The 42994-nt window shown below is 40.7% G+C and carries 37 protein-coding genes, 1 tRNA gene and 1 pseudogene (1 of these 39 running past the window's edge); 21 read left to right on the top strand and 18 right to left on the bottom strand.

Annotated elements, in window-relative coordinates; all coding sequences use genetic code 11:
• Window positions 1-395 precede the first annotated feature (395 nt).
• From CCC32_RS06795 to ltrA, 7 genes are all read left to right on the top strand, one after another.
• On the top strand, window positions 396-2234 hold the full coding sequence (locus tag CCC32_RS06795) for a radical SAM protein (protein WP_287073232.1): 1839 nt from the start codon (window positions 396-398) through the stop codon (window positions 2232-2234).
• A gap of 2 nt (window positions 2235-2236) precedes the next feature.
• Window positions 2237-2419: a hypothetical protein gene (locus CCC32_RS06790; protein ID WP_264949015.1), complete on the top strand. Its 183-nt coding sequence runs from the start codon at window positions 2237-2239 to the stop codon at window positions 2417-2419.
• Between the two features lie 118 nt (window positions 2420-2537).
• Window positions 2538-4580 carry a TonB-dependent receptor gene (locus CCC32_RS06785; RefSeq protein WP_287073231.1) on the top strand — a complete coding sequence of 681 codons (2043 nt, stop codon included), beginning with the start codon at window positions 2538-2540 and terminating at the stop codon, window positions 4578-4580.
• Between the two features lie 29 nt (window positions 4581-4609).
• Window positions 4610-5398 (top strand): hypothetical protein, encoded by a 789-nt coding sequence (locus CCC32_RS06780; protein WP_287073230.1) that lies wholly within the window; start codon window positions 4610-4612, stop codon window positions 5396-5398.
• A gap of 118 nt (window positions 5399-5516) precedes the next feature.
• Window positions 5517-7715: a peptidase domain-containing ABC transporter gene (locus tag CCC32_RS06775; RefSeq protein ID WP_287073229.1), complete on the top strand. Its 2199-nt coding sequence runs from the start codon at window positions 5517-5519 to the stop codon at window positions 7713-7715.
• 12 nt (window positions 7716-7727) lie between these two features.
• Window positions 7728-8201 (top strand): hypothetical protein, encoded by a 474-nt coding sequence (locus CCC32_RS06770; RefSeq protein ID WP_287073228.1) that lies wholly within the window; start codon window positions 7728-7730, stop codon window positions 8199-8201.
• 446 nt (window positions 8202-8647) lie between these two features.
• Entirely contained in the window at window positions 8648-10054 is a 1407-nt protein-coding gene (gene ltrA, locus CCC32_RS06765) for a group II intron reverse transcriptase/maturase (RefSeq protein WP_153136868.1), read from the top strand.
• A gap of 429 nt (window positions 10055-10483) precedes the next feature.
• Here the strand turns inward: ltrA and CCC32_RS06760 are convergent.
• A pseudogene (locus CCC32_RS06760) lies at window positions 10484-10684 on the bottom strand (prolyl oligopeptidase family serine peptidase); the annotation flags it as partial.
• 204 nt (window positions 10685-10888) lie between these two features.
• Between CCC32_RS06760 and CCC32_RS06755 the strand changes: the two are divergent.
• From CCC32_RS06755 to CCC32_RS06745, 3 genes are all read left to right on the top strand, one after another.
• Window positions 10889-11437: a hypothetical protein gene (locus tag CCC32_RS06755; protein WP_287073227.1), complete on the top strand. Its 549-nt coding sequence runs from the start codon at window positions 10889-10891 to the stop codon at window positions 11435-11437.
• 753 nt (window positions 11438-12190) lie between these two features.
• Entirely contained in the window at window positions 12191-12622 is a 432-nt protein-coding gene (locus CCC32_RS06750; protein ID WP_287073226.1) for a DUF6712 family protein, read from the top strand.
• A 57-nt stretch (window positions 12623-12679) separates the two neighbouring features.
• On the top strand, window positions 12680-13291 hold the full coding sequence (locus tag CCC32_RS06745; RefSeq protein ID WP_287073225.1) for a hypothetical protein: 612 nt from the start codon (window positions 12680-12682) through the stop codon (window positions 13289-13291).
• A 224-nt stretch (window positions 13292-13515) separates the two neighbouring features.
• Here CCC32_RS06745 and CCC32_RS06740 read toward each other — a convergent pair whose 3' ends face one another.
• Together CCC32_RS06740 and CCC32_RS06735 are read right to left on the bottom strand one after the other, a co-directional pair.
• On the bottom strand, window positions 13516-14532 hold the full coding sequence (locus tag CCC32_RS06740) for a nucleotidyl transferase AbiEii/AbiGii toxin family protein (RefSeq protein WP_287073222.1): 1017 nt from the start codon (window positions 14530-14532) through the stop codon (window positions 13516-13518).
• On the bottom strand, window positions 14529-15131 hold the full coding sequence (locus CCC32_RS06735; protein WP_287073219.1) for a DUF6088 family protein: 603 nt from the start codon (window positions 15129-15131) through the stop codon (window positions 14529-14531). The genes CCC32_RS06740 and CCC32_RS06735 overlap by 4 nt, the downstream gene beginning before the upstream one ends.
• A gap of 156 nt (window positions 15132-15287) precedes the next feature.
• Here CCC32_RS06735 and CCC32_RS06730 point away from each other — a divergent pair, with 156 nt between their 5' ends.
• The 9 genes from CCC32_RS06730 (at window position 15288) to CCC32_RS06690 (ending at window position 21473) form a co-directional block, all read left to right on the top strand.
• Window positions 15288-15527, top strand: a complete 240-nt coding sequence (locus CCC32_RS06730) for a hypothetical protein (protein ID WP_287073216.1) — start codon at window positions 15288-15290, stop codon at window positions 15525-15527.
• A gap of 85 nt (window positions 15528-15612) precedes the next feature.
• On the top strand, window positions 15613-16473 hold the full coding sequence (locus tag CCC32_RS06725) for a hypothetical protein (protein ID WP_287073214.1): 861 nt from the start codon (window positions 15613-15615) through the stop codon (window positions 16471-16473).
• Window positions 16474-16942: 469 nt separating this feature from the next.
• Window positions 16943-17434: a hypothetical protein gene (locus CCC32_RS06720; RefSeq protein WP_287073212.1), complete on the top strand. Its 492-nt coding sequence runs from the start codon at window positions 16943-16945 to the stop codon at window positions 17432-17434.
• A 78-nt stretch (window positions 17435-17512) separates the two neighbouring features.
• The gene (locus CCC32_RS06715) at window positions 17513-18436 is read left to right on the top strand and encodes an IS982 family transposase (protein ID WP_287071600.1); all 924 of its coding nucleotides are present in this window, start codon (window positions 17513-17515) and stop codon (window positions 18434-18436) included.
• A 398-nt stretch (window positions 18437-18834) separates the two neighbouring features.
• Entirely contained in the window at window positions 18835-19032 is a 198-nt protein-coding gene (locus tag CCC32_RS06710; protein WP_287073241.1) for a hypothetical protein, read from the top strand.
• Between the two features lie 35 nt (window positions 19033-19067).
• Complete coding sequence (locus CCC32_RS06705) at window positions 19068-19202, top strand: hypothetical protein (protein ID WP_287073238.1); 135 nt, start codon at window positions 19068-19070, stop codon at window positions 19200-19202.
• 113 nt (window positions 19203-19315) lie between these two features.
• A complete protein-coding gene (locus tag CCC32_RS06700) occupies window positions 19316-20569 on the top strand; it encodes an ATP-binding protein (RefSeq protein ID WP_287073210.1) in 1254 nt (417 codons plus the stop codon).
• A 236-nt stretch (window positions 20570-20805) separates the two neighbouring features.
• On the top strand, window positions 20806-21159 hold the full coding sequence (locus CCC32_RS06695; RefSeq protein WP_287073208.1) for a type II toxin-antitoxin system RelE/ParE family toxin: 354 nt from the start codon (window positions 20806-20808) through the stop codon (window positions 21157-21159).
• A 2-nt stretch (window positions 21160-21161) separates the two neighbouring features.
• On the top strand, window positions 21162-21473 hold the full coding sequence (locus CCC32_RS06690) for a helix-turn-helix domain-containing protein (RefSeq protein WP_044073648.1): 312 nt from the start codon (window positions 21162-21164) through the stop codon (window positions 21471-21473).
• A 215-nt stretch (window positions 21474-21688) separates the two neighbouring features.
• Here the strand turns inward: CCC32_RS06690 and CCC32_RS06685 are convergent, their stop codons facing one another.
• The 9 genes from CCC32_RS06685 to holA all read right to left on the bottom strand — a co-directional run bounded on the left by CCC32_RS06685 (window position 21689) and on the right by holA (window position 31068).
• A complete protein-coding gene (locus CCC32_RS06685) occupies window positions 21689-21871 on the bottom strand; it encodes a hypothetical protein (protein WP_287073206.1) in 183 nt (60 codons plus the stop codon).
• A gap of 24 nt (window positions 21872-21895) precedes the next feature.
• A complete protein-coding gene (locus tag CCC32_RS06680) occupies window positions 21896-22780 on the bottom strand; it encodes a hypothetical protein (RefSeq protein WP_287073205.1) in 885 nt (294 codons plus the stop codon).
• Window positions 22781-23356: 576 nt separating this feature from the next.
• Window positions 23357-24346: a PDDEXK nuclease domain-containing protein gene (locus CCC32_RS06675; protein WP_287073202.1), complete on the bottom strand. Its 990-nt coding sequence runs from the start codon at window positions 24344-24346 to the stop codon at window positions 23357-23359.
• A 396-nt stretch (window positions 24347-24742) separates the two neighbouring features.
• Window positions 24743-24817, bottom strand: a tRNA-Arg gene (locus CCC32_RS06670).
• 205 nt (window positions 24818-25022) lie between these two features.
• Window positions 25023-26375 (bottom strand): FimB/Mfa2 family fimbrial subunit, encoded by a 1353-nt coding sequence (locus tag CCC32_RS06665; RefSeq protein ID WP_287073201.1) that lies wholly within the window; start codon window positions 26373-26375, stop codon window positions 25023-25025.
• 426 nt (window positions 26376-26801) lie between these two features.
• A complete protein-coding gene (locus CCC32_RS06660) occupies window positions 26802-27713 on the bottom strand; it encodes a dihydroorotate dehydrogenase (protein ID WP_022316940.1) in 912 nt (303 codons plus the stop codon).
• Entirely contained in the window at window positions 27701-28477 is a 777-nt protein-coding gene (locus tag CCC32_RS06655; protein WP_044065882.1) for a dihydroorotate dehydrogenase electron transfer subunit, read from the bottom strand. The genes CCC32_RS06660 and CCC32_RS06655 overlap by 13 nt, the downstream gene beginning before the upstream one ends.
• Window positions 28478-28633: 156 nt before the next feature.
• Window positions 28634-29116, bottom strand: a complete 483-nt coding sequence (locus CCC32_RS06650; RefSeq protein WP_044073644.1) for a helix-turn-helix domain-containing protein — start codon at window positions 29114-29116, stop codon at window positions 28634-28636.
• Window positions 29117-30036: 920 nt separating this feature from the next.
• Window positions 30037-31068, bottom strand: a complete 1032-nt coding sequence (gene holA, locus CCC32_RS06645; RefSeq protein ID WP_022316944.1) for a DNA polymerase III subunit delta — start codon at window positions 31066-31068, stop codon at window positions 30037-30039.
• 355 nt (window positions 31069-31423) lie between these two features.
• Between holA and CCC32_RS06640 the strand changes: the two genes are divergently transcribed.
• On the top strand, window positions 31424-31873 hold the full coding sequence (locus CCC32_RS06640) for a type I restriction enzyme HsdR N-terminal domain-containing protein (RefSeq protein ID WP_022316945.1): 450 nt from the start codon (window positions 31424-31426) through the stop codon (window positions 31871-31873).
• A 708-nt stretch (window positions 31874-32581) separates the two neighbouring features.
• Here CCC32_RS06640 and CCC32_RS06635 read toward each other — a convergent pair.
• Window positions 32582-34021 (bottom strand): C69 family dipeptidase, encoded by a 1440-nt coding sequence (locus tag CCC32_RS06635; protein WP_287073197.1) that lies wholly within the window; start codon window positions 34019-34021, stop codon window positions 32582-32584.
• 339 nt (window positions 34022-34360) lie between these two features.
• Here CCC32_RS06635 and CCC32_RS06630 point away from each other — a divergent pair, with 339 nt between their 5' ends.
• The gene (locus tag CCC32_RS06630; RefSeq protein ID WP_044065867.1) at window positions 34361-34816 is read left to right on the top strand and encodes an Hsp20/alpha crystallin family protein; all 456 of its coding nucleotides are present in this window, start codon (window positions 34361-34363) and stop codon (window positions 34814-34816) included.
• A 260-nt stretch (window positions 34817-35076) separates the two neighbouring features.
• Here the strand turns inward: CCC32_RS06630 and CCC32_RS06625 are convergent, their stop codons facing one another.
• The 5 genes in view from CCC32_RS06625 to CCC32_RS06605 are tightly spaced (at most 15 nt apart) and all read right to left on the bottom strand, a layout consistent with a single transcriptional unit that may run on beyond the window.
• The gene (locus CCC32_RS06625) at window positions 35077-36192 is read right to left on the bottom strand and encodes a cysteine desulfurase family protein (protein WP_287073195.1); all 1116 of its coding nucleotides are present in this window, start codon (window positions 36190-36192) and stop codon (window positions 35077-35079) included.
• Between the two features lie 13 nt (window positions 36193-36205).
• Window positions 36206-36409 carry a hypothetical protein gene (locus CCC32_RS06620; RefSeq protein WP_044080178.1) on the bottom strand — a complete coding sequence of 68 codons (204 nt, stop codon included), beginning with the start codon at window positions 36407-36409 and terminating at the stop codon, window positions 36206-36208.
• A complete protein-coding gene (brxL, locus tag CCC32_RS06615; protein WP_044080179.1) occupies window positions 36402-37829 on the bottom strand; it encodes a BREX system Lon protease-like protein BrxL in 1428 nt (475 codons plus the stop codon). Before brxL ends, CCC32_RS06620 begins: the two co-directional genes overlap by 8 nt.
• Window positions 37830-37844: 15 nt before the next feature.
• Window positions 37845-40133 (bottom strand): BREX-4 system phosphatase PglZ, encoded by a 2289-nt coding sequence (gene pglZ / locus CCC32_RS06610; protein ID WP_287073192.1) that lies wholly within the window; start codon window positions 40131-40133, stop codon window positions 37845-37847.
• A 13-nt stretch (window positions 40134-40146) separates the two neighbouring features.
• Window positions 40147-42994 carry the 3' portion of a hypothetical protein gene (locus CCC32_RS06605; protein WP_287073190.1) on the bottom strand. 1325 nt of this gene lie beyond the right edge of the window, so 2848 of the gene's 4173 nt are visible here — the last part of the coding sequence; the start codon falls outside the window, past its right edge; its stop codon occupies window positions 40147-40149.

The following is a 42994-nucleotide window of genomic DNA, read 5'->3' as shown; positions in this document are numbered from 1 at the left end:
CCTACGAGGGTTTCACTAAGTAACATGTAAAAAATATCTTGTGCAATTTTTATCGTACACTCTTAGGAATAGCACACTACTATCGTTAATTTTCTGCGCAAGTTATTTTTGAACATTACTAAAATAAAGATTAAATTGGAAATAGCTACCTACAATTTATAATAGAAATAGGCAATAGCATTCTCTATGCCTATTTCTAGAAAAACACCTTTTATATGCATGTTTATTAATCTTTAACATAAAAATATGTGATAACTCTGAAAAAAATACTTATATTTGCATTATGAAATAGTCTTTAAGTAATAGTTGTTCATTTTTTAAAAGATTGCAACATATAGGAAAAAGACTTTAGTAAAATAATAGGCATTAATTTGTTTGTTAATAACAATAGCATTATGAATAAAAAAATTGTATTGAATTGGCTTCCTCCTGCTAGTACAGACATGCCTTCACCGGCCATGACTGTACTGAAAGGTGCATTACAAAAAGCTGGCTTTAATTGTAAAATCTTATATTGGAATATTCTCTTTGAGGATATTATAAGATTTTATTTGCGAGAGTCTTCAATGGACAAAATATCAGAAGTTGATTATTTAGGAGTATTTTATGCCTACATCGCAATAGAGAAAAATGACAAGGATGCTTTGTTAAAACAAGAGATTATTTTAAAATCATTAAATCCACACTATTTTAGTTCTTCTTTTGATTTTAAAAAGCATATAAGGGATGCTGTGTCATTATTGAAAAATCGTATTAAGGAAGTCTTAAGCTCTGAGTTACAAGAGACTCCTTTTATGATGGGATTTTCTATGAATCTTTTTCAATGGATTCCTGCTTCAATTTTAGCAAAAGAAATAAAGATTCTTTACCCAAACTGTAAGATTGCTATTGGAGGAATTGGTAATCCAAATCTGGCAAAAGCTTTTCTCCAAAATTTTCCTCAATTTGATTTTGCATTATGGGGAGAAGGAGAAATTAGTCTTGTGAAATTGGCATTTAATTTGGATAATCCTGCGATTGTTCCTCATATGGCATATCGTGTAAAAAATAACAATATCGAATTGTCACTTCAACGTATTGAGAGCTATCCTTCACTAAATGACTGCTTCAATAGTGATTTCGATGATTATTTCAATGTATATAAGGGAACGAGGGATAAAATAAATTTAACAATTGAAAGTAGTCGTGGATGTCATTGGAATAGATGCAAATTTTGTTTCTTGAATCAAGGTTATCGTTATCGAGTAAAATCGCCAGAAGATATCATAAGCGAAATTCGTTTTTTGATATCCAAATATAATGTGTTCAATTTTTCATTTCTTGATAATGATGTTATTGGCAATGATTATTCTCGTTTTCATAACCTATTAACCTTGTTATCTGGTTTAAAGCAAGATTATCCTAATTTTAAGATTAATTTGGCAGAAATTATTACAAGAGGTATTTCCAAGACGGAAGTAAAAGAAATGGCCTTGGCTGGTTTCGTTTATGTTCAAATAGGATACGAATCCGTCAGTGACAATATACTTGTAAAGATTAACAAGAAAAATAGTTTTGCTAGCAATCTTTTGTTCATTAAATGGGCAATTGAGTATGACATTAACGTAGTAGGATTAAATGTACTAAGAGGTTTATTAGACGAAACAGATGCAGATATACTAGAAAGTATTGATAATCTGTATTTTATGAGATTTTATAAAAGTGTAGGCAACATCAAGCATAATGTGTCAATGCTAGCTGTTAATGAAATGTCACGCTATTATAAGGAAATATGTTCAAACGGAAAGACGAACGAAATGTATTATGACCCTGTAATGGAACGACTACCTAAGGGGTATGTCCGTCATGACGATGAATTTAAAATCTATCAATTGGTAAGGAAATATCAAAATCCACTTTGGAATAATTTTGTTGCAACAGACCATTTTTTTGATGTGCATACCTTCTCATATAAGTTGATTGTGTTATCAAATAATACAATAATTTATCAAGAGAGACGAGATAACATAGAGGTTAATACTTTATCTTTTGAAAGGAACGGTATTCATTGGAAAATATTGATGTTTTGTAATGAAAAAGTTCGGTCAATAACAGAAATTTTAGAACATTTTAAAGCAACTTCGGAAACAGATATTAAAGATACAATAACTGCCCTATATAGTCAAGGGCTTCTTTATTATAGCATTTTCAGAGAAGAATGCGTAAGCATAATAAATACGAATAAAATAATTTAGGTATGAAAGAAATTAAGAAAATTTCGGTGCAGGAGTTGGATATTCTTGCCCAAGAAGCTGCTTCACTTAAAGGTGGACAGACCGTTAAGCCATTCACCAATGATATCCAAACTAATAAGCATAGTATTGTTGCTCCTGCACCTTACAAAGGGGAACCCGGGGTACACGGTTCTTTCTATATTTAAAAAAGGTATAAGAATGGTTAAACAAAACGACAAGAATAGTCTCGGCCATTTTACATATTAAACTCACTGCAGTTTAAAGTTATGACAGGGCTATTCTTGTATCTATTTAAATGGTAATATGAAACATCTTCGTTTGTTATTTCTTTTAATATTAGTTTTTGTTGGTATTAAAATGTGTGCAAGTAACAACTGTGATACAATACCAACTCAACAACTTAATGAGATTATCATCAAAAGCAATAAGCCTCATATAAAAGATGAAAATGGCATTTTAGTTGTGAACTTAACTGAAATTGTCAAAGATAAACCTGTAAGCAATATATTGGAGGCTCTTGGATATATGCCTGGTGTCACAAATAATAATGGCATGATTTGGCTGACAGGAGCGTCTAATGTCACAATTATTGTTAACGGAGAATTGACAAATATGCCATTGCAAAATCTTTATCAGTTGCTCTATACAACACCTGTTGACCGTTTAAAGAATGTTGAAATTATGTATTCTGCTCCTGCAAAGTATCATGTCAATGGAGCAGTTATTAATGTTGTTTTAAATTCACCAAAGCCACTTGATGGATTACAAGGGCAACTTCGCACAGGTTATAATCAGGCTCATTATTGTTCTTATGGTGGAGCTTTGTCTGCTACATATGCCATTAAGGATTGGACATTTGACCTTAATTATGGTCTGTCAAGAACTAAATCTTGGGGACACGAACATACATTTTCTAACCATCTACTTAACGGAACATATACAATGATAGAAGATGATATGCACCGAATTGGAAATAACTGGGCGAATACTATATACACATCAATGGGGTGGAAATCATTAAAATTGACCTATAATGGGCAAATTGTATCTGATTCAAAAATAAGAAGTTTATATGTAGGCTCCCTTGGTCGCTTTAACAATAACTACAATTTTGAGTCACCAATAAATTATCACAACATAGCTTTAAGATACGAAACTCCTATTGGTATGACAGTCGGAGGTGATTATACCTATTATAATGAAAATAGGGAACAATTCCTTTCTCAAAATTTTACAGACTTGTTAAATTCGACAAATAGTCAGATTATTAATCGCTTTCATCTTTATGTGGACCAAGAGCATCTGTTGAAAAAATGGAAACTAAATTATGGCGTTGAATACCAGCGCTCAATTGACCATAGTTTACAGGTGTATCAATCTGTAGAAATGGGTAAATTCAAGAACACACTAAATGAAGATGTAGTCAGTGTATATGTTGGCACAGAGCGTTCTTTTGATTGGGGACTGTCATTCAATATTTCGAGCAAAGGTGAATTTTGCCACAATAATTATCAGAACAACTGGAGCTTTATTCCGCAACTTGGTGTTACATATCACAAGAATCCCAAAAGTATATTCCAAGTCAATCTTAGTTCACAACGTATATATCCATTATATTGGGAACTTCATGGTGGAACAAATTATATAAACAATTATATTGTGTCCATAGGAAATACATCTCTCCTGCCATATGTCAACTATTCTACACAGTTTAATTACATTTTTAAACAGAAATATGTAGCTACGCTGTATTTCCAATATGATGACAAAGCAACAGTTTGGTTGCCATACCAGTCTCCGAATACGCAGAATCTAATCTACCAGACTATAAATATGAATTACAAACGTTTGGTAGGTATCAATCTACACTGCCCATTCAATATTGGGGATGTTTGGAAGGTAACAACCACTGCCAATTTTTTTAATCAGAGAGAAAAAGCAAGCCATTTCCATGATATAAGTTTCGATAACGATAAATGGATTTTCTATGGCAAGTTTAATAGTTCTTTAAAATTTAGCAAAAATAGTCCCATTTCATTGAGCGTAGATTTTTCATACATATCACCTTCATTACAAGGGATTGCAAACATGTCAAGTATGTGGAAGGCTGATGCGGGAGCTAAATGGCTATTCGGTAGAAAGCTTTGCTGTGAACTTGATTTGAAAGTCGATGATATATTTAATCAGTGGTCACCAACAATGACCATCAACGACAAAGGGCAAGATTACAAAATGAAGGTATTTGATATGACTAGTAATCTTAAGCTGACTTTTATTTGGCGTTTCAATGGCTTTAAGCCTAAGGATTATAGCATTGACACATCACGCTTTGGAACGGGCAAATAGAATATTTTTCACTTGTAAATCGTTTAATTATGAGATATATAGAAATTATTTTTACTTTTTTTGTAGCAATTAGTTGTCATGCACAGTCGGAAGATAGAAAAATCATTTTGATGCGAGAGAATAATATTCCTACTCAAGAATTCCATAATGAACAGATAGATAGTCTCTATAACAATTATAGTATTAATACCTATAGTCCAAAGTTGTGGTCCATAGCCCCAATTCATCCATTAGTATTATTATCTTATTGTAGAATACCTATATATTGTAGTTCGTCTGCCGAACAGGGAATAATATATCAAGGTCATGACATGACATTGTCAGGGATGGTTGCAGTTACTGCATATCCTGGTATGATGAATAAAGAAGAGGGGATGTTAGGATTTTCTTTCAGAAAAGAAAAACTACATTTTCAAGTATCTGGTATAGTAAACAAATATGGTTATTATAACAGTTTGCTTAGACAGTTAGGTATCTTCGGGCAATTAACTTATCAACTTTCGTCTCCGTTTTCATTTACAGCATTTGCATATTACTATGGTAATAATGTCATGCCATTAATGCCAAATGGGGATTTTATGACACCCTCTATGCTTGGCTATTATGAGGTTTCTAGGTTTGGCGGTTATATTAACTATAACCCATCAGAGCATTTTGGAATACAGATGGGAGGACAAGTCGTTGAACGAATGGGACCCAAAAACCATTATGAAATGGAACCAATTGTTACGCCATACATAAATGTAGGACATGGAAAGAAGAAAATAGGACTAGGACTACCTGTGGGACAAATAATATATGGCATATTTGGAAAGTAAGATTCTAACCAATTGAGGTTGTCAGATAGTGTCTTATAGGATAAATGTTTCCAATGAACATCTAGCCGAATAAGAAAAGCTGCATTTATAAATGTTACCTTGTATCATATATTGAGAAATGAGTCTTCTGTTTTATAAGCAACATGACTCCATGCAATGTGGCGTAGCTTGCTTGCAAATGATATGTAAATATTTAGGCAGAGAGTATACGGTGGACTCTCTGTCGAAACTTTGTTTTGCCACAACTGAAGGGGTTTCTCTGCTAGGTATCAATGAGGCTGCAAATACTCTTGGGCTGCATACTGTATGTGCGAGAGCAACTACTGATATGCTAAGTAATGAACCACTACCATGCATCCTTTATTGGAATCAAAATCATTTCGTTGTCCTATATAAGGTTAAAAGGAAAAAGAAATTCTATGTGGCTGACCCTGGAAAAGGATTGGTAACTTATAGCTTAAATGAGTTCAAGCAACATTGGATAAGCACCAGTTCCAATGGTGAAGACAAGGGCATTGCTATGTTTCTGGAAACAACTCCTGCATTCTTTACCTATAATATGGAGTGCGAAGAGAATGTCAAAGAAAAAAGATCTTTTCGGTTTCTCTTTGGGTATGTGAAGAAATACCGCAAGTATTTCGGACAAATCATCTTGGGATTAGTGATTGGAAGCCTTTTGCTACTTGTTTTGCCTTTCCTTACCCAATCTATAGTTGATGTTGGCATCAAGAATCAAGACATAGGGTTTGTTTGGCTTATCCTGTTGGGGCAGTTGATTCTCACTATCAGCCGAACGGCTATCGACTTTATCCGTAGGTGGTTGCTGCTTCACATTTCGCTGCGCATCAACATTTCGCTAGTGAGCAACTTCTTCATTAAGCTTTTGAAATTGCCAATGTCTTTCTTTGATACGAAACTCATGGGCGACTTGATGCAGAGAATGAACGACCATAGCCGTGTGAACAACTTCCTCACGCAGCAGACGCTCAACATCACCTTTGCCATGCTCACCTTCGTGGTGTTCTCCGTAGTGCTGTTCTTCTACAACAAGTTGGTGTTTGCCATCTTTCTGTTGGGAAGCATCCTCTATGGAGGCTGGATGACATTGTTCTTGAAGCGGAGAAAGGTGCTCGACTATGAACTGTTCGAGCAACAAGCCATCAACAACAACAAGACCTACGAATTTATCACCTCCATGCAGGAAATCAAGTTGCAGGATTGTGAGCAGCGTAGAAGATGGGAATGGGAGGACACGCAAGCAGACTTGTTCGGTGTGCAGATGAAATCGCTCAAGCTCCAACAAACTCAGGAGGCAGGAAGCATCTTCATCAATGAGGTGAAGAACATCATCATCACGGTAGTGGCTGCAACAGCCGTGATTCATGGACAAATGACACTCGGTATGATGCTTGCCGTACAATACATCATCGGACAACTCAACTCACCAGTGGAGCAACTGATGAACTTCTTCTATTCTCTGCAAGATGTGAAGATTAGCTTGGAGCGTATCAACGAGATTCACCAAATGGATGATGAGAACGGAAAGGAAGGTTTGCAAACTTCCATTGAAGACAAGAATGAGGGCATTGACATCAAGAACATCATGTTCAAGTACGACCCACATGCTTTGCGCAAGACCATAGATGATGTGAGCATTCACATTTCGCAAGGTAAGGTAACAGCCATCGTTGGTGCATCTGGCAGTGGAAAGACCACCCTCATTCGTTTGATGCTTGGTTATTATCCTGTCTTGGAGGGAAAAATCAACATAGGAAATACTGACATCAACAAACTCAACAAAAAGTGGTGGCGCAGACAATGTGGTGTTGTCATGCAGGATGGTGTTATCTTCTCGGAGAGTATTGCAAGAAATATTGCTGTTGATGATGGCGATATAGATAAGGAAAGGTTGTTGAAAGCTGCCGAGATAGCTTGCATCAAGGATTACGTGATGGCTTTGCCTCTGAAGTTCAACACTAAGATTGGGCGTGATGGCGTGGGACTGAGCCAAGGACAGAAACAGCGTATCTTGATAGCAAGGGCGGTGTATAAGAATCCTGACTATATCTTCCTTGACGAGGCAACCAACTCGCTAGATGCTAACAACGAGAGAAGCATCGTGGAGAACTTGGATAAGTTCTACAAGGGCAAGACTGTTGTGATTGTGGCTCATCGCCTAAGTACGGTGAAGAATGCCGACCAAATCGTGGTCATCGACCATGGCAAAGTGGTTGAGGAAGGCAACCATGAGTCTTTGACCGCCAAGCGAGGGGCATACTATAATCTTGTGAAGAATCAGTTGGAATTGGGAAACTAAAAAGCGTTTGATATGGAAGAAAAAGAATCAGATGATAATATCGAATTGAGAAGCGAGAAGGTGAGGAACGTGATAGGTAAAGTTCCTCCTCGCCTCGTCAGCTTGGGAACGGTTGTCATTACGATAATAGTCCTCGCCCTCGCAGTTGCTTTCTACAAGATACCTTATCCTATATCCATAGAGGTTAATGGTGAGGTCATCAATCAAAGAACAGTGCAAGTGTTTGTACCATATAAGTATTTGCATCTTTTCGATGAGCCAAGGACAGCTCATGTTTCTTTCGAGGGCAACGACAATGCATCTTATAACTGCAACATCATAAGCCATAATGCCAAACTCATACATAGGGAAGATGGCAACTATTTTATGGCTACAGCCACTGTGAGCACACAGGGACAAAATACCCCAATATTGCAACAGTACATGAAAGCCGATGTCAGAATCATCTTCAGCAATAAAACGTTATGGCAACAGGTATTCGGATAAACTATATCCGAATACCTGCTGTTGTACGCTCGGCATGAGCATTGTCTAACGGGTGAAAGTCCCGAGTAAGCCCTAATAGCGGGAATTACATAGCCAAGAGCAAGGGTGTTCATCGTAAGGTGAAATCTGAAGGAAGCTGGCGGCAAACATCTGACCTAACGAACAGAAACTTCATATAAGGCATTTGACCATGGATAAGATTGCAACACAAATCAAAGTCCCATAGCTATTCGGAATGGTCGGTGTAAATGAAGTAGGTATAAGATGGAAAGACAATGCCCTTATCCGAGGAGGTCTCACGGACGCTTCAAATAGTTGTTTTTACGAAAGAAGCGGAGTAAAGCTTGCCGTGAGAAGTCAGCAGACGCCATAGTAGTGCAATACTCGATAATGTTGCATAAAGGGCAGAACCTATATATTAAACGATAGTAATTGAAACATACCTTATGAAGGAAAGAATGCAGAAAACATTATCCCAAGTTAATGGCTGTCCCCAAAGAGATAGGTCGGAAACCGAATGGTATGGGGGAGTGCAGACCTTTATGTGGATGTGTGAAGACAACATCGTGGAAGTACCATTCGACAAGGAACACCTTTTCGAGCAAATCCTTAGTCCTGCAAATCTCAGCCGAGCCTACAAAGCAGTGATGAGAAACAAGGGCTGTGGTGGTATCGACAAGATGTCATGTGAGCAGCTGCTCCCATGGCTCTTGACCAATAAGGACGTGCTCATCCGTTCCTTGATGGACGGTTCTTACCGTCCGAACCCAGTGAAAAGGGTAGAAATACCCAAAGACAATGGCAAGAAGCGCCTGTTAGGAATACCTACAGTAGTAGACCGTCTGGTGCAACAAGCCATCAACCAAGTACTGACTCCCATCTATGAGAACCAATTCTCCAAGACGAGCTACGGCTTCCGCCCGAGAAAAGGATGCCATGACGCACTGCGAGGAGCGCAAAGGATAATCAACGAAGGCTACATATATGTAGTAGACCTTGACCTTGAACGCTTCTTCGACACGGTGAGTCATAGCAAACTCATAGAAATCCTCAGCCGTACGATAAAAGACGGCAGAGTTGTCAGTCTTATACACAAATATCTCCGAAGTGGTGTAATGAACAAAGGCTTGTTCGAAGCGAGCGAGGAAGGGACTCCCCAAGGAGGACCGCTAAGTCCGTTGTTGAGTAACATCATGCTCAACGAACAGGATAAAGAACTTGAACGCAGAGGGCTTCCCTTTGTACGCTATGCAGATGACTCGATGATATTCTGCAAGTCCAAGAGGGCTGCAATGCGAGTGAAGGAGTCTATAACCCGATTTATAGAGAATACTCTATATCTCAAAGTCAACAAGGAAAAGACCGTAGTGTCGTATGTGCGCGGAGTGAAATACCTCGGCTACTCCTTTTATGTGAAGAAAGGCAAATGCCAACTCACGGTACATCCAAAGTCCAAAGCTAAGATGAAGTCAAGGTTGAAAGAACTGACAAGTCGCAGCAATGGTTGGGGATATGCCAAGAGAAAGCAAAAACTGAAAGAATACATAAGAGGATGGGTTGGTTATTATCATCTTGCCGATATGAAAAGTCTTTTACGTAAAACAGACAAATGGTTAAGACGTAGAATCCGCATGTGTATATGGAAAGCTTGGAAGAAACCCAAGACAAAAGTGGCAAACCTCATTAAATGTGGTATCAATAAATACCAAGCATACGAATGGGGTAATACTCGCAAGGGCTATTGGCGCATAGCTGACAGTCCTGTATTAACGAGGGCGATAAACAACAATAATCTGCGCTCTGCAGGGTATGCTACTTTAATGGATGCGTATCTCGAATGGTATCCAAAATAGGAACCGCCGTATGCCGAACGGCACGTACGGTGGTGTGAGAGGTCGGAAAACGAAAGTAGGAAGAAAACTGCTTCGTTTTCCTCCTACTCGATTGTTTTTGGATGCATATTGTGTTGGTAAGCATCAGATTTTACGCAAAAGTTCTAAATTCCATAAATTTCTCCTAGCGTGTTATGGGATATTTAGAAATTTATCGTATCTTTGTACCCGAATTGAGGCGTTCTTTGCATATTGCAAAATACAGAAACGAGCAGAAGTCCGCTCGTTTCCATATTGTTACCTATATAATATAGGCAAACGCCCAACTTCTTGATTTTCAATCAAAGTCCAATTTAGAGCGAGTTACCTTGATTATTTTGGAGTTTATGCGACTTCGTCGCAATCTTCTGCAAACTTAGAGGTCATTAGGGCACAAACCGAAATCTGCCATTATTTCATCTTCATTCCCATGTTATACATTATGAAGCCGTAGATGTCGGCTGTCTCTTCCATCACCTTAGACAATGGTTTGCCGCTGCCATGGCCTGCCTTGCTGTCGATACGGATCAGGACTGGGGCCCTGCCTGCCTGACACTCCTGCAGACGGGCAGCGAACTTGAACGAATGGGCAGGAACCACACGGTCGTCGTAGCCAGGGCAGAAGCAATAAATAGTGTTTTCATTCGCATATAAATTTATAATGCAAACTTACTCAAAAATTCCCGAAATATAGTACATCGACGGAATAAATGCCGATATTTGAAAATATAATCTTACCTTTGCATTAACCATGACAACTGGCTCAGCAAATGTATAACACTTACTCACAAGCATAAAAAAGAAACACATATATATATGGAATTGAATAAAGACATCAAGAATCTGGAACAGCTGTTCCACACCGACCTCCACCAATACCTGCTCTCCATCGGAAAAGTGGACGAGCGTCTGCCTGAGGCTCCCGACATCGAGGAACTGTGGCAGAAAATCGGCGAGAGCTATCTGCCCGACGGGATGAGGGAGTTCAACGCCTACCCCACCGTGTCGCTCGGATGGATGATGTTCATCGGAATGGCGATAGCGAAATATTGGGACACCGACTGGGAACTCTACAGCAAAGTTGGCGACCTGTATAAATATCTGAGAGACCAGCGCGACTTCGACCACATGGACGACTACATCTGCGAGAAAGTATTGCTGCTCGCCGAGGAGGACCACGCCATGATGACAAAGACCGTGGGCGAATGTGCCTCACGCACATACAACCTGCTCTACCACCAGCACCTCGAACCCGGCACTCCCGAGGTTTTCCAGGGTTATGTGTCTGCCCTCCACCAGATGTATCTCATGGGCATGTCGATGGAACTGAAACGCCTCGGCTACCACATGACGAAGCTGAACTGACAAACACGGGGCACAGGGCATCGTTTCAGGCAAAACATCGGCAAATGTAAAGATTTTGCCATATCATCTGAAATCACGCGAAAACTGTCAGATCATCAGGTTTTCTTCATAGCGCATTGGCATACAGGCAGTTAGCGACCTGACAGTTGTTTTCAATTGTCTGGATGGTTTGAAACTGTCTGGATGATTTGAAACTGTCAGGAATTATCTGATGAGAGAAATTACATGTGTCGGCAGAATCTTGGAAACAGGAATATGGTATTACAACATTAACCCAAATCGGCCATTAGGGCTTGCTTGTATTTTGCTCTTTTAGAAGAGTGTATTTTGTTTGTCTTTTAATGAGTAATAGCGAGCTATTGCGAATTAAAAACAAGCAAAAGACGCCTTATAAAAGGCAAAAGGCAGCAAGCAGTCATGAAAAATAAAGTAAACGTCCTAATGACCGTTTGGGGTTAACTTATTGGGCAGACGTCTGACACAGATTCTGCCCAACTGGGGCAAGCACGTTGCCCATGATGGGCAAGCATCGTGCCCCGGTTGGGCAAGCAGCGTGCCCATTTTACATACAAAAACGGTCATTATGGTGAAGCAGTGAAGCAGGTCGGTGGAAAACATGGTGTATGCCAACCAGCAGCAATACTACGATGCAATTACCGCCAACAGCAATGCTGCCGACTCCGGACCATAAAAAAACAAATCGTATTTCTAGAAGATACTCTGAAGAGATACGTTCCCAACACTCTCAAAGAGGTGGCTGGCGACCAATATTATTTCTTCGCAAGTACTATGTTCCCGACTCTTGATGTGGTCCACAACCTCGGATATCATGAGCATATATGGGCGAAATACCTGGAGACAATCATCATCATTGAGGAGAAACTGGCTAATGACTATTTCTCTGATAGTTTAATGGAAACCCTTCGGGAATATATCATCAGGAACGACTTTTCAGACTCTCCCGATCCTAATGCATATCTGAAATTAAGCAACCGTATTCGTGCGATAGAGTTCTCAATACTGAGAACTGGCGAATTCCCAATACCGTCCATCATCGATGCCGTCAATTTCATACGAACAAGCAACAAAGAACTTTTCCAAAACTGGAAACAATCTGACACCGCCAGACTCTTTGATAACCATGGATATAAAAATAAAAAGCAAACTGGTGGATACTTCTTTTGATTTATATTTTATTTTTCTTACTTTTGCACAAAATAATTATATAAATAATCTTACAATATGATACCTAATTTAACTCTTTACATTTGTGCAGATGGCATTTGGTCTTTACTATCCACTCTGTTAATTATGTTTATTGTATTTACAATTAATGAAATATATAAATCTTTGAGATATAAATACAATGTAAAACTGTTGGAAAAAAGAATTTCTAAATTACCTAATTCAAAATATTGTTATCCTTTATATGAGTATAACAAATTAGAAGCTTTTGTTTTTAATTTTTCTAGTAAAAAAATATGGTTTGTTACATATTGGGACACAAAAAGTATATTATTTGAACAAATCTGTAAAGTTATAATTTATGTTGGTAATGATATATTATTCTATAAAGAATCAAAGACAAAAACTTCTTTCATAGGTGCTGACTTTGGAGCAAAAATGATTAAGAATGTATCTGACATCAAAACTGCACAAAATATTCGAATGCAAATAATATGCACAGATAAAGATTATGACCAATTTAATTTAATTCTTAATGAATATCCCATAAATTATGAGCTAAAAGATCCTACAGATGCTTTTACAAAAGCATACTATAAGAGATTGGATGAAGTTAAAATAACTTTTGGTTACGTAGCTAAAATAATAGATGATTATGATAATAAATAATTTGTCTTTTCCCCCACCCAAATGCTTCCCTACTTTCGCAGTATGGAAGTATTTTTCAATTTATCTCCCTCAAATAAGACTTCTACGAAGGCTGTGGAAGCCTCAGTCTGTCTTATTTAAAAAGACATAAGACGAATGAAGCCACTGGACTCTAACGAACGGCAGCTTCGTGACGTGTGTATATTTGAGGTGAATGGGATTGAGGTGTATATGTAGACCCTCCTTTATTTTATTTTCCTAAATCGTTTTTGTAATTCTTTCATACGGTCTATAAGTTCTACAAACGATAGTTTAGTACCGTATATGAAGTGGTCGCACATTTCTGCATAGTCTGACTTCCAATCTGGAATAAGTCCTTCATGAGGTATGAAATCTATCACATTTGGCATTAACTTGTCATAATCAACATATCCAACTGAATAATATATAGAGCGATGTTTTACTATACGTTCATACAAGTTTTTGTCCTCTAATGCCTGTTTGCCAAAATCCGTGTCCATCAAACGCTCCAAATCATACAGGTGTCTGGACATACGAATATGGCGAGGTTCCTTCTTCTGAAACTCCTCACACAACAGAAACGCCTTTTCCAAGAATGTTCGTGTGGGCACTACTGTCCTGATGGTTGTGCTAGTAGCATCATCCTCTCCAGGAAATGTCTGTTCAACATACGAAGATATCAGTCGGTCTTCTGTCGGTTCATTCATAGACAAACAACTAATCTCTATTTTTACTCTTGGCGGTATGTATTCATTGGTGGTTTTCAAAATAGAATTATAGTGAACCAATATCACTGATGGGTCTTTATCACTCGCAACAGTCGTTGCGACACCATTGTCATCTATTGTTTTTTCTACATTTTCTATACGAAACCCTTTTATACCCATGCTCTTCAAGTTGTCTTCCAATTCATTGGAGATAACATCAAGTATATATCGGCGTGCTTTCTTGCGAAGTTTCTCACGTTGGTTCTTGGTAGTTTTTTCTATTCCAAAAAATGTATGGTTGACGGACAGATCAATGTCTTCACTGAATCTTTCTATCAAGTTCCAACCTTTGCTAAGACTTGTACCTCCTTTGAAAATGAGTTCTTTTGAGCATGAACATTTGAATAAGGCGTTGAGTACCATTGTCACCCAACAATCCTTCTCTAATGCTAATTGGTTGATATGAAATTTCTCCTCTGCACGTTGTAGCAATGCTATACGCTCTGCTTTTGTATGTTTTACCCAAAGTGTCATGATTTATTGGCGTTATTAATGATATTCGTTATTAGTTTTCTCATCCATATTGGCATCAATAAGATGTCAAGTTTGAAGTGTTCCATGCGTTTCTCATTGTCTATGAGCTTACTTATCTGGACAATTTCCTGCTTACTGATATTTTTTTCACCTAAACTTTTCAGGGCTTGCATCAATAAGGCTCCTAATGTAGTCTTGAAAACGAAATTTTTTGGAACGCTTCTTTTCAGTTCTATTAGACGATCACCCAATTTCAGTTTTCTGCTACTTCCTGATGTTAAATAGGTGTACTTTGTTGGCACTTGTGTGGATAATCCTAACATATTAAGTGCTGTCATCCCGCATGGCTGTACCTTGGATTTGTCACGATGGGCTATTGCTTTTACCATTTCGTCTACCGAAGGGTACACTATTCCAAATCGTGTGCTCTTCGGGCGAAGATACATACCTTTAGCCAATCTGACAATGTTTCCTTTTTTTTCTTCCGCAGAAAGGGCACGGCTTACCACCTTCTCATTACCATTAAGGTCTGAGAAGTCAGAAATGAAGAGAATCTGCCCTTCATGCATATTTTCTATTCGTTTCGTTATTTCTGACATACCTTTTTATATTGTACCACAAAAGTACTCAAATCTAATTATATGCAGAAATGTATTAATAATAAATTAACTTATTTTAAGTGGAAAACATTGCAAAAGTTTTCCACACTACAGTGAGGATTAAATATGTAGGGTTTTGCCAGGAAGCAACGCCTTATGCCGTACTTCAACCGCCAGAACAACAATGACCTTATCCTCGCCACCCAATCCGCAGGAGTGAAGCGGGGTTGCAACGGTTTCCGCAAGAACAAAAGTTTGGAGAAGCAGCCGGAGTCCGAAGAAGACCTTCTCGAACACCGTACCGACGGCACCGATGCCTTCGACACGCTCTACATCGGCTGCGAGAAGTTCCCACAGCACGATTTATACCCAATTGCGATTGGTGGAGCGAGATAAATAAAAAAATATAATAATTTTATTTTTTTTATTGAAAAAACATTTATACTTTTGCAAATATAATACATATTAAAAGGTTAGAATTATGAGAAAATCATTAACTACACTATCCCTAATTCTACTTCTCTTGATAAGCATGACATCGTGTAAAACAAATTTTTATCAAGTGTATACAGTAGAAACAGAAGGGGCTGAACAAGTTGACAACTCTCTTGTATTTGAAAACAACGACTGCAAAGTTTATTACAACCTGTGGTCTAATAATGGTAAGCTATCCTTCGTCTTTTTGAACAAGACCGATAAAGATATTTTCATAAATTTAGGACAGACCTTTTTTATAAAAAATGGTTTTGCAATAGACTATTATCAAGGGCGTACATATACAGATCAAACTTATGTACAAACATCATCATCAATAAGTTTTGGTAACACAAAGCTAAAAGGAAACGGCTATTGGAGCAACAATATATATAAAGAAGATGTTTCCGTTTTTGAAAACGGAAGGTCAATAAAGAATGTCAATGCAAGGGCTAATGCTGTAACAATAAAAGAAAAGGAAATAGTTTGTATCCCTGCAAAATGCTATAAAATGTTCTCATATTATTCAGCAAATCCTTTAAGATATATTACTTGCGACAATAATAAAGATTATCCTAAAGACTTTGTAAATGTTGCAGATTTTAACAAACAAAATAGTCCATTGATCTTTTCAAACCGTATTGCATATGGATTCAACAAAGATGCAGTAGCTGAAAAACACATGGATAACAACTTTTGGATATCATCCATTATGAATTATTCACAAAACTCTGCAACAGAAGAAGTTGACGAAAAAGATGATTGTGACAAAAAAGATAAAGATTCTTATGACTTTAATCAAAAAAAGATACGCCAATTTAAAATAGGTGGTCCTAATAAATTCTATCAGTCTTACGTAAAAAAATAGATAATTAAACAGGTCTTTGTCTTACATAAGATAAAGGTCTTTTGGGGACTCAGGGGAGAATGTCTATCCACAGACAATCTCCCCTGAGTTTTTTCCACCCCTTCTCTCCACCCTCGTCTCGCGCCATGTTTCTAACGCCTTTCCTCTATGGGTTCCACCTTCAGCTTCCCTTCCTTGGGCTGAAGCCCAACCTTTGCTTCCTGCAATCTCGACGGCGAGCGTGGCTATTAGATGTCCAGTACGCTTTTGAGGAATAATAGATATTCTCCTTTCCACAACCACACAACCAAAGACATTTTCCAAAACTGGAAACAATCTGACACCGCCAGACTATTTGAAAAACCATGGATATAAAAACAAAAAACAAGCAGGAGGATACTTCTTCTAAGGGAATTAATCATATTTAACATTCGGGGGGGTACTGTGGGAATTTTATTATATCTTTGCCAAAAACTAAAAAACAATAGGTATGAAGAAACTATTTTTAATTATTATTGCGGCTTTCTTTACTGCTACAGGAGTAATTGCACAAAATGTTACAGTAACAGAGCCAGAGTTTGCAGAAGAGACACTTCTTCTGACTTCTGATAGCCAAGGAGTTAAATTGTCTCGTGAGAATGGTACTATTAAAACAAAGGCAGGAGCAAGCCTTTATCTTACAGGTATTGGTAAGGTAAAATCAAGATTGACACTTAAGGGTATTAAGTCAACCAGTAAAGCTGTTGGTGGTTCAACAACTCGTCTTATAATAAAAGCAGCAGATAACAAGACAGATCCTAACTCTTTTATTTCTGTTTTTAAGTTTGAAGTTAAAGGTAAAGAGCGTAGATACCAGTTGGCAGAGACTGGTACTTTGTCAAAGACTGAGAGTAACAACCTTTCAAGTGTTGAATATAAAGCCAAGAAATATGGTGAGAGTTCTTACTATATACCTGAGTTCGGGATAAGAAAGTCTTTATAAAAGTTGGTAATCTCAATAATTTTTAGTACCTTTATGGTTGTAAATCAATTAGTTATAAAGTAAAAGGATACTATAGTTATGGAGATTACCAAGGACAAAATTACTGAAATTTTCTGTATTATCGATGATTTTTGCCAAGAATATGATAAAGAGATTGCCCGCATGTCCATTTGTGAGCCTGACGGGCGTAAGCACCGCAATCGGAAATGTACTATGAGCCGGTCGGAAATCATGACAATACTCATCTGCTTTCATTTCAATACTTTCCGCAACTTCAAGCATTATTACCTCTTTTATGTCAAGGTGCACCTGCACGACTTGTTCCCAAAGCAGCTCTCATATAACCGCTTTGTTGAACTCGAGTCCAGAGTCGCGGTTGAGATGATGCTGTTCCTCCAACTGTTTTGCTTTGGTAGATGCACGGGTATAAGTTTCATTGACAGTACATGCATTCCTGTATGCCACAACAAGCGTATAACAAGGAATAAGGTGTTCCGTGGTTATGCAGAAAGAGGCAAAAGCACCATGGGATGGTATTTCGGTTTCAAGTTACACCTGATATGCAATGAGAGAGGTGAACTGCTTAACTTTATGCTTACGAAAGCGAATGTTGACGATAGAAATACAGATGTTTTTAACAGATTGAGTGATAATGTGTTCGGAAAATTATTCGCAGACAAAGGATATATTTCGCATGGCTTGTTTGAGAGATTGTTTAACGACGGTATAGAAATTGTCACTGGCTTGAAATGCAATATGAAAAACAAGCTTATGCCATTGTATGACAAGATTCTGTTGCGTAAAAGATCTGTCATAGAAACCATCAATGACGAACTTAAGAATGTTGCACAACTTGTACATTCAAGACATCGTAGCGTGTTCAATTTCGTAATGAATGTCCTTTCTGTTTTGGCTGCGTATAGCTTCTTTGAAAAGAAGCCATCCATCAACATTGACTATTGCATAGAGAATGTTGACGGACAGCTTGCTGTTATAAAGTAAACTTCATTTGGACTTTACAATCCTTGCATTTTGCCATCCATATTGTTTGGAGGGCAAATGTAATATGCACCTATCGGAAATCTGGCATAGCAAGAAAAACGACTGTCGCTTATCCCGAACTCAGGTTATATAGTTTTGGAAGACCTTACTGCAGGTGAGTATGGTATAGTCATTGGCGATCCTAATCATGAAAACACAAAAAACGCAATGAAAGTAACAACATTCACCGTAGAATAAATAATCCGTATAAAGGCTTTTGTCTTTTCATCCATACAAATGCTTCCGTACTTTCACAGTATGGAAGCATTTTTTAAAGGATGCTATATTATGCAGTCAATACCGGGCTGCAAAATTGGTAATTGGTGAACAGTTGTCGCTCTATTTTGGCATCGGTGGATATGTGTCCGCACATTCACGCCAAGAAGCATGGGGTTCTTCTGTTTTACCAGAAACAGGGCGCTGCTGCAAACAATTTCCTACAGACCATGCCGGTTAACGATGCTCGTAAGGCTGTTGGCATATTCAAGGACGAGTATCTGCTCGTATCGATGAAATGGAAGTTGATAAGCCTGAAGATGTTGTTGAAAGGGTTATAGAGAAAGCCATTGTCCGTAACATCAAAAAAATTATTATGACTTTCGGACGTGACTTCGCTTACATAGGCAATCAATACCATTTGGAAATGAAACTGCTGGACTCCAACGAAATCTGGCAGCTCCGCGATGTGTGTATATTTGAGGTGAATGGGATTGAGGTGTATATGTAGAGTAGCGAATTTGGCTAAAATTGTCAAATTCCTAAAGAAACAGTCTTACTTTTAAAAGAATAGTATTACCTTTGTTCCGAAAAAGTGGAACATGTACCACTTTTTCGGAATGGATGATAGTTAACAGAAGCACTTATATCGACCAATTGATTCGTTCTAAAGGCAACGGATTGATTAAAATTATAACAGGATTAAGACGTTCGGGAAAGTCTTTCTTGCTAAAGAAGCTTTTCCGACAGCACCTGTTGGATGATGGTATTAAGGAAGACCATATCATAATTATTGATATGGAGAGTCGAAAGAACAAGCCATTCAAAGACCCTGACTATTTACTTGATTGGGTAGAAAAGGAAATGAAAGACGATGATACATACTACATCATTATTGACGAGGTACAGGAAGTGAATGATTTTGTTGAGGTTCTTTCCACTCTCTCGGTAACTGAAGGCACTGATGTTTATGTTACAGGCTCTAATTCACGCTTCCTTTCATCTGATGTGGTGACAGAGTTCCGTGGGCGTGGTGATGAAATCCATGTTTGGCCTTTGTCATTCAAGGAATTTATGTCTGTTTTTCCTGGTTCAAAGGAAGATGCGTGGTCTGAATACATTATGTTTGGTGGACTTCCACAACTCTTAACTCAAATTGGCGATGACAAGAAATCCGATTTCTTGCGTAGGCTATATCGTACCGTGTATCTCCGTGACATATATGAGCGTAATGACATTACCTTAAAACCTGAATTTGAAGAGCTTTCAAAGACTGTGGCTTCAAGCATAGGCGCACCTGTCAATGCTCTTAATATTGCCAACACTTTCAAGTCTGTAAGCAACGTTCAGAATATCACGGACAAGACGGTTTCCGTATATCTTGGATATATGCAAGATGCTTTCCTTATTGAGAAGTCTGAGCGATATGACATTAAAGGACGCAAGTACATCGGCTCGCTATCAAAATACTATTATCAAGATATCGGTTTGCGCAACTCTATCATTTCTTTCCGACAAACAGAGCCAACCCACATCATGGAGAATGTCATCTATAATGAAATGCGTATGCGTGGTTGGCTCGTTGATGTTGGCAACGTTGCTCAAAGGGTAAGAAACGATAAGGGACAAAATATCCGTGTCACACTTGAAGTTGATTTCGTCTGCAATAAAGGTAGCCAACGCATTTACATACAATCGGCTTGGAGAATGCCTGATGCCGACAAAATGGAGCAGGAGAAACGTTCCTTGCGCTTAGTGAGTGATTCTTTCCGTAAACTCCTTATCGTTGGTGAGCATACAAAATCGTGGAGCGATGATGATGGAATTCAGATTATCAGCATCTATGATTTCTTGCTTGATTTGTCTTCGACAGATTAATATTGACTTTCACAATACAAACTTTAGGCTTATGGGAGATTATGAAAATTTTGATGCTGTAACTATTCAGCCTACCTTATTTAAAAATACATAAGACGAATGTAGCTGCTGGACTCTAACGAAATCCGGCAGCTCCGAGACGTGTGTATATTTGAGGTGAATGGAATTGAGATGTATATGTAATAAATGCATTACTTTTATTTGGTAGTATGTAACAAATTGATTAACTTTGCAGCATGGAAGAGAAATTGATAAGGCACATTATCTACTCGGACGAGTTCGAAGAATCCTACGCAAGTATGAACGAACAATTAAAGAAGAAATATGACTATGCTTTACAGATTGTAAAATCACAATATGTCGTCAGTTCAAAAATAGTAAAGAGCTTAGAGAATACGGACTTCTACGAACTCCGAATTTCCATCAGTTCCAACGAATACAGAACTATCCTGCTCGCTGTTGACCACGACAATTTCATACAAAGCAAAAATGTACTTCTTCTGAACTCGTTCTTGAAGAAAGATACAAAACAGTACAAGGCTGAAATAAAAAAAGCCCAAAACATTGTTAAACGTTATTTGGAGGATTGAATATGTTGAAACTTGACAAAAACAAACTTGCTGGTCTCAAAACATTTGACGACCATCTGCAAGAAAGATATGGTGACGAAAATAGTCCCGAGCGTAAGGAGTTTGAAGCTAAGGCTAAAGCTTGGTACTATGCTGAACTTCTTAAGGATGAACGCAAGCGCCAAAATATAACACAAAAAGTGTTGGCTGAAAAAATCGGTAAGAAACGCGAGTACATATCTTCACTCGAAAAGGGTCAGACTGATATGCAACTCTCTACGTTCTTGCGTATTGCCGATGCCTTAGGGCTTCGCTTCTCGCTTGTGTTGGGATGATATTACTATAAAGGGATGCATAGTCTTCCTCATTTATTTCTTTTGCCCATCACAAGATATTTTGGGAATATCAGTTAATCACCTATATAAACGACTTAATCCCCAAACTGCCTGATAGGCGTTTGGGGATTAAGCCATATACTGACTGAATTGGCGCAAGTCTCTTGCGACATGGAGGGTTGACGCCAAAAATGTTCTGATCGGGGGCAGACTTCTTATTCCGTCTCCCAGATGTTGCTGCCGAAGTCTTTTGCACAGGCCTTATCGGCATCCACCCCCGGTTCCGGTATCACATCGGGCACCTTTATTTTTATACCGTTCGCCGAGAGCGGTGTCAAGCCTTCTCCCTCCAATGGTATTACCTTCATATCTGGTTTTACGTAAATTCTGCGACTCATATTTCTTTCTCCTTCTGCGTTATTTTATCTGTTCGTTGTGATGAATTTCTTTCCGTCTATAATCATTATCCCGCCGTTTGCAGTCTTGCAACCAGCATTCAGCTTCATTCCCGACAGCGAGTAGGCGGTTGTACCACTTGTTGGTGCCGCATATTCAGCGGTCTTTATGGCGTTCGTCTCCCCGTCGATGGTCACAGAGGGCAGCTGGGCACTCGCATTCGCCGTTCCGGTAGCCTTTTTCAGATAACATCTGAAGCCTCTCATCTTCTGCGAACCAACCTTCGGCTTAGCCAGCGTACCATCTGCTATCAGAAACAGTTGCGTGCCGTCTGCCGCCAACTCGAGTGATCCAAAAGTACCGCAGAGATCCCATTCGCCGCCACCTACAGTCTGTGCGGTGGTGCTCCTAACTGTGACGTCCGCAAACGTTGGCTGCTCCACATAATATTCGGACCGCATCAGAAACGGCATGCCTGCCTTCACCACATTCTCTTTCACAGTAGAGAACGACAGTTCTCCGTTCTGATATCCGTCATACGAATATACCTGCGTTTCGTTGCCGAAAATCCCAGTTATCATCTCCTTGCTCAGGTCGAAGGGCAGACACATGGTATACAACTGAGAGGGGTTGAATGTGCGATTCAGAGCCAACGTCTTGTTCTCGCCGACGATTTCACTAATTGTAGTTTCTACATTCTCGCCTTTCTCGTCAAGCGTAGCGTCAAGCTTGGGGCGGGTGTAGGTGAGGGTGATGGAGGTGATATAAGAGCTAAGTGATTCTCCTGTCTTTTTCGATTCTGTTAATGTTATATTATTACTATTTATAGACTCTACGATTGGTTTTTTTTCTGTTGCAGATAAAAATTTATTATTATATTTAATGAAAATACCTTTTTTTGTGGTTCTCATCGTAATTGAATCTATTACAATAGGTTTGGGCACAGAAATTTGCAGTTGCCCCGGATAATTAGCGTCATAATCTAACCTCAGATATTTGTTTGTTCCTATATAATGACATGTATACCCCGTTAATGAGACGGATAAATCTTGAACTTTAAAAGTAATATCGGTTAGTACACTTTGGCTAGTATTATTTTTCAATCCAAATGCTCCTTTTTTTGAAAAGTCCAATGTCACCGTAACCTCTTCTTTCTCATTCCCCTCTTCTCCCTGGCCATAAGCCAAATCACAGCCTAAGGTCAAAAATAGAATGACGAATGTGAATAACATAACGCCGTGTTTTTTCATTTTTCCTTTGTATCAATAGTTTGTTGAAATTCAAGATAAATGCCTTACTGCTTCACGCTGCCGACCAAAGAGTTCTTTTATAGCTATCACAAATAGTGAACTCTGATTCAAGAGCCAACATTCCTGTTGTTTGATGAACATGAAGCTTTTGCAATGCAAAGGTAGCATTTTCCTTCAAGATAAACGCCCATTTTAAGAAAAAAGTATTTCTTAAACCCTAAATATTCCGTAACAATTCTATTTTCTACCTTTCTCCTCACCGAACTTTTTAATCTCATTGGTAAGGACTTCCTCTAATTCTTTCTTTGGCACTATCAGTTGATAGTCAGCCACGCCTATCGGTTTGCCCATGTCTTCGAGAGCAAGCTCCACTTCCACACGATCTTTCTCTGCACAGAGGATGATGCCGATTGAGCGGTTTTCACCTTCGCCCCTTTCAAGACGGTCGAGCAACGAAAGGTAATAGTTCATCTTTCCTGCATACTCAGGTTTGAAAGCACCTATCTTCAAATCGACAGCCACAAGGCAGCGCAAGCCACGGTGGAAGAAAAGCATATCCACCTTGCTCTCTTTGCCGTTGTACTCCAGCACGTGTTGGTTGCCTATAAAAGTAAAGCCGTTGCCAAGCTCCATAAGGAAGCGTGTAATAGCTTTCACAAGACGGTCTTCGAGTTCAAGCTCCAGTATGGGGTTTGTCACTCCAAGGAAGCCAAGGTTATAACTGCTACTGAACACCTCATTGGCATATCGAGCTTGCTCCATTGGAAGCGTGCGACTGAGATTGTTGTCAACCTTTGTCGCCAACTGCGACTCGTACATATTTAGCTTAATCGCATTGAGTAGTAAGTCGCGATTCCAGCCTTTTTCGATAGTTTCTTGTGCATAATATAATGTAGCAGAATCATCCAAATTCTTTCCAAGTAGATATACATTATGCGACCACGGCAAAAGTGCAACGGAGCGTTGCACTTTTATATCGCTTCCACAATAGCGCAAATAAAAACGCTTCATATACCATAGATTTCGAGGTGAAAGTCCCATCTTCGGATAGCGTTCTTTCAAGTCTACGGACAACTGGCGTACCACGCCATCCCCATGTCCGCTCTCTACCTTTCGCTCATGAAGCATCTTGCCAATCTCCCAATATGCGGAAGCAATATTGCCGTTAATATGCTTAGCTATTTCCAGTCGTGCATGTTCAATCACTGCAACGGCGTGTTGCAGCATCGACTAGTAGTCTTCACGTTTTATCGGAAATTGTTTATTATCAGTGTTCATTTTTGATATTTCTCTTTTTCTGTTGCTGACAAGTTTTTCTCCAGTCTTTTTTCGTTTCGTGTAGTGGACAAAAATACACCAAGGTACTTTAAAGGACAATACCTTGCAAAGGTACAAAAAAGCAATGACGTTTTGGCGCTTTCAATATTAAACTTTCCTAACGTAACTATTCAGCGGTAGGTGCATGACGAATCGTCAAACAATTCGTACATATCTAATACGTATACATACACCTTTTTATGTCCAAATCCTATATTTATCTCTAATCCTTTAATATTAAACGCTTTACAACGTAACTACTTGATTATCAGATACAAAAAAGGGAGGCTTCTAAACCTCCCCAAGTGATTCCGTTGGGATTCGAACCCAAGACCCACGCCTTAGAAGGGCGTTGCTCTAATCCAACTGAGCTACGGAACCGACCGTTTTCGGAGTGCAAAGGTAGTACTTTTATTGTAAACTGCAAAATTTCATAGAGAAAAGTTGCAAGAAAATTGATTTTTCCTTTGATTATCAGATTTTCCCCCACTCCTTTTGCATATTTTTTCGTTCTTTTCTCACTTTCAGCCGAAAAATAACGTATGCTTCTTCAACCCAAAGCGAGAAAAGAACTCAGATTAATCTGTCATTTTTTCAAGAAAGTGACGGTGGCAACGGGACGGAGATTACGTCCTGCTTTACCAGAACTGGGAGGAAACGAGCTCTTTACCTCATTCATACACATTATCTTATTGTCAGTATTCAGGAAATAATAAATTCCATTCATATCTTTATATATTATCTCCAAACCCAATGTTTTGAGCTTACTGTTTATTTCCGCTTTATTGTCCATTATATATTCCATCTCCCCTTTTGTCGGCAGTCTCCATCCATTCACTCCTTCTACGGCAAGCTCTGCAATGCCGGCATCAACGGCCTTCTTGACATCGGCCTGATCATCTGCATCAAATACGAGTGAACATTTCGATTTCGGCGCCAAAAGGGTCACAATGGTGATATTGCCAGACACCGCAGATTGCTCCGACTTCAGCACATAGCAACCTTTATATACCGTACCCTGCTCTGGAGCCGTCTCGTCCACTTTCACATCGCCGCCCGTATTGTCGCCCATCTCATTCTCTTTCACGTCGATTGTCCAGGTCTGCTCTCCGGCCCACGACACACCATTGATCAAGCACTTCAGCAAAGGTTCTGCCACTCTCTGATAATTCACGGTCATATCCACCTTGTAGTTTGCCGCCAGCGGTTTGTCGCTGACATATCTGAATGTCTTCACCTTGCCGTCGGTCGTCGTGAAATTGAAAGTCACTACAGGATTCCCCACGCTCTCCATCAGGAATGCGTCACACTGCTTCGTCCATTTGCCATCAGTCCCCTTCTCCAGCACCACGCTATAGGCGCCATTCTCTCCGCAATACTCTCCAGCCACGTTGATTCCCTCATACAGAGGACTGACATCTGCCGTTATCGCAGCCACATTCTCCGGCACATCGCTTATCGTCACGTTGCGGAGCATAAATACTTTGCGGCTCATCGTCAGCGTGACGTCCGTTTCCTCGCCGTCCGTCAGCACCACCACACTATTTGCCACCATTATGTCGCCATGTGCCATTCCTTCTTTCAGCGCCACCACAGACTGCGGAGTAGCCTCCTCCTTTGTCGGCAACGAATAGTTTGCCGCATCAGCTCCCGCCACGGAATACACCCGATACGCTCCGGCGGCAAGCTTGAAGTTTGCCACATCCTTTTCCGAAGCCACCGACTTATACGCCACACATTGTCCTGCCGTATCAAATACATACAGGTTTATCGGAGTCGCCACGGTCATTTCCGACGCAGCCCCGCTCTGTCCACGGGTCTTTATCCTGAGTGTCACACCACCCAAGGCGTCATCGCCATCAGCCAAATCTTTTGAACACGATACGAACATTGCCAATACAAGCAGAAAGGCAAAAGAAAAAAGCATTTTATCCTTCATAGAATTAATATTTTATGGGTTTGCGCTAAATTCATCCCGAATCGGTATAATGCCGTTTTGGGGGTAAGTTCCAACAAAAGTAATATTTTTCTACAAAAGCGACAAGAAACACTTCAATTTATTTCAACAAGAAACACCTACATTTATTTCAAATTATCCATCGAAATTCTTAAAGTCCCTATTTTTCCCAATTTTTCTGTACAAAAACCCTTACCAATTTTGCAACATTAGTTAACAATAAAAGATAACTAATTAACACTTACAAACAAATTCGATTTGTTTTCATAATACAATAAGTGTTTAAATATGCAAACAACAAATAAGAAAAAAAGATATAATAAACCCATCCAGATCTCTCGAAAAGGATGGGCTGAAAATATCAACTAAGATTTTTTGTCAAACCGAATGATGCATCCGGTGCCATCATCAGGCCTCCAACTGACCGATGATTTCAGTCACCGATTTGCATCCATGCTTGTCAAGCCATTCATTGATGCCGTTCTTCACCTTCACCGTCACCTGGGGATCCAGGAAGTTCGCCGTACCGATTTCTATTGCGGAAGCTCCGGCAAGCATAAACTCAATGGCATCGTTGGCATTGCAGATGCCGCCGAGTCCCACAACGGGAATTCCGACAGCCTTTGCCACCTGCCACACCATGCGCAGAGCAACAGGCTTCACCGCCGGTCCGCTCAGTCCACCGGTATTGATGCTCAGCATCGGCTTGCGCTTCTCTATGTCTATCGCCATTCCCATCAGGGTATTGATGAGCGACACGCTGTCGGCACCCTCTGCCTCAACGGCACGTGCAATCTCCGTAATGTCGGTGACGTTCGGCGACAGCTTGACTATCAGCGTCTTATGATAACTCTTGCGCACGGCTCTCACCACACTGGCAGCTCCCTCGCAGGTCACTCCAAACGCCATTCCGCCGTCTTTCACGTTAGGGCAGGAGATGTTCAGTTCTATTGCCGGAATCTTGTCGAGAGCGTCTATCCTTGCCGCACATTCTGCATAATCCTCTGGCGAAGAACCGCTTACGTTCACTATCATATTGGTGTCGATATCCTTTATCTCCGGATATATGTGCTCACAGAAATAGTCAACGCCCTTGTTCTGCAATCCCACACAGTTGAGCATTCCCGATGCCGTCTCTGCCATTCGCGGATAGTCGTTGCCTTGTCTCGGATGCAGGGTGGTGCCCTTCACGATAATGCCGCCTATCTCACTAAGTTCCACGAAATCAGCATATTCCGGACCGTATCCGAATGTGCCTGAAGCTGTCATCACTGGATTCTTCAGCTCCAGATTTCCTATTTTTACCCTTAAATCTGCCATGACAAATCATTTACGTTAAACACTGGACCATCCTTACAAACACACAGGTTGCCGCTCTTCGTGCCTTCCACGCAACACAGACAGGCTCCCACGCCACATGCCATCTTGTTTTCGAGCGACGCCTCACAGCATATACCCTCAGAATGTGCATATTTCGCCACTGCCACCATCATCGGTTTCGGTCCGCAGGTGGAAATCTGGTCAAACCTCACTCGCTGCAGCACGGAATGGTTTGTCACGAAGCCCTTCTCTCCCTCCGATCCGTCTTCGGTAGTGATGCACACCTCACCGTATTTCCTGTATTCATCAAGGAGCAGCAGATCTTTTGCCGACCGTGCTCCAAGCAGGAACACCGGTGTCATACCATTGTCTTTCAGCACTTTACCGAAATAGAGAAGCGGTGCAACGCCAACGCCGCCGCCGACGAGCAACACCTTGGCATCCTTGTTCTCAGGGATGGTGAACGTGTTTCCCAGAGGCAACATGCAGTTCAGCTTGTCGCCAGCCTTCAGCTGTGCCAAGGCACGTGTGCCGTCGCCGATGGCAGCCACCAGCAGCCACAGCTCATTTGCTTGATAATCAACGAAGTTTATAGATATCGGGCGTCTCAGGAATGTCGTTGCAGATCCGTCGATGCGTATCTCCACGAACTGTCCTGGTGCCATTTCGGGCAGTTTCTCCGCATGGGTCAACTTTATCAAGACGTATTTGTCGTTGATATGGTCCACCGAAGAAACAATCAGGTCTAAAACGTATTTTTTCATCAGTTCCATTTATAAGTTTCGGCAAAATTAGGCAAAAAATCCCTAATATCTACCCATAAGCTCACATTATTATCCGCAAAGCCGCCAAAAAGCCCATTATCCCCAACCGATAATCATTACGTGATTGGGGTCTGATTATTCAGAAGAGCGAGATAATCACTTCTTCGGCACGAAACTTTCCCACGTCTGGTCATCGTAAAACACTCTTATTTCAGTTATCCTCCGGCGCTCCTTCTCCTTATATACGATGTCCGTGTGTACGGGCGACTTTGGCTGCTGCCTAACGTTAGTAGCGAAAGCGTTGCCCATCGGGGCGCTCTGCTGCGATGTTGCCCCCGCATTTCCTTCAGCATCTCCGAAGTCGAGCATCTGCTCACCGGCCATACCACTCTCCTGTGGGGTAGAGGAGGAGTCATCCGCCGACGCTTCGTCAACGAACATCATTCCTTTTCCAAACATGAGCCAGTCGAGACTGATGTTCGGAAATTTCGACTTTATAGAGTCCACGGTGTTCAGAGTCGGTTTTGTACGTCCCTGAAAAATTCCACTCAGTGTGGCAGGAGATATTCCGAGGAAGTTTGCAAACGTCTGTTGAGTCATGTGCTGCGCTTCCATCAGCTGTCTAATTCTGTCCTTCATTTTCTTCTCTTATAGTAAAAATAGGGGTTGTAGCCCTGATTTTGTTTGACTTTACAAAGGTAAATCAAAAAAATGGAATACACAACAAATGTAGAATATATTTTATTTTCTAAATATTGGATTTCTAAATGTAAATTCGTAAAATCAAATCTTTAAACTCAGGTTTTTAGGTTTTGAATTTGTAAATGTGAATTTTAGGAAGCTAAACGTCCGGAAAGCCTTTGTTTACGGGATTTTCGGAATTAACTGGCTGTGATTTGGTTATTTATGTATGTTTAGGGGTATAAATAGGGAATATACATTAATTTTGTAAGATATTTTGTATAATTCACCCTGTCAGCTACTTTAAAAGTATAAAACTCATTGGTTTTCAGTGATTTATAAGGCTTATTTTATTCTGCATAATAATTCGTATGGATTTTAATATTTAAATATTCGGATATTGATATTTGAATTTGATTTAATAAAGTGTATTCAAGTTTTCAAATATATAAATCACATTTACTAAATTAAACTTCAATGTTTTAAAATTTAAATCTTTGAATTTCACAAAGATATATCAAAACAATTGTTAACGCTAAATTTGAAGTCATTTTCAGAGTCGTTTTTTTCAGAAACAAAAGGATTCCGAACGAGGGGAAAGTAATGTCAGAATCATGCTATTCTCATGATAGGAAAAATCACGCAAAGCCCTGATTTCAAGCGGAAATAAGGATAAAATTTATGTTCGCGAAAATCATTTCTTTTTACAAAATATGCACCGAAAATGTAAAAAAACGCATCATTTCGGGGTGCAAACATCATAACCTAATGACCGATTGGGATAAAACAGCATCCCCTCACCACCCGAAAAACGGTGATGAGGGGACATATATATATAAGGTGTAACCATTTCTGGCAGAAAATTCTCTATTCCCTGCTCAATGCATGATAAAGAAAATCAACTCCTGCAGCAGCTCGCCGGTGGGAGTATTCGGATTGTCGAGTCCCTTGCACTTGGTGTCAGCCTCACGGATTTTGTCTATTATCTGCATCACTTTTCCACCACTGTAGTTTCTCATTCCCAGCATATACTCCTTGGCGGCCCATGGTCCGCGCAGGTCGAGCCATCTCGCCACCTCGGCATCATTCTGTCTGTTGGGAGCGTAGTAGGCAAGCATGAGATTCTGGAAATACGAGAATATTACCGGTATCAGAGCGAACGCCCCGCCTGTTTTCGGATTGCTGTCAAAATATTTCAATATCAGGTTCGCCTTCACCACATCCTTCGCTGCGATGGCGCTTCTCAGTTCAAAGGCATTGAAGTCTTTGCTGATGCCGATCCTCTTCTCCACCATCTGCGGCGTGATGCGCGTGTCTCCCTCTTCCAGCGAGAGCAGCAGTTTGTCAATCTCTCCCGTCAGTCTGCTGAGATCTGCCCCGATATGGTCGGCAAGCATCTGCGCCGCCTTGTTCTCTATCGTCACCTTTGTGCGCTTTTTCAGATATGCCTCAATGAATGGCGGCAGTTCGTAGTCTCGCTTTTTCTTGCTCTCAAACACCACTCCCGCATTCTTGAATCTCGTCAGGATCTTCTTCCGTCCGTCGATAGTACCGTTTTTATAACACACCACGAGCACAGTCGTCTTTGCCGGTTTTTCCAGATAACGCTCCAGCTGGTCCCAGTTTTTTATGTTCTGCGCCTCCTTCACTATTATCACCTGCCGCTCTGCCATCACGGGATAGCTCCTCGCCATGTCTGCCACCTGGGCTCCCGTCACATCGGCTCCGAACACTATCTGCTGGTTGAAATCTCTCTCTTCGGGCTTTATCGCATGCTCCGCAATGAAGTCTGCAATCTGGTCGATGTAGTAAGCCTCCTCCCCCATCAGCAGATACGACGGTGCGTAGTTGCCGGCCTTCAGATCCGACATCACGCTCTCAAAAGTCATTGTCGCTGTTTTCTCAGCCATACTATATTTTTAACTATTTTATACATTATCAGTTTCGCTGCAACATTTTTCTATTTGTATAATAATGTTAATAACAAAACATCCTTACCCTCTCAAGAATGCCATCAAACTGTTCGTCTCCAATACCATTCCCGTGAACACGGAATTTTGAAGCATGGTCAATCACTGCTCTTTTCCGACATCTCATATATTGAGATTCACGAAATATCATTACTTTTGCAATGCCATAGACACGAGACGCCGCCTTTGCGGGTCATCGTCTCACAAGGATGAAGTCTCCCGTCATGGACCAACCGTCCTGTCGTGTCATGGCAACGATATCAGCAAGACGCATTCTGATTGCAAAATTAATAAAATGAACCGATTAAACCTACCTCCTTACGAAATAAAAACGCGCCAGCAAGATGGCAGACAGTATATCCTCGACGTATTGCGCAGGAAATTCATAGCACTGACCCCCGAAGAATGGGTGCGCCAGCATTTCATCCATTTCCTTGCAGACCACAAGGGCTACCCCACTGCCCTCCTTGCCAACGAGGTGGAGCTGACCATCGGCGGCAAGAAGCTGCGCTGCGACAGTGTGTTGTATTCCAGGGATCTGAAGCCGCGTATGATAATAGAATACAAAGCGCCGTCGATAGCCATCTCTCAGAAGACCTTCAACCAGATCTTCGCCTACAACACCCTACTCCACGCCGACTACCTGGTGGTGAGCAACGGCATCAGCCACTACTGCTGCAAAATCGACTATACCAACCGTTCCTACTCCTTCCTCAGCGACATCCCTCGCTATGAGGATCTGTAACTGACAACGCACAAGCATAAAACATTTTCCTCAAAAAAAGTATCATAGTATCATTCTTGGCCACCGCCAAGCCGCTAATACACTATAGACTAACGACTTAACCCGATGATACTTTTCTGGAAATTTTACAGAAAAGTATCATTGATGTATCATAGAAGTATCATGCCTTTCGGCATCCCATATTTCCCCCCACACCAGGGGGAAGACATCCCCACATTAGGGGGTTCTGTTCCCCACGGCGTGGGGGGAATCCGAGGTCGATATTTTACGAATTACAAGTCTGTATTTTAGAGATTTCAAATTTGTGTTTTACGAATAGCAAGTCTATGTTTCATGAATAACAAGTCCATGTTTCACGAATAACAAGTCTATGTTTTATCCATGAAATGCCGGTTGTCCTTGTCATTGTTTATTGTTTTGTTTGGGCAAACTTTCCCACCCAAAAAGTTTACGTATAATCGGGAAGACAAAGGGAGTGCCCATGGGCACTCCCTTTTATCCCAAATCGGCCATTAGGGCTTGCTTGGATTTTGATTTTTTAGAAGAGTGGATTTTGTTTGGCTTTTAATGAGTAATAGCGAGCTATTGCGAATTAAAAACGGACAAAAGACACCTTATAAAAAGCAAAAGACTGCAAGCAGTCATAAAAAAATAAAGTAAAACGTCCTAATGACCGTTTTGGGTTTATCACAAATATCAATTCAATCTTTACGCTCCATGAAACAGGTATTCCTCCTGCACCTTCTTCGTAAGATGGGTGAATAGAGTGTTGAGCAGCTGCTTGCTGAAGTCATATGCGCGCTTCTGCATGGCGATGCCGGCAGCCGTGAGAGCCTCAACGGCATTGTCGGGAGCTTCCTTGCATGTGGCGAGATATTCCTTCTCTATCTTCCGCTGCGTCTCGTCAAACTCAGTCTCAAGTTCAAGATATGCCTTCTTTATTATCGGGGCAAAATAGTTGTAGTCTGTCATACCCAGGGCGGCAATCTTGCGGAAGGTCCAATAGGCGGAATAGTCGTCGCTTTCGCTATTGGCACGATATGTATACCTCTCGTCCACCTCCGTAGCTCCCTGATAGAAGGGGATGAACACGCTGAGGTCTGCCATACCAAACGCCACGTATGTCACTTCGCCAATAGCCGTCGGCAGCTCCGGACGCACCTGCATGATATGCGTCTGCGTAGTACGGAAGATACTTACCGGGCGGTATGGCTCCTTACCGTTGGAATGGAGATAAGGGTCGTGGTCGGTATTGTCGTAGTGGAAGCGGAAAGCCTTGCGCAGGTCTGCAAGGGATATTTTCCTTTCAGCCTCGGCAAACACAGGGAAAGTGTTTTTCGCCACATCGTTCTTTATAGCCGGCGAGAACATCCGTTGCAGTCCCCACACGCGCGGATAGTTGTATGTGGTATCGAGTTTCTCGTCTCTCGAATAAGCCTCGTGGAAATCAAATTCACCGTCGGCAGGATTATACAGCCCGTTCTTCTCTGCAAACTCTATCAAATCTGCCGATGCCAGGAAATTCTCCTTGTCTTCCGGGTCATACTTGCGGTAGCGGCTCTGGTTTCCGGTCACGAAATACTTGTCCTTCGGCATCCTGCACGCCAGCCATCTGTGTCCGCCGGCATTCTCCAGATACCAGGTCTCCTTGGCATCGATAAAACCGATGCCGAAACCTTCCGCCGATCCGTATTTCTCAATCAGCGCTCCCAGTCTCTCCACGCCCTCACGTGCTGTATGCACATAAGGCAAAACGATGTTGTAGGTACAGTTCTCCGCCAGTCCGTCCTCCACATACGGGTCAGCCTCAAGAGCCTTCTCGCTGCTGAAGATAGTCTCCGTGGAGCTCATTCCCACTCCTGCCGTGTTATATCCGGCGCTGCCCCACTCTCCCGGATATGTATAGTCCGGCAGACCGGTATAGCCGAGTGCTTTCTTCGGCAACGGACAACGGAACTTGCTGTCCTTCGCCACGAATTCCTCCTGTCCGTCGTCAGTATCCCTGTGCACCTCCACGTTGATAGCCATCAAAGCGTCGAAATCACTTGAGCGGCACAGATATCTCGCACCGTCCACACTCTGTTCCTCCCCCACGATAATCGTAGTACATTCAGAAGGAAGTTTTCCTGCAATCTTTTCTTTCTCCATAGTCCCTGTTTATTTTAATATATGGTTCTATAGATGCAAAAGTATAAAAAACAGAATAATACGAAACAAAAAGACATATTAAATATGTATAAAATAGAGAAACCCTTGCTCTACAATGACACCATTCTGACATTTTTTCATATTTACGGGTCTGGAAACGTACAGATTGTCAGACACCAACCCTTGCAAAGCCATTGGCACACATGTTGCGATATGCCTTAATGAAAGCCGAAAGCCTTGAAGCTTGAGGCAAAAAAAACATAAAACAACAATCAGAAGTCCCGACGGATCCGCATGGTGAAGGGAGGACGAGAAAAATAAAATTTGGAGGTATTCACTATGTTGATGGTTCGCAGAAACAACTATTCTAATTGGTTAGACAAATTCTTTGACGACTCACTTTCCGACACCGAGCTGATGCCGCAACGCAACACTACGGCTCCGGCACTCAACGTGAAGGAGACTGCCGAAGATTATATTATGGAAATGGCAGTTCCTGGACTGGAAAAGGAATGGGTGCGCATTAACGTCACCAACGAGGGACTTCTTCATGTTGCCATCGAGAACAAGATGGAACACAAGGAGGAGAACAGGGACAACCACAAATCTCGCCACATACACTACCTGCGCCGCGAGTTTGCCTATGGCAACTACGAGCAGAGCTACACTCTGCCGGATGATGTAGACCGCGACAAGATCAGTGCCGGCGTTGCCAACGGCATCCTCACAATCACCATTCCAAAGACTACTCCTGAACAGGAGGCCAAGGTGATGAGGAATATAGAGGTCAAGTAATACCACTTAAACCCAAATCTGTCATTTGGGTTAAAATAAGGACAAGCCCCATACTTTTGTTATTAAGGCAAAAGTATGGGGCTTGTTTTATACATAATTTTCGAGTGGCAATAAATAAATTTGTTGTTATAGCTCTTCAATCTCTTTATCATCCTTTTAATCTTCTTTTAATTAGGGTCTGCTGAATTATTATCATTATCTTGTTAAAATTTGCATTTACTATATTTAAGTTTTTGACAATAACATTTTAAGTACTTAACTCACAACACAATAGATTTTATACAATCTATCATATAGTCAATATCAGCCACAGTATTATATTTTCCTAGCGAGATTCTTATAGTTCCATTTGCCAAAATCTCGTCAAGTCCAATAGCTCTAAGGACATGCGATATTTGCGTGTTTTTACTGTCACATGCCGACCCTGTAGACACACATATTCCTTTTAAATCGAGTCGATGCAACAAAACCTCACCATCATAACCAGGAAAAGAAAGACTCACATTGCCAACAATATGTTTTTCTGTTCCATTACGAACATATTTTACACATTCCTCATTCAACCCCTCAATCAATCGGTTTTCCAACCTGTTCAGATGCTCTAAATTCTCATTCATATGGCTGACATTCTCTTCCAAAGCTTTTGCCATTCCAACAATGGAAGCTACATTCTCAGTACCTGCCCTACGTCCAAATTCTTGTGCACCACCATTTATCAAGGAAGGCCATTCTATCCCTTTCCGTATATATAAGAAGCCTATTCCTTTTGGACCATTAAATTTATGCGCTGAAGCCGAAAGCATATCTATCCCCATTTGATGAACATCAATAGGCGTGTGTCCAACAGCCTGTACTGCATCTGTATGAAACAGCCATCCTCTTTTATGCGCAACCTCCGCCAATTCCGAAATTGACTGTATCGTGCCAATCTCATTGTTGGCAAACATCACAGACAGCAAACCTTGCGGGACTTCCATACTTCGTTCTGCTTCACTTATAGAAACGACACCATCCGAAGATACCGGCAAATAACCGACACAAGCACCATCCTCCTCAGCCAATTCACAAGGACGCAATATCGCATGATGCTCAATAGTCGATGTAACGATAGGCAGATTACGTCTTGCAGCTCCGTTTATAACCCAATTGTCACTCTCTGTCCCACAAGAAGTAAAGAATATTTCTTCCGGCAAAGCCCCTATACATTCCGCAACAGTCTCTCTCGCTTCCCTTAAAGTCTTCTTGGGCAAACGTGCAAAAGAATAAAGCTGAGAGGCGTTACCATACTCATTAAAGAGATATGGCAGCATGCTCTCATAAGCTTTTTCACTTAAACGTGTTGTTGCGGCATTGTCCGCATAAACAAGTTTTCTCATAATCACCTCACAATCAACTAAAGAGTTTGCATCCTTCTTCTTTGAACTCCTCTATTTTGTCAAGGATGTCCTGCACATCACATCCAAGATAATCTGCTAGACAATCCATGCAGTAGAAATTTTTGCCATCCTCACCAAGCAATTTTTTATTGATACCAATAGTGTCTTTATCAAGGTTCTTCTTTCCACATGCAATACAATTATATATCTTACTCATAATCACGAATTGTAAACGTTGGTACATTCTTTCCTTTATACTGCAAATCGATCATACCCATTTGACGGACAATAATCTGTCGCATTTTTTTTGCTGGAGTCAGGCAGTAAGTATTAAACTCTGACGGTTTGATATCATTTTCTGAACGTACATTTGGGAATAAAAGTTTCATGTATGCAGTCGCTATACGCTTTATTGCCTCAGTATCTCGAGTGTCTGCATTTGACGGATAATCCACAATCTTATCTACAATGGCTCTGTATGAAATATCGTTACGCAACAAGTGCATAATTGTAGAAAAATACTCAGAGTTCAAAGCCCATCCTGAAATTTTCAGTCCCTCATTCATTCGTGGAATATCCCATCCCTTTATGAAACCATGTATACGGTCCATCAACGCACTTGTTCTAAAAAGCAAAGGCAAATCCTCAAACATATTCTGGTATTCATCCATTTTATCCTCATCTATATTGCCAAGCATCACAAAGCCTGCATCTGCGACATCGTCCTTATCGCCTATTTTAACCGTTCCTTGCTCCATATACCCCTGAAGAGTCTGGGTCATCTCATTAACATTGTCGAACTCCACTTTCTGTATCTCATCAAAAGCAATATAATCGTGATAAAAGACAAGGCCTTCCTCACGTCGAGCCAAATCATAAAACAATTTTGCACGTGTCATCTTTCCTGCCGAAAGATAACCATAGCGACTCACTCCGCCATAAAGGTACGATTTACCTGTTCCCTTAGGAGCAAGCTCTATAAGGTTAAGTCGTTTTTCTACAAACGGAAGCAAGCGTGTAAGCATTGCTAATTTCTGATGTTCATTCTCATAACCACCTGCATTATAGTCAATCGCACCAAGCAACACGTCAATCCATTCATGTACAGAAAACTCTTTCCTTACATCCTTATAATAATCAAGGTCTATCTCGTATGGGCAAAAATTCTGAAAGCTAATGAGTTTTATCTTACCTTTCATCTTTCCTTCAGGGTAACGATAGCCAAGCTCTATAACCCCCCATGTCTCCTTAGCCTTGACCAAATCATCCTTACATTCATCCCACACATTGGGGTCTATGATCGTCTCCTTATTGCCTAGTCCAAAATCTGGCAAAGAAAACGACACCTCATGCGTGGTTATGTTGATGTCTATAGAGATCCGCGTAAGCAATTTCACTCGCTCGTTTTCTACAACTATACGGTTCTTTATACCTATCCATTCTGTTTTTGACGGAATGTAAGTCTTAACAAAATTGGCAACCTCCTCAACATCAAACTGTCCATCTTCATTCTCAAACATCTTCAGCAACCAGTCACGAAGAAACGACGGTAGTTTCAAGCCTTTGAAAAAATTACTCTCCTTCAAATCCTTAAACACTACCATATCATCGAAATATTCTCTTAGCTTCTCTTCCATATATTCTTCTTACAATTAAAAGAACTTACGTTCGGACGCCCCCTCTTTCTTTACCTCAAATTCCATGTCATTGGCAATAAGAGAATCACCCTCATACACGTTGAACTTGTAAATTCCAACAGTTTTGACTTCCGGCATTTCTGCAATATATTGATAACTTATATCTGTCTTTGCTAAAGCGTAGAATTTGCCATTTACGGATACTGCAAGATTGTCAGAATCTATATCAACAAACAGTTTTAATCTTGCCTTTTTCTTGAAACTTACCATAATTGGTTTATTGTCAGTGAGACGGCAAGTAATGTTTTTGTTGACCTTACTTATAGTAATCACCGGCACAGTAACCTCTTCTATTGTCGCTCCACCATGCACCTCAACCGAAGCCTTGCGGCCACCTTTAAATCTGTCATAATTGGCAAGACTCCAAAAATCATTTTCCTCTGTCGCATACTGAGGTTTCTCATCTATATCCGTTTTTGGACAACAACGCCCTGAATGCACACCTTTTTCAGACACTTCCCATTTGTTTTCCTTCTCGCTTATCACAGCAAGACGAGAAGCACCATGGTCAGAAATAATGTATGCAGTTTGTCCTTTCTGCAACGTTTTCAGATGTGCAACAAGCTCGTTCAAAATGTCAAGTTCCCTAACGATATGTATCGGCAATTTGGTGTTCTCATAATTGTATGTCTCCACCCCGCCATGCTTCAGCTCGTCAAGTTCCTTCTTATTATAGGTTTTACATCCAGCCACATTGAACTCCGCTTCAAACTCGTTATTGAAACATGTTATTGAAGGCAGGTTACACCTTGCAATATCTGCATGAAAGTCCAAACCTACCTCATAACATCTATTTTGCATAAAGCCCATGTACTCAGCCCCCATCGCATCAATGAAGTACAACGCAGATTTATCCTTATTCTTCTCCAACTTATCAACGTACAATGAACGTGATTGCAACCATACATTATACTGACGTTTCACCGACTGCTCCTGCACCATTTCCGCCATTTCGTCGGTAATGAAGTTCGTTAGCTTGCAAAACTTATACTGTGAGAAATACCTATTCAGATAGTCATTGTTATAATTATACGGTTTAAGATATGCAGACAAATCTGCATATAAATCTGGCAGAATCTTAGTCAAGATGTCCAAAGGATAACGATACTTGCCTATAAGCTCAACCATCAATTCCTTTTCCTTCCGTGTATTGTCAGTCAAATAGTATATGCCTTTCTCCTGCTTCTCATACACCTGCTTGCAGTAACACTCTAACTCATCATTATACTCACTAAACTTTGACACAATAAGCTTCCGCTCATCATACAAGCCCTTATATTCCTTGTCCTCAACACGGAAAGATAACAATGCATCAAATATATTTGATATAAAATCGCTGTATGTCTGCGAAACAGAAACTACATGTGACAAGTAGTTATTGCCCTTGACTCCATTTATACGCAAAGCAAGAAAATAAGCCCAACGCTTCATACTGTCAAAGTCTGCAAAACCACTTATTGCATTTGCAAGATTCTGCACTCCACCAAAGTTTGCTGAGACAAATAGGCTCCAGTCCTCATTAGATTCATCTATACATTTCAGAAGCCAAGTCCATTGCTCGTCAGTGCCAAGACTCCTGTCAATGAAACTAAACTCTGAATAACGGTCCCTCAGCACTTGGTACTCAGAAGAATATTCTTCTATATCGTACATCGAATAAGGATAATCACGTTTTGTCTTGCTGGTTATAATACTAATCACGCCACCATTGCCACACTCAAGAAGTTTCAACAATCTGGAAAGATTATTGACTCCTTTTATACATGCCTGTGCAGAATCAGCCAAACATGGTTTCACAAAAAACAATGTGGCTGGTTGCAACTTCTCACCATCCACAATAGATATTCTTCCTGAAGACAAAAGACGTGAGTCCATGTGATTAAGAACACACGAGCAATTCAACGTAAGAATAACAAGTTTCCCGCTACACGAAAGATCAAGCATCTGTCTCAAACAACTGCGTAAGGATACTTCACCCTGCAATTTAAGGTAAAACGACAACCCCGTAAGGAACACGACACCGCCAATGGTGGACAGGCAGTATTGCAATTTATCCATAACCGGCAGCCCCTCGCCATTACAAAACGAAGAGACATCCTTAAACACATTAATGCCACTACCTACATCATAATGCTTAACCATTTGATTGTAGACTTGTACATTAGGCAAATCTACAATAATAGGTTGGTGTTTGTCAGAATCTTTATATTTGTCTATTCTCCTTATTACCTCTTCGTACTTCATAAGCTATGACGAATTAGTTATTCTTTAAAATCTGAATACCAACTTTCATATTGTTCTTTATCAGTTCCTTCAGGTATTTCTTCACTTCATCAGCAGGCATCATATCAATATTGTGTATTGCTTTCTCGCAACCAATTGCATTATATCTTGCTTCTGCAATTTTTTCTATCAATCCATGCACTTGCGGATTACCCATCCAACTATAAGCACTTTCCGTAGTATGACTTGCGATATAATCACGCACTTCCTTTGCATTAGGCAAAAGAACCGACATGTCAACAAGAAATCTTTCGCTGAAAGCCTTGTCCTTGGCATTCTCATCACAAAGTTCATCCCAATGAGTAAACTTATCAAGATACGTAAGGGCCTTATCTATGTCTTTGTCTGACGGATTTGGATTATTAATTATACCAAACACTATACGACACTCGGCCAACTCTGTATCTGGTAACATTGCCAAAATAGGCATTTTGTTTATGTCACTCCATTTGCGTGGCGACTCGGTACCGGTCTTTTCTTTCCATATAGATTTAAGACGTATTGAGCCTAGCTCCTTTCTATATTGTGCCACAGTATCGCCTACCATATTGCAATATGTAGCATTGTCCATACAGAAACATCCACCTTGCAGTTTGCCAAATACTTTCTCTTTGTCGGCATCGTTGAGATTTTGAAGATAGAAATCGCATGACTTGCAGAACACGTCAAACTGAGATATGTAGAACGAATTGAACAAGTCTCCAAAGTTTTCTATCTGTTCAAGAAACAAAATTTTCTTGTTATCCTGCAACGAGCCGTGCATTTTCAGTTCTTTCAGGAGTCCAAGCAAAGGCAACAAGTCGTCCACATCATTCTTGATGGTTTCGTAAGCAAGTTTTATGTTGTCTATCTTCTCCTTCCATGCGCCAATAGATTCCTTATAGCTCTTGCATGAACCAAGCAGTTTGCCTGTTGCCTCTGTTATCTGATACTCAAGGATTACGGCATCAATCTGTTGATTTACCGTCTCACGCTTCCAGACCCAGTTAGCCTCACCTGCATCAAACTTCTTCTTCAAGCAATTAATGTACTGTCCATTGTCGCCTATGGCTTTTGCCAACATTGGCAATTTGCCATCATTGTAACGGTCAAGATATTTCAACATTCCTTTCTTGCAATTCTCTTCCGTCAGAAGATTGTGCAAGTCTTCTGCAGCGCAAGGATTAGCCATATAAGCACGACCTATCGCATTTGCTATTTCCGTATCCGACTTGTCTGTCGTATTGTTTGCCAAATCCTGATAATTTTCAATAAGGTTTTTGACTACACTCTCGGATGACTTTAGCTCCACATTGCAAAGTACCTCCGCCACTGTCCATATCGGAAAATAAAGACTTTGCTTCATCTTTCCGCGTATACGATCGCGAGCAGCCTCAACAGACGAGCAGCTTGTCTTTGCTATGTCGAAGGCCATTGACGTGCCTTCGATGAAAGACTTTTCCTCTGGAGTCATCGTCACAATGAACTTGTCGCGATAGCGGTTATTAGGTGTATTGTCATTCTTTATAACCTCCTCCACCATTTCCTTCATCTTCTGCAACGACATGTTATCGCTTGAGAGTCCGTCACTCCACGAATACTTGTCATCAACATATTCCTTCAAGAGGAAACCCATGAAGAAAGCCGTCATATTGCAAGGCAAGAATCCATACGGCGCATCTTTCAGAAAATCGTATATGGTACGAATGGATATTCGGCCTTCCCTATCCATGATGCCATCAACGTATTCCTTAAGTGCCACCTTGATTCGCGAGATAGGGTCGGCAGGATGTTCTGTCCAATAATTGGGATTATCCCAAGCATTGGCAAGCATAGTGCTAAGCTTGGCATTGTTGTTATTGTATGTGCTCTTAAGCACACGGTTCACACCGCACTCTACGCCAACCTGCAAACTGTTGGCAAACCACCAGTTGTTTATCGACTTATAGTTGCATTCAAGCGACAATGAGAAGCGCTTTCTGTCGAATGTGCGCAATTCCTCGCCCAAGGCATCAATACTGTTGAATGTCTCTCCTTGTGGATTCTCCTTAGTATACAGCACAAACTGTCCTTGGCGTATCCTTGTGCGCCATTCTGTGAGTATACTGTTGCCATACTGGTTGTACTGCGCTGACTGAGCGTTGTCCTTGCCGGTATAGTAGGAAGAAGTTGCCATGTTTGTTACCCATTCCTCAAACTTTTCCTCCGTAAGTGGAGTCTTGCCAAGGTCTACAAAAATAACTTCATTGTCTTGGTTCTTCTCGCGTATTTCCCTTATCTTCTTTACCATTGCCATACTCTCGCTAGCTGTCTTTGAAAAGCATGCAACAATATAGAAATGGCGATTATCGTCGGCTGCATTGTTGATATTCTTCTTTGCAACAATATCAAAATCTGTGCAAGCGGCATACTCCACCTTAAAGCGTAAACGCAAGTCCTGCGGAATTTCAATAGTATCATCAAGCTGTCCTCCTTTTATTATACTGCTTGTTGTGCGACTTTCAAACTCTGCCTTTTTCTTGTCTATTTGGTTGGCATCCATCTCTCCCGTAAGCACAGAGTAAAGGAAAGATCCATCTTTCAAAGTCTTCTTGTATATAATCTTGTCACGTACAAGTTTCTCGGCACATTTCACAGCTTGTCCATCTTCCAAGTCGGAGCCTTCAAACGAAAGGTTCAGATTCTTCTCGTTTGGTAAGAATATCTCCACCTGATCGCCGGCACTCAGCGACATAGCCTGAAACAGCAATATTGCCTTTAACACTTTGCATTCCTCTTCATCCAACTGTTTGGATAAGTTCGTGAAGCGGTCGAGTATCTGACGTATATTCATTGAGAGGTCA

Origin of the sequence: Prevotella sp. LMAG:51 (genome assembly GCF_008680225.1) — a bacterium.
In the GTDB taxonomy this organism is placed as follows: Bacteria; Bacteroidota; Bacteroidia; order Bacteroidales; family Bacteroidaceae; genus Prevotella; species Prevotella pectinovora.
This window is presented reverse-complemented; position numbering and strand designations above follow the sequence as displayed.

Bases quoted from the DNA above. Each gene is read 5' to 3' on its own strand.
- CCC32_RS06715 (WP_287071600.1), top strand. From the start codon at position 17,513: ATGGAGATTACCAAGGACAAAATTACTGAAATTTTCTGTATTATCGAT.
- CCC32_RS06680 (WP_287073205.1), bottom strand. From the start codon at position 22,780: ATGAGAACCACAAAAAAAGGTATTTTCATTAAATATAATAATAAATTT.
- CCC32_RS06740 (WP_287073222.1), bottom strand. From the start codon at position 14,532: ATGACACTTTGGGTAAAACATACAAAAGCAGAGCGTATAGCATTGCTA.
- CCC32_RS06650 (WP_044073644.1), bottom strand. From the start codon at position 29,116: ATGAAGGACAGAATTAGACAGCTGATGGAAGCGCAGCACATGACTCAA.
- CCC32_RS06685 (WP_287073206.1), bottom strand. From the start codon at position 21,871: ATGAGTCGCAGAATTTACGTAAAACCAGATATGAAGGTAATACCATTG.
- CCC32_RS06660 (WP_022316940.1), bottom strand. From the start codon at position 27,713: ATGGCAGATTTAAGGGTAAAAATAGGAAATCTGGAGCTGAAGAATCCA.
- CCC32_RS06795 (WP_287073232.1), top strand. From the start codon at position 396: ATGAATAAAAAAATTGTATTGAATTGGCTTCCTCCTGCTAGTACAGAC.
- CCC32_RS06705 (WP_287073238.1), top strand. From the start codon at position 19,068: ATGACTTTCGGACGTGACTTCGCTTACATAGGCAATCAATACCATTTG.
- CCC32_RS06780 (WP_287073230.1), top strand. From the start codon at position 4,610: ATGAGATATATAGAAATTATTTTTACTTTTTTTGTAGCAATTAGTTGT.
- CCC32_RS06720 (WP_287073212.1), top strand. From the start codon at position 16,943: ATGAAGAAACTATTTTTAATTATTATTGCGGCTTTCTTTACTGCTACA.
- CCC32_RS06790 (WP_264949015.1), top strand. From the start codon at position 2,237: ATGAAAGAAATTAAGAAAATTTCGGTGCAGGAGTTGGATATTCTTGCC.
- holA (WP_022316944.1), bottom strand. From the start codon at position 31,068: ATGGCTGAGAAAACAGCGACAATGACTTTTGAGAGCGTGATGTCGGAT.
- CCC32_RS06665 (WP_287073201.1), bottom strand. From the start codon at position 26,375: ATGAAGGATAAAATGCTTTTTTCTTTTGCCTTTCTGCTTGTATTGGCA.
- brxL (WP_044080179.1), bottom strand. From the start codon at position 37,829: ATGGAAGAGAAGCTAAGAGAATATTTCGATGATATGGTAGTGTTTAAG.
- CCC32_RS06755 (WP_287073227.1), top strand. From the start codon at position 10,889: ATGGAATTGAATAAAGACATCAAGAATCTGGAACAGCTGTTCCACACC.
- ltrA (WP_153136868.1), top strand. From the start codon at position 8,648: ATGAAGGAAAGAATGCAGAAAACATTATCCCAAGTTAATGGCTGTCCC.
- CCC32_RS06775 (WP_287073229.1), top strand. From the start codon at position 5,517: ATGAGTCTTCTGTTTTATAAGCAACATGACTCCATGCAATGTGGCGTA.
- CCC32_RS06690 (WP_044073648.1), top strand. From the start codon at position 21,162: ATGTTGAAACTTGACAAAAACAAACTTGCTGGTCTCAAAACATTTGAC.
- CCC32_RS06635 (WP_287073197.1), bottom strand. From the start codon at position 34,021: ATGGAGAAAGAAAAGATTGCAGGAAAACTTCCTTCTGAATGTACTACG.
- CCC32_RS06655 (WP_044065882.1), bottom strand. From the start codon at position 28,477: ATGAAAAAATACGTTTTAGACCTGATTGTTTCTTCGGTGGACCATATC.
- CCC32_RS06625 (WP_287073195.1), bottom strand. From the start codon at position 36,192: ATGAGAAAACTTGTTTATGCGGACAATGCCGCAACAACACGTTTAAGT.
- CCC32_RS06630 (WP_044065867.1), top strand. From the start codon at position 34,361: ATGTTGATGGTTCGCAGAAACAACTATTCTAATTGGTTAGACAAATTC.
- CCC32_RS06710 (WP_287073241.1), top strand. From the start codon at position 18,835: ATGTGTCCGCACATTCACGCCAAGAAGCATGGGGTTCTTCTGTTTTAC.
- CCC32_RS06695 (WP_287073208.1), top strand. From the start codon at position 20,806: ATGGAAGAGAAATTGATAAGGCACATTATCTACTCGGACGAGTTCGAA.
- pglZ (WP_287073192.1), bottom strand. From the start codon at position 40,133: ATGAAGTACGAAGAGGTAATAAGGAGAATAGACAAATATAAAGATTCT.
- CCC32_RS06730 (WP_287073216.1), top strand. From the start codon at position 15,288: ATGCCGTACTTCAACCGCCAGAACAACAATGACCTTATCCTCGCCACC.
- CCC32_RS06725 (WP_287073214.1), top strand. From the start codon at position 15,613: ATGAGAAAATCATTAACTACACTATCCCTAATTCTACTTCTCTTGATA.
- CCC32_RS06735 (WP_287073219.1), bottom strand. From the start codon at position 15,131: ATGTCAGAAATAACGAAACGAATAGAAAATATGCATGAAGGGCAGATT.
- CCC32_RS06640 (WP_022316945.1), top strand. From the start codon at position 31,424: ATGAACCGATTAAACCTACCTCCTTACGAAATAAAAACGCGCCAGCAA.
- CCC32_RS06700 (WP_287073210.1), top strand. From the start codon at position 19,316: ATGATAGTTAACAGAAGCACTTATATCGACCAATTGATTCGTTCTAAA.
- CCC32_RS06770 (WP_287073228.1), top strand. From the start codon at position 7,728: ATGGAAGAAAAAGAATCAGATGATAATATCGAATTGAGAAGCGAGAAG.
- CCC32_RS06620 (WP_044080178.1), bottom strand. From the start codon at position 36,409: ATGAGTAAGATATATAATTGTATTGCATGTGGAAAGAAGAACCTTGAT.
- CCC32_RS06745 (WP_287073225.1), top strand. From the start codon at position 12,680: ATGATACCTAATTTAACTCTTTACATTTGTGCAGATGGCATTTGGTCT.
- CCC32_RS06785 (WP_287073231.1), top strand. From the start codon at position 2,538: ATGAAACATCTTCGTTTGTTATTTCTTTTAATATTAGTTTTTGTTGGT.
- CCC32_RS06675 (WP_287073202.1), bottom strand. From the start codon at position 24,346: ATGCTGCAACACGCCGTTGCAGTGATTGAACATGCACGACTGGAAATA.